The organism is Austwickia sp. (assembly GCA_016699675.1).
GTDB lineage: Bacteria > Actinomycetota > Actinomycetes > Actinomycetales > Dermatophilaceae > Austwickia.
Genome location: CP064985.1, coordinates 1,841,772 through 1,899,299, shown reverse-complemented (window position 1 = coordinate 1,899,299; position 57,528 = coordinate 1,841,772). Strand labels below are relative to the sequence as shown.

Annotated in this window: 46 protein-coding genes and 7 pseudogenes; 33 read left to right on the top strand and 20 right to left on the bottom strand. The window is 72.5% G+C overall.

Going from position 1 to position 57,528, the window contains the following annotated elements; translation table 11 throughout:
• Nucleotides 1-46: 46 nt before the first annotated feature.
• On the bottom strand, nt 47-1,378 hold the full coding sequence (gene serS, locus IPK37_08680) for a serine--tRNA ligase (GenBank protein ID QQS02364.1): 1,332 nt from the start codon (nt 1,376-1,378) through the stop codon (nt 47-49).
• A 37-nt stretch (nt 1,379-1,415) separates the two neighbouring features.
• Here serS and IPK37_08675 point away from each other — a divergent pair, with 37 nt between their 5' ends.
• The 3 genes from IPK37_08675 to IPK37_08665 are packed head-to-tail and all read left to right on the top strand — an operon-like array spanning nt 1,416 to nt 4,231.
• Nucleotides 1,416-2,633 (top strand): diacylglycerol kinase family lipid kinase, encoded by a 1,218-nt coding sequence (locus tag IPK37_08675; GenBank protein ID QQS02363.1) that lies wholly within the window; start codon nt 1,416-1,418, stop codon nt 2,631-2,633.
• Entirely contained in the window at nt 2,630-3,430 is an 801-nt protein-coding gene (locus IPK37_08670) for a phosphatase PAP2 family protein (protein QQS02362.1), read from the top strand. Before IPK37_08675 ends, IPK37_08670 begins: the two co-directional genes overlap by 4 nt.
• A gap of 21 nt (nt 3,431-3,451) precedes the next feature.
• Nucleotides 3,452-4,231, top strand: a complete 780-nt coding sequence (locus IPK37_08665; protein ID QQS02361.1) for a phosphatase PAP2 family protein — start codon at nt 3,452-3,454, stop codon at nt 4,229-4,231.
• A 146-nt stretch (nt 4,232-4,377) separates the two neighbouring features.
• On the opposite strand, the gene IPK37_08660 is transcribed toward IPK37_08665, so the two are convergent.
• The 7 genes from IPK37_08660 to IPK37_08630 form a co-directional block, all read right to left on the bottom strand.
• Nucleotides 4,378-5,616, bottom strand: a complete 1,239-nt coding sequence (locus IPK37_08660) for a hypothetical protein (GenBank protein QQS02360.1) — start codon at nt 5,614-5,616, stop codon at nt 4,378-4,380.
• Nucleotides 5,616-6,839, bottom strand: coding sequence for a hypothetical protein (locus IPK37_08655; protein QQS02359.1), 1,224 nt, complete (start codon nt 6,837-6,839; stop codon nt 5,616-5,618). Before IPK37_08655 ends, IPK37_08660 begins: the two co-directional genes overlap by 1 nt.
• A gap of 132 nt (nt 6,840-6,971) precedes the next feature.
• Nucleotides 6,972-7,394, bottom strand: a complete 423-nt coding sequence (locus IPK37_08650) for a hypothetical protein (protein QQS02358.1) — start codon at nt 7,392-7,394, stop codon at nt 6,972-6,974.
• A 51-nt stretch (nt 7,395-7,445) separates the two neighbouring features.
• Nucleotides 7,446-8,180 carry a hypothetical protein gene (locus IPK37_08645; protein ID QQS02357.1) on the bottom strand — a complete coding sequence of 245 codons (735 nt, stop codon included), beginning with the start codon at nt 8,178-8,180 and terminating at the stop codon, nt 7,446-7,448.
• 167 nt (nt 8,181-8,347) lie between these two features.
• Nucleotides 8,348-9,937 carry a hydroxylamine reductase gene (gene hcp / locus IPK37_08640; GenBank protein QQS02356.1) on the bottom strand — a complete coding sequence of 530 codons (1,590 nt, stop codon included), beginning with the start codon at nt 9,935-9,937 and terminating at the stop codon, nt 8,348-8,350.
• Between the two features lie 229 nt (nt 9,938-10,166).
• Nucleotides 10,167-11,090, bottom strand: coding sequence for a topoisomerase II (locus IPK37_08635; GenBank protein ID QQS02355.1), 924 nt, complete (start codon nt 11,088-11,090; stop codon nt 10,167-10,169).
• Between the two features lie 3 nt (nt 11,091-11,093).
• Nucleotides 11,094-11,510, bottom strand: a complete 417-nt coding sequence (locus IPK37_08630) for an ATP-binding protein (protein QQS02765.1) — start codon at nt 11,508-11,510, stop codon at nt 11,094-11,096.
• Nucleotides 11,511-11,709: 199 nt separating this feature from the next.
• On the opposite strand from IPK37_08630, the gene IPK37_08625 reads away from it, so the two are divergent.
• Complete coding sequence (locus IPK37_08625; GenBank protein QQS02354.1) at nt 11,710-12,333, top strand: methyltransferase domain-containing protein; 624 nt, start codon at nt 11,710-11,712, stop codon at nt 12,331-12,333.
• Nucleotides 12,330-13,055, top strand: a complete 726-nt coding sequence (locus IPK37_08620) for a hypothetical protein (protein ID QQS02353.1) — start codon at nt 12,330-12,332, stop codon at nt 13,053-13,055. Before IPK37_08625 ends, IPK37_08620 begins: the two co-directional genes overlap by 4 nt.
• A gap of 89 nt (nt 13,056-13,144) precedes the next feature.
• On the opposite strand, the gene IPK37_08615 is transcribed toward IPK37_08620, so the two are convergent.
• From IPK37_08615 to IPK37_08600, 4 genes are all read right to left on the bottom strand, one after another.
• On the bottom strand, nt 13,145-13,537 hold the full coding sequence (locus IPK37_08615; GenBank protein ID QQS02352.1) for a type II toxin-antitoxin system VapC family toxin: 393 nt from the start codon (nt 13,535-13,537) through the stop codon (nt 13,145-13,147).
• A complete protein-coding gene (locus IPK37_08610; protein QQS02351.1) occupies nt 13,534-13,770 on the bottom strand; it encodes a hypothetical protein in 237 nt (78 codons plus the stop codon). The genes IPK37_08615 and IPK37_08610 overlap by 4 nt, the downstream gene beginning before the upstream one ends.
• A 129-nt stretch (nt 13,771-13,899) precedes the next feature.
• Nucleotides 13,900-17,544 (bottom strand): proline dehydrogenase family protein, encoded by a 3,645-nt coding sequence (locus tag IPK37_08605; protein ID QQS02350.1) that lies wholly within the window; start codon nt 17,542-17,544, stop codon nt 13,900-13,902.
• 94 nt (nt 17,545-17,638) lie between these two features.
• Entirely contained in the window at nt 17,639-18,586 is a 948-nt protein-coding gene (locus tag IPK37_08600) for a hypothetical protein (protein ID QQS02349.1), read from the bottom strand.
• A 312-nt stretch (nt 18,587-18,898) separates the two neighbouring features.
• On the opposite strand from IPK37_08600, the gene IPK37_08595 reads away from it, so the two are divergent.
• Both IPK37_08595 and IPK37_08590 read left to right on the top strand, forming a co-directional pair.
• The gene (locus IPK37_08595; protein QQS02348.1) at nt 18,899-19,219 is read left to right on the top strand and encodes a hypothetical protein; all 321 of its coding nucleotides are present in this window, start codon (nt 18,899-18,901) and stop codon (nt 19,217-19,219) included.
• A 207-nt stretch (nt 19,220-19,426) separates the two neighbouring features.
• A complete protein-coding gene (locus IPK37_08590; protein ID QQS02347.1) occupies nt 19,427-19,747 on the top strand; it encodes a hypothetical protein in 321 nt (106 codons plus the stop codon).
• 408 nt (nt 19,748-20,155) lie between these two features.
• Here IPK37_08590 and IPK37_08585 read toward each other — a convergent pair whose 3' ends face one another.
• Entirely contained in the window at nt 20,156-21,268 is a 1,113-nt protein-coding gene (locus IPK37_08585) for a hypothetical protein (protein QQS02346.1), read from the bottom strand.
• A 590-nt stretch (nt 21,269-21,858) separates the two neighbouring features.
• On the opposite strand from IPK37_08585, the gene IPK37_08580 reads away from it, so the two are divergent.
• From IPK37_08580 to IPK37_08540, 9 genes and pseudogenes are all read left to right on the top strand, one after another.
• Nucleotides 21,859-22,572 (top strand): response regulator transcription factor, encoded by a 714-nt coding sequence (locus IPK37_08580; protein QQS02345.1) that lies wholly within the window; start codon nt 21,859-21,861, stop codon nt 22,570-22,572.
• 74 nt (nt 22,573-22,646) lie between these two features.
• Nucleotides 22,647-23,615: an ABC transporter ATP-binding protein gene (locus tag IPK37_08575; GenBank protein ID QQS02344.1), complete on the top strand. Its 969-nt coding sequence runs from the start codon at nt 22,647-22,649 to the stop codon at nt 23,613-23,615.
• A 171-nt stretch (nt 23,616-23,786) separates the two neighbouring features.
• Nucleotides 23,787-24,278: pseudogene (locus IPK37_08570) on the top strand (ABC transporter permease).
• Nucleotides 24,238-24,851: pseudogene (locus IPK37_08565) on the top strand (response regulator transcription factor). The pseudogenes IPK37_08570 and IPK37_08565 overlap by 41 nt, the downstream one beginning before the upstream one ends.
• Before the next feature lie 92 nt (nt 24,852-24,943).
• Nucleotides 24,944-25,817 (top strand): annotated as a pseudogene (locus IPK37_08560) (trypsin-like serine protease).
• A 99-nt stretch (nt 25,818-25,916) separates the two neighbouring features.
• Complete coding sequence (locus tag IPK37_08555; GenBank protein ID QQS02343.1) at nt 25,917-27,143, top strand: sensor histidine kinase; 1,227 nt, start codon at nt 25,917-25,919, stop codon at nt 27,141-27,143.
• On the top strand, nt 27,140-27,823 hold the full coding sequence (locus tag IPK37_08550; protein QQS02342.1) for a response regulator transcription factor: 684 nt from the start codon (nt 27,140-27,142) through the stop codon (nt 27,821-27,823). Before IPK37_08555 ends, IPK37_08550 begins: the two co-directional genes overlap by 4 nt.
• 166 nt (nt 27,824-27,989) lie before the next feature.
• The gene (locus IPK37_08545; GenBank protein ID QQS02341.1) at nt 27,990-28,775 is read left to right on the top strand and encodes an ABC transporter ATP-binding protein; all 786 of its coding nucleotides are present in this window, start codon (nt 27,990-27,992) and stop codon (nt 28,773-28,775) included.
• A gap of 4 nt (nt 28,776-28,779) precedes the next feature.
• On the top strand, nt 28,780-31,272 hold the full coding sequence (locus IPK37_08540) for an ABC transporter permease (protein ID QQS02340.1): 2,493 nt from the start codon (nt 28,780-28,782) through the stop codon (nt 31,270-31,272).
• 49 nt (nt 31,273-31,321) lie between these two features.
• On the opposite strand, the gene IPK37_08535 is transcribed toward IPK37_08540, so the two are convergent.
• On the bottom strand, nt 31,322-31,840 hold the full coding sequence (locus IPK37_08535) for a type 1 glutamine amidotransferase (GenBank protein ID QQS02339.1): 519 nt from the start codon (nt 31,838-31,840) through the stop codon (nt 31,322-31,324).
• Between the two features lie 141 nt (nt 31,841-31,981).
• Between IPK37_08535 and pyrE the strand changes: the two are divergent.
• Nucleotides 31,982-32,522: pseudogene (gene pyrE / locus IPK37_08530) on the top strand (orotate phosphoribosyltransferase).
• Nucleotides 32,523-32,537: 15 nt separating this feature from the next.
• Here pyrE and IPK37_08525 read toward each other — a convergent pair.
• Both IPK37_08525 and IPK37_08520 read right to left on the bottom strand, forming a co-directional pair.
• Nucleotides 32,538-33,656, bottom strand: coding sequence for an HlyC/CorC family transporter (locus tag IPK37_08525; GenBank protein QQS02338.1), 1,119 nt, complete (start codon nt 33,654-33,656; stop codon nt 32,538-32,540).
• Nucleotides 33,653-35,020 carry an HlyC/CorC family transporter gene (locus IPK37_08520; protein ID QQS02337.1) on the bottom strand — a complete coding sequence of 456 codons (1,368 nt, stop codon included), beginning with the start codon at nt 35,018-35,020 and terminating at the stop codon, nt 33,653-33,655. Before IPK37_08520 ends, IPK37_08525 begins: the two co-directional genes overlap by 4 nt.
• Before the next feature lie 300 nt (nt 35,021-35,320).
• Here IPK37_08520 and IPK37_08515 point away from each other — a divergent pair, with 300 nt between their 5' ends.
• The 3 genes from IPK37_08515 (at nt 35,321) to IPK37_08505 (ending at nt 39,485) form a co-directional block, all read left to right on the top strand.
• Entirely contained in the window at nt 35,321-36,166 is an 846-nt protein-coding gene (locus IPK37_08515) for an alpha/beta hydrolase (GenBank protein QQS02336.1), read from the top strand.
• Nucleotides 36,167-36,640: 474 nt separating this feature from the next.
• Nucleotides 36,641-37,591 carry a lysophospholipase gene (locus tag IPK37_08510; GenBank protein QQS02335.1) on the top strand — a complete coding sequence of 317 codons (951 nt, stop codon included), beginning with the start codon at nt 36,641-36,643 and terminating at the stop codon, nt 37,589-37,591.
• Between the two features lie 133 nt (nt 37,592-37,724).
• Nucleotides 37,725-39,485 (top strand): MFS transporter, encoded by a 1,761-nt coding sequence (locus IPK37_08505; GenBank protein ID QQS02334.1) that lies wholly within the window; start codon nt 37,725-37,727, stop codon nt 39,483-39,485.
• Here the strand turns inward: IPK37_08505 and IPK37_08500 are convergent.
• Entirely contained in the window at nt 39,453-40,517 is a 1,065-nt protein-coding gene (locus IPK37_08500) for a hypothetical protein (protein QQS02333.1), read from the bottom strand. The genes IPK37_08505 and IPK37_08500 overlap by 33 nt on opposite strands.
• 159 nt (nt 40,518-40,676) lie before the next feature.
• Between IPK37_08500 and IPK37_08495 the strand changes: the two genes are divergently transcribed.
• Nucleotides 40,677-41,483 carry a methyltransferase domain-containing protein gene (locus IPK37_08495; protein QQS02764.1) on the top strand — a complete coding sequence of 269 codons (807 nt, stop codon included), beginning with the start codon at nt 40,677-40,679 and terminating at the stop codon, nt 41,481-41,483.
• Between the two features lie 52 nt (nt 41,484-41,535).
• Here IPK37_08495 and IPK37_08490 read toward each other — a convergent pair.
• Nucleotides 41,536-42,787, bottom strand: a pseudogene (locus IPK37_08490) (M20/M25/M40 family metallo-hydrolase).
• Nucleotides 42,788-43,879: 1,092 nt separating this feature from the next.
• On the opposite strand from IPK37_08490, the gene IPK37_08485 reads away from it, so the two are divergent.
• The 3 genes and pseudogenes from IPK37_08485 to IPK37_08475 all read left to right on the top strand — a co-directional run bounded on the left by IPK37_08485 (nt 43,880) and on the right by IPK37_08475 (nt 47,553).
• On the top strand, nt 43,880-44,686 hold the full coding sequence (locus IPK37_08485) for a peptidase E (protein ID QQS02332.1): 807 nt from the start codon (nt 43,880-43,882) through the stop codon (nt 44,684-44,686).
• 382 nt (nt 44,687-45,068) lie between these two features.
• A complete protein-coding gene (locus IPK37_08480) occupies nt 45,069-46,895 on the top strand; it encodes an HNH endonuclease (protein ID QQS02331.1) in 1,827 nt (608 codons plus the stop codon).
• Between the two features lie 293 nt (nt 46,896-47,188).
• Nucleotides 47,189-47,553: pseudogene (locus IPK37_08475) on the top strand (hypothetical protein).
• Between the two features lie 46 nt (nt 47,554-47,599).
• Here the strand turns inward: IPK37_08475 and IPK37_08470 are convergent.
• Entirely contained in the window at nt 47,600-48,517 is a 918-nt protein-coding gene (locus IPK37_08470; protein ID QQS02763.1) for a 2-dehydropantoate 2-reductase, read from the bottom strand.
• A gap of 169 nt (nt 48,518-48,686) precedes the next feature.
• Here IPK37_08470 and IPK37_08465 point away from each other — a divergent pair, with 169 nt between their 5' ends.
• From IPK37_08465 to IPK37_08435, 7 genes are all read left to right on the top strand, one after another.
• On the top strand, nt 48,687-48,923 hold the full coding sequence (locus IPK37_08465; GenBank protein ID QQS02330.1) for a hypothetical protein: 237 nt from the start codon (nt 48,687-48,689) through the stop codon (nt 48,921-48,923).
• 117 nt (nt 48,924-49,040) lie between these two features.
• Nucleotides 49,041-49,829, top strand: a complete 789-nt coding sequence (zupT, locus tag IPK37_08460; GenBank protein ID QQS02329.1) for a zinc transporter ZupT — start codon at nt 49,041-49,043, stop codon at nt 49,827-49,829.
• A 53-nt stretch (nt 49,830-49,882) separates the two neighbouring features.
• Nucleotides 49,883-51,550 carry an acetyl-CoA acetyltransferase gene (locus tag IPK37_08455; protein QQS02328.1) on the top strand — a complete coding sequence of 556 codons (1,668 nt, stop codon included), beginning with the start codon at nt 49,883-49,885 and terminating at the stop codon, nt 51,548-51,550.
• A gap of 142 nt (nt 51,551-51,692) precedes the next feature.
• Nucleotides 51,693-53,051: an NAD(P)/FAD-dependent oxidoreductase gene (locus IPK37_08450; GenBank protein ID QQS02327.1), complete on the top strand. Its 1,359-nt coding sequence runs from the start codon at nt 51,693-51,695 to the stop codon at nt 53,049-53,051.
• Between the two features lie 33 nt (nt 53,052-53,084).
• Complete coding sequence (locus IPK37_08445; GenBank protein QQS02326.1) at nt 53,085-53,399, top strand: TusE/DsrC/DsvC family sulfur relay protein; 315 nt, start codon at nt 53,085-53,087, stop codon at nt 53,397-53,399.
• Nucleotides 53,400-53,464: 65 nt separating this feature from the next.
• Nucleotides 53,465-54,019 (top strand): DsrE/DsrF/DrsH-like family protein, encoded by a 555-nt coding sequence (locus IPK37_08440; protein ID QQS02325.1) that lies wholly within the window; start codon nt 53,465-53,467, stop codon nt 54,017-54,019.
• Between the two features lie 10 nt (nt 54,020-54,029).
• Nucleotides 54,030-54,755, top strand: a complete 726-nt coding sequence (locus IPK37_08435) for a class I SAM-dependent methyltransferase (protein QQS02324.1) — start codon at nt 54,030-54,032, stop codon at nt 54,753-54,755.
• 9 nt (nt 54,756-54,764) lie between these two features.
• On the opposite strand, the gene IPK37_08430 is transcribed toward IPK37_08435, so the two are convergent.
• Nucleotides 54,765-55,127 carry a hypothetical protein gene (locus tag IPK37_08430; protein QQS02762.1) on the bottom strand — a complete coding sequence of 121 codons (363 nt, stop codon included), beginning with the start codon at nt 55,125-55,127 and terminating at the stop codon, nt 54,765-54,767.
• Between the two features lie 254 nt (nt 55,128-55,381).
• On the opposite strand from IPK37_08430, the gene IPK37_08425 reads away from it, so the two are divergent.
• Nucleotides 55,382-56,692, top strand: coding sequence for a beta-lactamase family protein (locus IPK37_08425; GenBank protein ID QQS02323.1), 1,311 nt, complete (start codon nt 55,382-55,384; stop codon nt 56,690-56,692).
• Nucleotides 56,689-57,473: pseudogene (locus tag IPK37_08420) on the top strand (enoyl-CoA hydratase/isomerase family protein). Before IPK37_08425 ends, IPK37_08420 begins: the two are co-directional and overlap by 4 nt.
• Nucleotides 57,474-57,528: the final 55 nt, after the last annotated feature.

Below are 57,528 nucleotides of genomic sequence, written 5' to 3'. Positions count from 1 at the left end.
TTCACCCCCGAACCCGCACCCCGACGCGCTCAGCCCAACCGGCGGCTCAGCGTCCGCCGGGCACGAGCAGGTCGACGCCGAGGTAGGGCCGCAGTGCCGCCGGCACCGCCACGGTGCCGTCGGCCTTCTGATGGTTCTCGACCAGCGCGACCAGCCACCGCGGCGACGTCGCCAGCGTTCCGTTCAGAGTCGCCACGATCTCGGTGCGGCCCTCTCGCTTCTCCCGGATGCCCAGTCGCCGCGCCTGGAACGTGGTGCAGTTCGACGTGGAGGTCACCTCGCGGTACTTGCCCTGCGTCGGCACCCAGGCCTCGCAGTCGAACTTGCGCGCCGCGGGCCCGCCGAGGTCTCCGGCGGCGACGTCGATGACCCGGTACGGCACCTCCATCAGGTCGAGCATCTCCCGCTCGAACCCCAGCAGCCGCGCGTGCTCGGCCTCGGCGTCCTCGGGCCGGCAGTAGACGAACATCTCCACCTTCTGGAACTGGTGGACCCGGATCACGCCCTTGGTGTCCTTGCCGTAGCTGCCCGCCTCCCGGCGGTAACACGTCGACGGGGCGCAGTAGCGCTTCGGCCCGGCCGACAGGTCGACGATCTCGTCGGCGTGGAAGCCCGCGAGCGCGACCTCCGAGGTCCCGGTGAGGAACAGGTCGTCATGCTTGAGCGTGTAGACCTCGTCCTCGTGCGCGTCGAGGAAGCCCGCGCCGGCCATCGTGCCCCGGTTGACGAGGGTCGGTACGGCGAGCTGGGTGAACCCATTCGCGTACGCCGTGGCAAGCGCCAGGTTCATCAGCGCCGCCTCCAGGCGGGCACCCTGCCCGACCAGGTAGTAGAACCGCGACTCGGCCACCTTGACGCCGCGCCCCATGTCGACCGCGCCGAGGCCCTCGAGGAGGTCCAGGTGGTCGCGCGGCTCGAACCCGTCGGCCGCGAAGTCGCGCGGGGTGCCGTGCGTCTCCAGCACGACGTAGTCGTCCTCGCCGCCCGCCGGGACGCCGTCGATGATGACATTGCCGACCCGCCGCATGAGGGCGCCGAGCTGGGTGTCCGCGTCGCCGGCCTCGGATTCCAGCTGCTTGACCCGGTCGGACAGCTCCCCGGCGTACCGGCGCGCCGCGTTGGCCTCGCCCTCCATCCGGGCCAGCATCTCGGCGCTCTCGCCGCCCTTCTTGGCGCCCTGCAACCGGCCCATCGCGGCCCCGACCTCGCGGCTGGTGGCCTTCTGCTCGGCGCGGCGCTGCTCGAACTCCGACAGGGACTCGCGGCGTCGCCGGTCGGCGTCCAGGATCGCGTCCACGATCCCCGGGTCCTCCCCGCGGGCGACCTGCGAGGCGCGCACCGAATCGGGGTTGTCACGGAGCAGCTTGATGTCGATCACGAGCCTCAGCGTATCGGCGGCGCCACAGCCGACACGAATGCGTTTGCTGCCACGGCAGTTCCGGCGCGGATTGAAAGGGGGCTGTTCAGGGTACTTTCAAGGGGTGAATGACCTGACCGGAGTGATCGCCATCGCGGTGCTGGCCGTGGTGGCGATCGTCGTTGCCCTCGTGAGCTCACGCTCGGGAAAGCAGGTGCCGGTGCCCATGCGCACCCCGCCGACAGACCCCGCGGCCCCGGCACCGCGCGACCGTCAGCTGGCCGCGGTGATCGTGAACCCGACGAAGTTCGACGACCTGGACCAGGTGCGAGCGACGCTGGCGCGGGTCTGCGAGGAGCGGGGCTGGCAGGAGCCGATCCTCATCGAGACGACCGAAGACGACAACGGGACCGGTCAGGCCCGCGAGGGGATCGAGCGGGGCGCCGACCTGATCTGCGCGCTGGGCGGCGACGGCACGGTGCGCGCGGTGGCCGCGGCCCTGGTCGACAGCGATGTACCGCTCGGTCTCCTGCCCGGGGGCACCGGCAACCTGCTGGCCCGCAACCTGGACCTGCCCATCGACGACATCGCGGAGGCGTTCCGCGTGGCGCTGGACGGCGACGACCGACCCATCGACATCGGCACCATCAACGTGGTCGTGCCCGGCGACACCCAGGACCAGCCGAAGGACTACGTCTTCCTGGTCATGGCCGGCGTGGGCTTCGACGCCGACGTCATGGCCCAGGCGCCGGAGGATCTCAAGGCGCACATGGGCTGGGCGGCCTACCTGGTCTCGGGGCTGAAGAACCTCGACGGCCCCCGCTTCGGCGTACGGCTGGCGTTCGACGGCAAACCGGCCAAGCACCGCGACATCCGCTCGATCATCGTCGGCAACTGCGGGCGGCTGCAGGGCGGGGTCGAGCTCCTCCCCGACGCCGAGGTGGACGACGGCGCCCTCGACGCCGTGGTGTTGTCGCCCAAGGGCGTCGTCGGCTGGGCGGGGGTCGGCGCGAGCATCCTGACCAAGCACCGCAAGGGCCATCCCCGCGTCGAGCACCACCGCTGCGAGCGCCTCACGGTCACCCTCGACCAGGGCCAGGAGGTGCAGTTGGACGGCGACCACATCGGACCCGGGCTGGTCCTGACGTTCGGGGTGCGCCAGCACGCGCTCGTCGTACGAGTGGTCCCGCAACCCACCGACGCGGATGCCGCCGACGCCGCGGACGCGACCGACACCACCGGCGCGGTCGCCGACGCGCCGGCCAAGGCCCAGTGAGCGGCCCGGAACTCGACGCGGGGACCCGCGGGCCGGAGGAGGTCCGCCGCGCCGCGACGGAGCCCACGGAGACCACCGAGTCCGTCGCCGGGACCACCCGCGGCGACCGCTGGCGGTCGCACGCGCGCGCGGCGGCGCCTCGTCTCGGCCGGGGGCTCGCCACTGCCGTCGTCACCTGCCTCCCGGTCGGCGTGCTGGCCGTGATCGTCACCCGCAAATGGGGTCCCCTGGTCAGGCTGGACAACGAGCTGATCCGCCAGGCCACGAACGTCACTCGCGACGACGACGGCCTGCGGACCGCGCTCCTGAACTGGCAGGAGGCGTTCGTCCCGCAGCACGTCTACCTGCTGGCCGTCCCCGCCGTCGTCTGGGTGTGGCGATCCGGGCTGCGCGCCCGCGCCCTTTGGGGGCTGTTCACGATGCTGATCGGCTGGAACCTCGGGCTACAGGTCAAGCTCATCGTGGAGCGGGCCCGACCGGTGTACGACGACCCCGTCAGCTCCGCTCCCGGGTTCAGTTTCCCGTCCGGGCACGCCTTCAACGCCGCCATGGCGACCGCCACCGTCCTGGTCATGATCTGGCCGTTGCTCTCCGAGCGGCCCCCGTGGATCCGCTGGACCGTGGCGGCGATCGGCGCGGCCTTCGTCGTGCTCACCGCCCTGGACCGGGTGTTCCTGGGGGTGCACTTTCCCTCGGACGTCACCGCCGGGATCCTCCTGGCCGCGGGACTGACGACGGCTTCGTACGCCGGATTCCGGCACCGCCCCACCACCAAACCGGCCGCGCGCCCCGCGTGACCCGCGCACTAGGAGCACCTCATGCAGCACAGCGACTTCGGTGGGCGCGCCGAATCCCCGTCTCGGACCGATCCGTACGCCCGGGAGCACGAACCTCGGCCGACCGTCGGCGAGGTGGCCAAGAGCCTGCTCAAGCGGGCCGTCGTGCCGGGGATCATCGCGGCCGTGGTGCTGTTCGTCATCGGACTGCTGATCGTCAAGGTCTGGGACGCGCTGCCCGCCGAGGACGAGGTCAACCGCCAGGTGGCGGCGGGTCGTACGCCGACGATGGACGCCGTCACGCACGTCTGGTCCACGTCAACCGACACGTTCTTCGCCATCGGTTTCGGGATCTTCTACTCGCTGCTCGTGTGGCTGCTGACCAAGAAGTGGTGGCTGGCGCTGGCCCCGATCTCGGCATTGACGCTCGAGTCGTCGGTGTTCGTGCCGGTCACCAACCTCACGGACCGGCCGCGCCCCCCCAAGGAACTTCACCTTGACGCGGCGCCGCCGACCTCCAGCTACCCCAGCGGGCACACGGCGGCGGCGTTCGCGCTGTACTGGACCCTCGCGCTGCTGGCGTTCCGGATCCGCAACCGGGCGCTGCGCCTCGTCGTGCAGGCGGTGTGCCTGGTGTGGCCGTTCCTGGTGGCGTACGCGCGGGAGTACCGCGCCATGCACCACGCCTCGGACATCGTCATCGGCGCCCTGTTCGGCATCTGGTGCGCGTGGATCATCACGCACGCCATTCCGGGCGCCTGGCCGTGGGGCCGCACCAAGGTCGACGAGGAGGTCCTGGACCGCGAGGCGGGCCTGGCCTGAGACTGCTGCGCCGCTAGGCACCCATGCCGCACCCGGCCCGTGAACAGCGGGCAGACCCACGACCCACACCCGTGGGCAGCCGTCAGGACAGGTTATGCGTCGGTCTGACGACGCGTCATCTGCCCTGACAGCTGCCCAGAAGGTGCTCAGCCGTCGTAGCGCTGCAGGGTGTAGACCGGCCCGGTGGGACTGAAGTCGAAGGTGACCGCCCACGCGGTGTTCTGATTCCGCTCGGCGATGACCAGCTCGGTCCCCTGACCAGGGTCTCCAGGAATGGGGCGCTCCGCGCCGCTCGGGGACCTGAGCGCGAAGCTTCCCTCAGTGAATCGGGCCGGGCCGGGGACGAATGGGCTTTTCGGGGCGGTGTAGTCATAGCCGCCCAGGATGATCGAGCCGTTCTTGAGCTGTGCGGAGGCACTCGTCAGCACCGAGGAGACGCACGGTTCCTCCCCACGAGCGGACCAGATCTTGCAGGCAGGGAAGCTGCCGAGGGAACCGTCACCCCCCACTGCCAGATGGCGCCAGCTCGAGTCGACGTAGAAGCCTCCCACCATGCTGGACTGGCCACCGTCGCCAAAGGCCACGCGCGTCCCGGCGGTCCAGCACCCGTCGACATAGTCGAAGGCTTCATGGACTCGCTGGATACGGGCCAGCACTGACAGGCCCCCCTCGACGACCACAATCTCTTCCGGCGAGAAGTAGGTCAGCGAGTCGGGGACGGGGGCACCGAGGTCGGTCCAGCGGCCTTGGGCGTACCGGTAGATGTGCGGAGCCTGGCGCCACCCGGCGCGCAGTGCGGCGTACAGGGTGCCCCGCGACGGCGTCGTGAGGGCGCTGGCGGCCATCGGCGTACCGTCCGGCCCCTTCGGGGTGACGACCGGCGTCCAGGTAGCGCCGTCGTAGCGGCGCAGGGTGCCGGCTGCGCTCAGCCACACGTCGTCCCGCGCGGTCGCGGCCATCGCGATCCCGCCGGGGCGCGAGCCTGGCGGGGCGATCTCCGTGGTGCTCCAGCGTCCCGACTTCAGGTGCTCCAGCCGGATCGGCTCCGCCGGCCCGCTGTTCTCCACCAGCCACAGCTCACCCCTGGAGGGGGACACGCCGGCGATCGGCCGATCAACGAGCCGACGCACCGGGACGAAACCCCTCGTCCCCTTGGTGGCCCGGCCGCGGCCGGCCGGGGTCGCCAGCCGCTCCGGCGTACCGCCCTCGTCCGGTCCCCCCTCCGCGACCCTCGCGACGGCCCCCTGCGCGTACGACGCAGCGGGCGCCCACCCGGCCATGCCACCGAGCAGGCTTCCCGCCACCACGACGCCCAGCACCGCCGAGCCAGTGCTCCGCCCCCGCCGGGCGCCCCGCCCGAGCGGAGCCAGACGTCGAGCCGCCATCAGCCGTCGTAGCGCTGCAGGGTGTAGACCGGCCCGGCGGAGCCGTACTCGTACGTCACCGCCCACGCGGCGTTCTGATTCCGCTCGGCGATGACCAGCTCGGTGCTTCGGCCCGGGTCGCCGGGGATGGGGCGCTCGCTGCCGTCGGTCCCCCGCAGCGCGAAGGTGCCTTCGACGTCGCGCTGCGGCGGCGCCGGCGGGCTCTGCGGCGTCCGATAGTCATGGCCGCCGAGCACGATCGTACCGTTCTTGAGCTGAGCGGAGGCGCTGGCGACCACCGAGGAGACGCACTGTTCGTCGCCCTTGGGGGTCCACTTCTGGCAACGCGGCAGCTGACCTCCGAAGCCCGACCCGCCGAGCACCAGGTGACGCAACGCGGAGCTCACGTAGTAGCCGCCCACGGTGCTGTACTGCGCACCGCCGTTGAAGCCCACCTGGCGCCCGGGCGACCAGGACCCGTTCACGTAGTCATAGGCGTCGATCGCCCGGTAGTTGTAGGCCAGCACCGACACGCCACCATCGACGACCACGATCTTCATCGGGCTGAAGTACGAACCCGCCCCCGCAGGTACGCCGAGGTCGGTCCACCGGCCCTGGGCGTGCCGGTACACGTGCGCAGGGTCTTGCCACCCGGCGCGCAGCGCGGCGTACAGGGTGCCCCGCGACGGCGCGGTCAGGGCGCTGGCGACCATCGGCGTACCGCCCGGGCCCTTCGGGGTGGCCACCGGCGTCCAGGCGGCGCCGTCGTAGCGGCGCAACGTCCCGGCGGCACTCAGCCACACGTCATCCCGGGCCGTGGCGGCCATCGAGATCGAGCCGCGGTCGGAGCCGGCCGGCGCCGCCTCTTCGGTGCTCCACCGCCCCGACTTCAGGTGCTCCAGCCGGATCGGCTCCGTCGGCCCGCTGTTCTCCACCAGCCACAACTCACCCTTGGACGGGGACACCCCCGCCAGCGGCCGATCGACAAGCTGGCGCACCGGGACGAAACCCGCCGACGCCTTCTCCGCCGCCTTGGCAGTCCGGCCGCGGTTCGCCTGGGTGGCCAGCTCTTCCGGCGTACCGTCCTCGTCCTGCACTCCCGGCGCCACCTGCGCGAACGCCGCCGGCTGCGCTGCCGGTGCCTCCTGCGGGTACGCCGCAGCCTGCGCCCACCCGGCCGTCCCACCGACCACGCCGCCCGCTACCGCGATCCCCACCACAGCCGCGCGAAGTCTTCCCCTCATGTCCTGCTCCCCCACTCCCGCCGTCCCACCCGACGTGGGGCGGACGTGGCCAGGGTAAGTCGGACTCGCACAGGAAACACCTTGCAACCCAAAGAAATCCGACAAAAGTCGGCCAGCGCGGCGGGCGCCCGATCAGCCCTCGTAGCGCTGCAGCGTGAAGACGGGCCCCGTCGGCCGGTCGACCACGGTGACCGCCCAGGCCGCGTTGTGGTGCCGCTCGGCGATCATGAGCCCGGTCCGCGAGCCGGGATCGCCGGGGATCTGCCGCTCGACGCCATCCGTGCCGCGCAGCACGAACGTCCCCTCCGTGGCGACGCCCTTCCCGGGTCCCGGCGGGTACCACGGGGTCCGGTAGTCGTTGCCGCCGATGACGATGGACCCGTTCTTGAGCTGGGCGGAGGCGCCCGCGACCACCGTGGATTCGCACTTCTCGGTGCTGCTGGGCGACCACCGGCGACAGGTGGGAAGCATTCCCCCGAAGCCGGCTCCCCCCAGCGTGAGGTGCTGGAAGCCGGAAGAAACGAACAACCCGCCGACAACGCTGTACGACCCCATCCCCCGGGAGCCGACGCTGAACCCCTGCGTCCACGAACCCTTGAGATAGTCCTACACCGTGCTTCCACGCTGCCAGTCGACCAGGACGGAGACGCCGTCATCGACCGCCACGACCGCCCGCACGACGAAGCGCGCGGTCGACGATCCCCCCACCGATCCGAGATCGGTCCACGCCCCGTTGGCATACCGCAGGATGTGGCCACCCGCCGGCCACGACCTCGCCTGCGCGGCGACGTAGAGGGTCCCACGAGCGACCGTCGCCAGAACCCCGGCACTCACCAGGGTGCCGTCCGGGCCGGGGGGAAGTGCGACGTTCGACCACGTGCTGCCGTCGTAGTGGCGAAGCTTCCCGGCGAGGCTCAGCCAGACGTCGTCGCGGGCCGTGGCGGCCAATTCCTCCCGACCGTTTCTCTCCCCGGCCGAGGCCACCTCCTGGGAAGTCCACCTCCCGGATTTCAGGTGCTGCAGGGTTAGGCCGCTCGCAGCGTTGCCCTCAAGGAGCCACAGCTCCCCCTTGGCCGGCGCGACCATGGCCGCGACGCCGTACGGGAGTTCGCGCACGGGCACGAACCCCGCGGACTTGCGGGGCTTGCTGTCGTCCCGGCCTCGATCGGCGCGACCCTCCGGCCCGGTCGACGTACCCGTCTCGTCCTGCTCCACCGGCGCGACCGAGGCCGTCGAAACCACCGGCCCCACCGGCCCCGCCGGCGCCGCCTGCGCCACCCCGCACCCCAAACTCGCTGCCGCCGCGATCCCCACCACCGCCGTGCGCATGCTTCCCCGCATGGTCCCGCTCCCGCGCTCAGCCGTCCCACCCGACGTGGGGCGGACGCGGCCAGGGTACGTCGGCGCCCTCGGGAAACACCCTGCGACGCAGCGGAATTCGACCAAAGACGGCACGACAGGGCCCGGCACCGAACAGCGTCGGCGCCGGGCCCGAGAGGTGATCCTCCTCAGCCGGCCATGGCCGCCAGGTCCGCGTCGGGGGTCGAGATCGGGCGGATCCCGAACTGCTCCACGAGCACGTCGAGCACGTCCGCGGACACGAACGCCGGCAAGGACGGGCCGAGGTAGATGTCCTTGATGCCCAGCGACAGCAGGGACAGCAGGACGCAGACGGCCTTCTGCTCGTACCAGCTCAGCACCAGCGTCAACGGCAGGTCGTTGACCCCGCACTCGAACACGTCCGCCAGGGCGCTGGCGACCTTCACGGCCGAGTACGCGTCGTTGCACTGGCCCATGTCCATGATCCGCGGGAACGGCCCGATGGCGCCGAGGTCCAGGTCGTTGAACCGGTACTTGCCGCAGGCCAGCGTCAGGACCAGCGAGTCCGCCGGAGTCTGCTCCACGAGGTGGGTGTAGTAGTCCCGCCCGTGCTCGCGCCCGTCGCAGCCGCCGACGAGGTAGAGGTGCTTGACCAGCCCGTCCTTGATTGCCGCGACGACCTGGTCGGCCACGGCCAGCACGGCGGCGTGGCCGAACCCGGTCATGAGCTGCGACCCGCCGTTGAGCCCGGTGAACGTCTTGGCCTCGGCGTACCCGCCCAGCTCCTTGGCCCGCGCGATGACCGGGCCGAAGTCCTTCCACCCCGACTCGTCGGCGGGCACGTGCGCCAGGCCCGGGTATTCGACCACCGACGTCGTGAACACGTTGTCGGCGTAGCTGTGCTTGGGCGGCATGAGGCAGTTGGTGGTGAACAGGAACGCGCCGGGCACGCCCTTGAACTCCTTCTGCTGGTTCTGCCAGGCGGTGCCGAAGTTGCCCTTGAGCATCGTGTACTTCTTCAGCTCCGGGTAGCCGTGCCCCGGCAGCATCTCGCCGTGGGTGTAGACCGCCACACCCTCGGGCTCGCACTGCTCCAGCAGCATCTTCATGTCGTGCAGGTCGTGGCCGGTGACAACGATGAACGGCCCGGGCTCGACGGTCATCCCGACCGGGGTGGGCTCGGGGTGCCCGTACGACCCGGTGTTGGCGTTGTCGAGCAGCTCCATACACACGAAGTTGTCCATGCCGAAGTCGTGCACGAGCCCGAGCCATTCCTCGACCGTGTGGTGGCGACCGGCCGCGGCCAGGTGCCGGACCAGCGCCGCCTCGACGCGGGCGTCCCGGTAGCCCAGCACGTACGCGTGGTGCGCGTACGCCGCCATGCCGCGCAGGCCGAGCACGATCAGGCTGCGGCAGGAGCCCTCCACGCCGTCCTGGCCGAAGATGTCCTCGGGCCCGGAGACCGCCTCCAACGCCAGGCCCGCCGCGGCACCGGCGCCGCCGATCGCGAGCCGGGCTGCCTGCGCCCGCGCCGCCAGCTGGCTGGAGTTCTCGGCGCCGAAGCTCACGTTCGTGACCGTGGTGAACAGGCCCTCCATGATGAGCACGATCTGCTCGGTGGTGGGCTCGGCTCCGCTGGCCGCCATCGCCGCACCGAGCCGCATCAGCTCGTAGGTCAGCTCGTCCTGCGCCGCGGCGGTGGCCGGCAGCTTGCCGCAGGTGCCCTTGGTGACGCAGCCGGTGCCGTGCGCGGTCTGCTCGCACTGATAACAGAACATGGGCCGTCGTGCTCCTTCGTGGGGTCGTCCTCGATCAGCCCCACCCTAGCCGCGCCCGATGTCATTTAGAGGAGTCGCGCGTGAGTCGTTGGTCACGCCCGTACGGCGCCGCGGTTGCCCGGGTTCACGCAGCTCCAGCGCGCATTAGCAGGGTCGCCGTCCGGCGAACCGGGCCCTTGGTCCCGCACTGTGCTGAATAAAAAGGAGGAGGTTGGCGAGCCTGGGCGCGTCAGCGCAGCGTGAGCTGCCGGCTCAGCAGGCCGTTGCGCGCGCGTCGCTCCTCCGCGGACAGGGGCGCGTCGGGCAACGCCGCGTCCATGGCCGCCACGAGCGTGGCCAGCGGCCGTTCGTACGCCGCCGCGTCCTGCGCCGGATCCAGGTCCCAGACCGGGCACAGGAGCCCGGCGGCCCGGAAGGCGCCGAGCAGCCGGGTGCCGTCGCCCAGGGTGTCGGCGCCAGCGGCGTGCAGTCGGGCGAGGGCGTTCGTCGCCACGTCCTCGTCGTGCGGCAGGATCCACCGGATGTGGGTGCGCTCGCCGACGCGACACCAGTACGCCGAGTCCGCCGCGGCCATCTTGACCGTCGGGATGATCGCCGCATTGGCCTCCTCCAGCGAGGCCTTGGCGTCCGCCTCCAGCGTGGTGTCGGGGGCGATCCAGAAGCTGAAGTCCTCGTGCACGGTCACGGCAAGCGGCTCGTCGTTCTCGACCAGATCCTGCAGCCGGGGCGTGGCCGCGGTCGCCGGCGGCAGACCCGACACCGGAGTGCCCGGCTCGGCGGCGAGAACCGCGAGCAGCGCCTGGGCGACGTCGCGGGAGGGGTCGCCGCCGGACTGGACGGTCTGCAGGGCGACCATGGCCCGGCCGTCGGCGCGCCGCAGGCCGGGCCAGGCCATCGGCAGCACGGTGCAGAGCGTCACGTCGCGGGGGGCGTCGGGCGGGACCCCGGGCAGGTCGGCGCGCAGCGTCAGGGGCGCGGTCGCCGCGGGCACGATCTCGCGCATCGCCACCCAGTTGATCTCGCCGGGCAGGTCGGCGAAGGGCCGTACGACGTACGGCGCGGGCGCCGGCCGCGTCCCGGTGCCGCCCGAAGCGCCGGCGACGGCCGCTTGCCCGGCGGCCGCTTGCCGCTTCTTGCGGGATGCCTTGCCCATGGGTCAGAGCCGGCGGCGCCGCGAAGGCCCGCCGAGGGCGGCCCAGACGGTGCGGCCGTTCTTGTCGTCCTGCGCGCCCCACTCGTGCGCCAGGCTGCGCACGATCCGCAGGCCCCGGCCGCTCGCGGCCCACGGCGAGGGGGGCACCGGCCGCACGGAACTGGGCCCCCCGCCGTCGCTCACCTCGACCTCGACCGTGCCGGACTTCACCTTCCAGCGCACCCGAACGCAGCCGTCGCCGAGCGCCTTCGCGTGCTTGACAGCGTTAGCAACGAGCTCGGACGCGACGGTCTCGACCTCACCGATGATGACCGGGTCGATGCCGCGGGCGACCAAGTCCTCGTTGAGGATGGCCCGCACCAGGGGCACCGACTCGACGGCGTGCGGGATCCGTACGCTGCGCTGACCTTCGGTCTCCACGTGTCGCCGCGTGCCGGGGTTTTGAACCGTCGTGTCCACGCCCGTCTCCTCACCCGTTGGGCGGGCCGCCGGTGCTAACCGCTGTGCGCACCGCGAGCCGCGTCTCCCGGCCACGCTAGCGAAACCTGGGGCCGTACGCACACCCCCCTTCGGCGACCTAGGCTGGCAGCATGCACGTCGCCTCGCGGCGGTCGACCCCATGACCGACCCGGCCCCCGGCAGGGCCCGAGCCGCGCTCGACTTCGAGCGCCTCTACGTCGCCGACCCCGATCCGTGGGAGGTCGGCACGAGCTGGTACGAACGGCGCAAGATCGCCCTCGTGCTCGCCTGCCTGCGCCGCGAGCGCTACGCGCAGGCGTGGGACGCGGGGTGCGGCACCGGCCACCTCACGGTCGGCCTGGCGGGCCGCTGCGAGCGGGTCCTCGCCACCGACGCGGCGGCCGAGGCGGTGCGGATCACCCGCGCCCGGGTCGCCGAGTGGCCGGGGGTCGCCTGCGTGAGGTCGGCGCTGCCGGCGGCGCCCACCCCCGACGTACGACCGGATCTCATCGTGCTCTCGGAGGTGCTCTACTACCTCGACGCGGCCGACCGCAGCGCCACCTACGACCTGGTCAGCGCGATCGCCACGCCCGACGCGGACGTGGTCGGGGTGCACTGGGGGCTGCGCAGCGACGGCTACCGGCAGACCGGGGCCCGCACGCAGCGCGAACTGGGCGACGCCCTGGCCGAGCGGGGGTGGACCCGCGTCGTGACGCACACGGACGAGGAGTTCCTCGTCGGTGTCTGGAGCCGCGCGCTCCCCGAGTGGGTGGGTCGGCCATGACAGCGGCGGCGCGGTTCCTGGACCTGTGGCTGGACGCCCACGACGTACCGGCCGTCGCCCGGTTCTGGGCGTCGGCGCTCGACATGACGATCGAGTCCCCGGTGAATGACGCGGTGCGCCTGGCGGGCGAGCATGCCTGGGACGCGCTCTGGATCCGCCCGGCCCCGCCGCACGCGCAGCGGTGCGCGATCCACGTCGACGTCTCCGCGGAACACATCACCCGGTTCCTGGAGCTAGGCGCGCAGGTGGTGGACGCGTCGTCGTACCCGTGGGTGGTCCTCGTCGGACCGGAGGGCTGCGAGATCTGCGCGTTCCCGGTCGAGGGGCCCGGTCCGAGCCCCGGGCTGCGCCGGGCGCGCCGCATCCTCGACCTCGTCGTGGACACCCCCGATCCCGGCGTCGCGGCGGCGTGGTGGGCGGACCTGCTCGACGCGCCGTACCACGCCTCCGCGGACGACGACTACGCATGGGTCGAGCCCGTGCCGGGGGCCCTCATCGACTCGCTGGTGTTCGCCCGGCAGGACGCGCCGAGCGGGGAGGGGGTCTGCCGACTGCGTCCGCGCGTGGCGACCCACGATCTCGGGGCGCTGTTCGCCCGCGGAGCCACGCAGGCCCCCGCGCCCCCGACCCCGCGGCCCACCGAGACCATGCTGCGCGACCCCGCGGGCAACGAGTTCCTCGTCCACGTCGCCGAGCTGGTGGTGCGCCCCGACGACGAATAGCCGGTCGTCCCCGCCAACCCTGACCCGTACGACGAGGCGCCGGCACCAGCCGTGACCCTCAGCCGGCGGGGCAGTGACCGTCGGCGTCGTTATCCGAGCGCCTCGATGCGGCACCGCAGCCCCGTGGCGCGCGCCAGGCGCCGATCCAGCGTCACCAGCGTGGCGTCGAGGATCTCGGCCAGTGCGACGTACGCCGCGTCCCAGCCCCGCACCCCGTGCCGCAACTCCCACGCCCGGGTGAGCAGCGCTCGATGACCGAAGCGTTCACCCGGCCACGAGCGGAGGTCCTCGACGGCCAGGGCGGCCAGCGTCTCGTCGATCGTCCCCGCGAGATAGTCGCGGCGGATCAGCCCGAACACCTCGATGTCGACGATGTGCGGCGCGGCCTGTTCGGGATCGATCGCGAGCCGTTCGCGAATGGCCTCGGCGCGGGGGGTGTCGACAACCACTTCATACAGGCATGACGCGTCGACGACGATCACGCCGGCCAGTTCCCGCGGAGTTCGTCCAGAGCCTCGAGCGTGTCGCGCGGCGTGCGCGCACCCGACCGACGACGCGTGCGGTCGAGCCACTCGCCCACGGTCGGCCGGGCCGCGAGGCGCTCGGCCTCCTTGCGCAGATATTCCGGGACCGACAGGCCCGCGTCGGCGGCGCGGCGCGCCAACGCGTCATACACCTCGTCGTCGACGTCGCGGATCTGAATGGTTCGGGGCATGTTTGCAGCATAACATGCAGACTTGCATCACTTCCGCGGAGATTGCAGCGGGCTCGGAACGCCGTACGCCGGGTGCTCACGACGTACGGCGTCTGCGGCCGCGCCGCGCCACCGCGGCGGGACGGTGACTCACTCGACCGGGTGACCGCCCGCCTTCGTCCCAGCGACGTGCCCGAACCGGTGCATCGTGCGGCTCACCGCCTGCTCGCGGAGCAGGACGAGCAGCTCGCGCCGACCCGTCGCCAGCACCTGACCGGCGAAGACGGTGATCCCGGTGCCGTCGGCCTGCGCCAACTCGCGCACGAGGGCCGGGTCCTCGCCGACGATGCGAATGCGGCCGCCGCCGACCTCCTCCCGGTCCACGCGGGCCAGGAACTGGGCCGTGGTCTCGGCCCGGTCGACGTGCGGGTTGAGCACCCGCAGCGCGGCGCTCGTCTCGTCGTCGCGCCCGTCGAGGCCCTTGAGGTGGGCGGAGGTGTCCGGGTCGAGGCTCACCCGCACGGGGGTCCCGGTGGCGACGCCGCCGAGGATGACCCGCAGCAGCTCGGCGATCCGAGCCCCGGGGCAGGTGCGCACCCACACGAGCGGCTGGTTGCGGTAGCGGAAGACGTTCGACTCCACGACGAGGTGCGACTCGTCGATGGCCCGGCCGAACTCGGTCTCGATCGCGTGGGCGTCGCTGCCGACCGCGGCCCGCAGCCAGGTGCGATCGGCGCGCTCGTCGAGGAGCGGCAGCAGGCCCTTGAGCGCCTGCCGGGTGGCCCCGTCCGGATCGCCGAGGCGCTGCGGGGCGCCGCTGGGTCGCCACGTGCCGAGCTGCGCCACGTAGTTCGGCCCGCCCGCCTTCGCGCCCGGCCCCAGCACGGACTGCTTCCATCCGCCGAACGACTGGCGCCGCACGATCGCGCCGGTGATGTGCCGGTTCACGTAGGCGTTGCCGATCTCGACGGCGTCGAGCCAGCGGTCGATCTCCTTCTCGTCGAGGCTGTGCAGGCCGCCGGTCAGGCCGTACGCCGTGGCGTTCTGCAGCTCGATCGCCTCGTCCAGGTTCCGGGCGGTCATCAGCCCGAGCACGGGGCCGAACACCTCGGTGAGGTGGAAGAACGATCCCGGCGCCACGCCCTCCTTCAGACCCGGCGACCACAGCCGGCCGGTGTCGTCGAGCCGGCGGGGCTCGACGAGCCAGGACTCGCCGGGCTCCAGCGTGGTGAGGGCGCGCAGCAGCTTGCCCTCGGGCGGCTCGATGACCGGGCCCATGGTGACGCCGAGGTCGTCCGGCCAGCCGACCCGCAGCGAGCTCACCGCGTCGACGAGCTGGCGCCGGAACCGCTCCGAGGTGGCCACCGAGCCGACGAGGATGGCCAGGGAGGCGGCCGAGCACTTCTGGCCGGCGTGCCCGAAGGCCGACTTGACCAGGTCGGCCACGGCCAGGTCGAGGTCCGCCGCCGGGGTGATGACGAGGGCATTCTTGCCGGACGTCTCGCCGTACACGCGGGGTCCGGCCGCCCGGTCGGTCCGCCACGACGCGAACATCGCGCCCGTCTCGCTGGAACCGGTGAGGATCACCGTGTCGACCTGGGGGTGCGCGACCAGCTCCCGCCCGATGTCGCGGCTGCCGACCCGCACGACCTGGAGCGCCTCCCGCGGAACCCCCGCGGCATAGAGGGCCTCGGCGCCGACCTCCACGCAGCCCACCGTGGGGTGGGCCGGCTTGATGACGACCGCCGACCCTGCGGCCAGTGCGGCCAGGACGCCACCGAGCGGGATCGCCACGGGGAAGTTCCACGGGGGCGTGACGAGGACGACCTTGTCGGGGGTGAACGCCGCACCGTCGCAGGACGGCCCGTGCTCCAGGCCGAGGGCGCTGTCGGCGTAATAGGTGGCGAAGTCGATCGCCTCGGACACCTCGGGGTCGCCCTCGGCGACGGTCTTGCCGCCCTCGTGGGCCATGATCGTGAGCAGCTCGGCGCGGCGCGCCTCGAGCTGACGGCCGGCCTCGCGCAGCACTTTGGCCCGTTCGATGGCCGGCCGCGCGGCCCACGCCTCCTGCGCCCGGACGGCAGCCTCGACGGTGCGGCCCACGTCCTCGCTGGACGCCAGGATCGGGCTCGTCAGCGGCTTCGGCTCGGCGTCGAGGGCGGCCCGCGCCCAGGCGCGGGTGGTGGGCAGCGCGGGATCGGAGTCGGAGGTGTTGGCGAACGTGTCGGTGATGGGCCGCCGTTGCGTCGACCGACGCGCCCCGACGGGTACGTCGAGGGCGCGCTCGACGCTCGCCCGGAACCGGTGCTCCTGGTCGGTCATGGGCGAGTCGTGCCCCGCCCCGCTCGCCGTACCGCTCGGTCCCTCCCGCCCCGGCGCTCCGGGCGCCGGCGCCCCCGACTCGGGTGCGCCCGGCCGCAGCACGCCTGGCTGCGGCAACCCTGGCTGCGGCGCTCCCGGCTCCGGCACCCCAGGCTCCGGCGCCGCGAAGAGCGCGTGCAGGAAGTTCTCCTCGCTGGCGTTCTCCTCCAGCCGCCGAATCAGGTACGCCACCGCCGCGTCGAAGTCCTCCGGTGCGACGACCGGGGTGTAGAGCAGGACCGTGCCCACGTCGTCCTTGACCGCGCGGGACTGCGAGGGCGCCATGCCCTGCAGCATCTCCACGTCCAGCGCGTGGGCCACGCCGCGGCGCTCGCTGAGCAGGTGCGCCATCGCGACGTCGAAGAGGTTGTGGCTGGCCACCCCCAGCCGGACGGCGTCGACGAAGTCCGGGCGCAGGCAACGCTCCACGCAGCGCAGGTAGTTCGCGTCGACGTCGTCCTTGGTGGGATAGGGCGCCTGCTTCCACCCGTGGATGAGCGCCTCGACCTGCTCCATCGCGAGGTTGGCGCCCTTGACCAGGCGGATCTTGATGCGAGCCCCGCCCCGGGCGCGACGGTCCTGCGCCCAGGCGATGAGGCGTTCCATGGCGGGCAGGGCATCGGGCAGGTACGCCTGCAGCACGATCCCCGCCTCCAGGTCGAGGAACTCCTCCTCGTCGAGCAGGCGGGTGAACAGCTCCATCGTCAGGTCGAGGTCCCGGTATTCCTCCATGTCGAGGTTCACGAAGGACTTCGGCGACTTGGCGGCGGCGACCCGATACAGCGGCCGCAGCCGCTCGATGCACCGGTTCACCGTGCCCTCCGTGTCCCAGGTGGAGATCTGGGACACCAGCGAGCTCACCTTGATCGAGACGTAATCCACGTCGGACCGCTCGAGCAACTGCGTCGTACGCCGGGTGCGGCTGGCCGCCTCCGCTTCGCCCAGCACGGCCTCACCGAGGAGGTTGACGTTCTGCCGGAAGCCCTGCGCCCGCTGCGCGGCGAGGTGCTCGGCGAGCGCGGGGTCGCGCGCATCCACCACCAGGTGGCCGATGATCTGGCGCAGCCGCCAGCGAGCCAGCGGTACGACGAGCGGGGGCGCCAGCGGCGCCGCGACGGTGCCCATCGCCAGCAGGCTGCGATCCAGCCGTCCGAGGAATCCCTTGGCGTCCTTGGCCGACATCCTGGCCAGGTCGCGGGCCGCCACGCGGCTGTCCTCCGGGCGGGCCACCCGGTCCACGAACTTCACGGCCAGGTCCAAACCGGTCTCGTCGCGCACGAGCGAGGCCAGCTGGGTGGTCGTGGCGCGCTCCGCCGGGGTCTGTCCGGCCTCGGTGGCGGCGTACCAGCGGTGGGCGAGCGCGACGGACTCCTCGACGAGGGAGGCGAGGGACTCGGGGCCGGTCTGCAGTTCCGTGGCGGGGGCGTCGGTCATGGCAGTCAGTATCGTGAGCCGCGGGCGCCGATGCCGCTTGAACGAGCCTGGACCGGCAAAGGTCACACCGGGATTGGAGCCGGCCTCGGCCGGGTCAGCTGTCGCCGCCGGGGGCCGCCAGGGAGGCCCGCACCAGGTCGACCATCGCGTCGATGCCGGCCGCGTTGGGGTGGACGCCATCGGACAGCAGGACCTCGACGTTGTGCGCGTCGCCGCGGAACAGCGAGTCCCAGCGCACGAGGTGCAGGGCGGGCGTGCGGGCGGCCTTGGCCTGCAGGACCGAATTGATCCAGGCGGTGTTGCGCTCGTCGGCCGCGGACTGTTCGGTGGTGGGACGCCGCGAGTCGAAGGTGTTGACCCAGATGATCTCGCGCCCCGGCCCGATCCCGTCGATGAGGCGGTTCATCTGCCGCTCGAAGAGCGGCGGGTTGAAGATGTCGTTGGTCCCGCTCATGACGATCACCCGCGGCGGGAGGCCGTGCTTGCGCTTGATCTCCAGCAGGGCATTGGCCGTTCCCTCGGTCGCCCGCCCCGGCCACGTGTCGTAGACGCACTCGTCCCCCGACGTACGCCGCAGGTCGGCCACCAGATCCCGGACCACGAACGTGGCGATGGAGTCACCGACGACCAGGCAGCCGTTGCTCGCGGCGGCCGCCGCGGCGAGCTGGTCCGGCGGCGAGGTCTCTCGGTGGTAGACCCCGTAATCGCCGTGGTAGCCGCTGCCGTAGTCGCGGTCGGGGACGCGGATGATGACCGCGTTCGGATCGCCGTAGTCGTCGGTCGTCAGCGGCAACGGGGGCGGGCCCGCGCTGGGGGTGGCCTGGACCGGACGGTCCGTGGCGTAGCTCGGACCGGCGGCGCCCCGGGCAGCCGGTGCTGCCGGTGCAGCCGCGGCGGCGTCGCGTCGGGCCTCGGCGAGGGTCGGCACATCGGTGGCCGCAGGGGACGCGCCGAGCCGGGAGATGCCGGCCGTTCCCGCCGTACCCACCAGGAGCACGGCGGCGACGCCGACAGCGACGCCCGGCCGCAGCTTCCGCACCATCCATCCTCCGCGTCGAATAACCCTATGCACCAAGACGATAGCTGCATTCTCGCGCGCTTCCTAGGCGTTCTCACCGGGCGCGTGCGACGCCCGGCGCCAAAGCCTCGACCGCGCTCCGCCGACCGCCCTCGAACTGGTGATTCGTCCAGATCACCGCTGGCTGTTCCGGGGAGAGCGACGCATTTCAGGACATTCGTCTAAGACGTCGGAACAGTTCGCCGATAGGAGTGTCGGACGCACGTGGGAATGCGTTCGTTATTGGGGATCGTTCGGCGCTGGGTGCGCCGACGCAGTTTCTTAGGGGATTCAGTCATGGACACGCACAGCGCGATGATCGGCCCACGCTCGGCCGCCTCCGCCCTTCAGGCCGTTCGCGACGCGGAGACGCTCGCGGCGTACATCGGCACCTGCCCGACCTGCCTGGGATGGGACGATCCGGAAGCGACAAGCAACGAACGTACGCCGGAGCCGGGACGGGCCGTCTGCCCCACGTGCGGACTGTGTTCCGTGGAGTGGGACCTGGCCGTCGCCATTCAGGCCGAATTGGATCGGATCACGCGGCTTGACCGGCTGGATGCGGCCGTCCAGGCCGTCGACGAGGCGCCGGCCAGGACCGTGGCGCTCCCTGAATGAGGCCGGCCGAGAGGCCGATCCGGGCAAAGAACCTGCGGCTGCCCCGCTGTTCACCATGGGAAGTCAAGGGGAGATTCAAGGCGACGGTAAACATCGTCAAGAGTTGTTAAAGCCCCGGTTTCCGCACTTAGCCAGCCGAATTGGCGGCCGACTTGCAGGGCGTGACGGCAGCCAACGCCACCCACGAATGAAGCAGGGGAGAGAGTCATGAGCCGCATGAGCGCCACGATCAGCAGGCCCACCATCGAGCGCGGTCGTCGCACCGCCGCTGCGGCACGGGCCGCCGCCTCCTGCGAGATCCCGGCGGCGGTTCCCGCCACGTCCGGTCAGGTGACGGCCGCGTGCCCCACCTGTCAGGCCGCGGGTGACTCGGCGATCGACGTCCTGCCCGGCGCGAGCCACCCGGGCGTACGTCCGGCGCAGTGCCCGACGTGCGGCGTCACCTCGATCGAGTTCGGTCTCGTCCTGGCCATCGATGACGTCCTGGTCGAGATGACCGGCCTGGACCGCCTCGACAAGGCCCTCTGACTTCCTCAGCGCGCCGTCGTGCGGTCGGCGCCTTCGCAAGACTGCGGCGGACCCATCGTGGGGGTGGGTCCGCCGCAGTGTCATGTTCGCCCCGTGAACTTTCTGACCAGACGCAAACAGGCCCGGACGAGCAGGAACGCGAAGCTCCTGTCTCATCCGGGCCTGTTCGCTCCCCGTCCCCCGTAGCGGGAGGGTGACCGTCAGGTCAGGTGCCGAGTCCCCTGTTACCCGGCTCCATCAGCATGCGGCGCGGCCCGGGCCCCGAGCCAGCCGAGACGGCGAGAATCCCTCGTTCGCCGGGGTGCGGGCCGTGACATTCCGACGAAAGTTGGATCACCCGTCCAAGACGGCGCTCGCCCTCCTCGGACGACGAGACGGGCGCGGAGTCGGGCCGGCCACGCGGGCCCGTTACTCGGGCGACGCGGGCGGGGCGTCGCCGGGACGGTGCGGAATGACCGACCGGACGACCCAACGGTCTCCCTCGCGGCCGGCGCTGAACGTGCCCCGCAGCAGGGACAGCCGCTCCTCCAGGCCCGGCAGGCCGAGGTGGGTCGATGAGATCGAGCCACGCGCGCGGTGATCGGTGACGGTGTTGGCGACCACGATCGACAGCGCCGCGCCGTCGTCCACGACCTCGATCGACACCGAGGAACCCTCGGGAGAGTGCTTGACGATGTTCGTGGCGGTCTCCCGCAGCACCCGGTCCGCGGCCAGTTCGACGCTTCGCGGGAGGGCCCCGGCCTGACAGGACGCGGTCACCTCGTGGCCCAGGCCGCGGAGCTGTTCCGCGATCGCCTGGACGACCGAGGCGACCGAGGCCTGCTGCGCCGCGGCCGTCTCAGGCAGGACGTCACTGGTGCGCAGGACGAGCAGCAACCTCTTGAGCTCGTCGAGGGCGCGCCGCGACGTTTCCTCGATGACCTGGCGGGCCGCGGCGACGTCGTCGGGCTCCGTGCTCATCCGCATCAACGTGGCCTGCATGGCGATGATCGTGAGTTCGTGGGCCACCACATCGTGCAGTTCACGGGCCAGCAGGGACCGTTCGCGCTCGCGGGCGAGTTGCGCCTGCTCCGCCAGTTCCGCCACCCGCAGCTCGGCGGCCTGGCGGCGTCGGACGGCCGCGCCCACCACCCACATCAGGCCGACCAACAGGCCCGTCGCCGGGAACTCGGCGAAGAACAGCTGTCCCGTCAGGTCCGGTCGGATGGTGAGCGTGAAGGTCTTAGCGGCGAAATACACGCCAAGGGTCGCCGCCACGACCCGCCGGTCCGCGCGATAGGCCGCCGCTCCCGCGACGATGACGGTCGCGAGCATCAGCGAGTTGCGCATGTCTCGCATGATCGGCTCGCCCACGTGAGCCAGTTCGAAGGCCTCACCCGCCGCCGGGAGGGTGAGCAGGAAGACCGGGGCGAACCGACGGTTCAGCGCTACGCCGATGAGCGGCGCATACATGCCGAGGGCCGCCACCACCATGGCCAACCGAGTCACGCCTGGGACGTCGGCGACGAACGCCGCGATCACGAGGCTGGAGCTGGCGATCGCGGCCCACCCGATGACTCCGATGGCAAGCCATTGGGTCGGGCTCAGAGACGTGAGGCCAAGCCGCGGAAGGTGAACCTGCCGCCCGCGGTCTGGGGTTCGCCCGATCAGGGCCTTCACCGGGTCCTCCCTGATCGAGAGAAGGTCAATCAACAGGAACGCCCTCGCGCGGCGAGGTCAGGGGCGGCGGGTGATCCGCGCCTCGCTTGTGGGGGCCGCACTGCCCGGATCGCGGGCGGCGCAGTGAGCCTCAGGCTGTGGTCACGACCAGTGTGCACCCCGGCCAGGAGGGAAACCGGTCGCACCACCAGTTGTCGGTCACCGCGCCGATGTCAGGCACAGCCTCAGCGGCGGCGCCTGCGGGGAACGCGTCGACCGCCTCGACCCCATGCGGAGCAGCCGAGGCGGGGGACGCGACGAGGGAGCCGATGAGCAGGGCGGCCACGCCCGCGGCCGACAGTCGGGGACGCAAAAGATACTCCTGAGGGGGAAGAGGTAACGGTGGGGGGGCTGAAGCGACGACAATGCCTTCCTAGCGAGGTTAACCCAGCGCCGCGAGAACGGATATCCCCATGTCGCCCATCCGGGTGGTCATCGTCGACGACCAACAGCTCATGCTCCAGGCCCTGAAGGTCTTCGTGTCCGCGGCGCAGGACATGACGGTCGTCGGTGTGGCTCACAACGGGGTCGAGGCCATCGAGATATGTGCGCAGCTCAGGCCGGATGTCGTCCTGATGGACCTGCAGATGCCGGTTCTCAACGGCATCGACGCGACGCGCCGGGTCACGGCGACGCAGCCGGATGTGAAAGTGATTGCCGTCACGACGTTCGCCGGCCCCGAGGCGGTGGTGCCCGCGTTGCGGGCCGGTGCGGCCGGCTACCTCATCAAGGACAGCGAACCGGAGCTGTTGGTGCAGTCGATCCGCGACGTGGTGGAGGGGCGCAACGTCCTGTCCCCGTCGGTGACGGCCGCGCTGGTGGAGTCCGTTCGGGCTCAAAGCGGCGCACCGGGGGCGGCCCCTCGCGAGGTCGCCCCGGATGGCCTGGTCGCGTCCTTGACCGAACGCGAGTTCGAGGTGTTGCAGCTGCTGGCGGAGGGCCTGTCCAACGCGGAGATGGCCAGCGAGCTCTACATCACCGAGTCCGCGGTCAAGTCCCGGGTCAGCCAGCTCACGCAGAAGCTCTCGGTCGAGAGTCGGGTCCAGGTGCTCGTCCGCGCCTGCGAGCTGGGCCTGGTCCGACCCCGGCTGCGGCGCCCCCCGGCGAGTGCGGAGGACGGCTCCTGACATGACGGATGTCAGGGGTAGGTCGTGACATCGGAGTGAGGGTCGCGGGCCGCCGCGGCGGGATCGTCGGACCCATGACGACGATCCACTCCACCAGGCGCCCGACCGGCGCCCCCGGCGAGACCCCCGCCAGCCACGGCGTACCGGCGATCGCCCTCTCCGGACTCGTGCGCGACTTCGGCGCCGTACGGGCCGTCGACGGCATCGACCTGACCGTACGACCCGGCGAGGTCATCGCCTTCCTCGGCCCGAACGGCGCCGGCAAGACCACGACCATCGACGCGATCCTCGGCCTCGGCGCCCCCGACGCCGGCACCGTCGAGGTCTTCGGGATGGCCCCCCGCCGCGCGGCGCAGCGGGGCCTCGTGGCCGCGGTGATGCAGACCGGCGGGCTGCTGCCCGACCTCACGGTGCTGGACACCGTCGAGCTGACCGCGAGCCTGTTCAGCCAATCGATCGCGGCCGCGGACGCGCTCGACCGCGCCGGGATCGCCGACCTCGCCCGCCGCCGGGTCGCGAAGTGCTCCGGCGGCGAGCAGCAGCGGTTGCGCTTCGCAATGGCGCTGGTCAGCGACCCCGCGCTGCTCATCCTCGATGAGCCCACCACGGGCATGGATGTCGAGGGGCGGCGGCGGTTCTGGTCGTCCATCCACGCCGACGCCGAGCGCGGCCGGACCGTCCTGTTCGCGACGCACTACCTGGAGGAGGCGGACGAGTACGCCGACCGGATCGTGCTCATGGCCCGCGGGCGCATCGTCGCCGACGGGACGGTGGCGCAGATCCGGGCGACCGTTGGGGGCCGCACCGTGCGCGCGGCGCTCACCGCGCCGGACCCGCACGAGGGCATGACGACCGTACGGCGGGTGCTTGCCGGCCTCGACGTCAGCGGGCTCGACGTCCGGGGGTCGACCCTCCTGGTAACCACCGGCGACTCCGACGCGGTGGCCTACGCCCTGCTGCGGGACGGACTCGCCCGCGACACGGAGGTCACCACGCGTGGCCTCGACGACGCCTTCCTCGCCCTGACTGGAGATGCCCGATGATCACCATGACCACCATGACCACCGACCAGCTCCCACCGGCGGCCGCGGCCGGGACGACGTACGACGTCAGCCGCCGCACCCCGGGGCGAAGCGGCCTCAACCCCACCCTGCTGCGCATCGAGGCGCGGCGCGTGCTGCGCAAACCGCGGCGGGCTCATCTTCGCCGTCCTCATGCCGGTGTTCTTCTTCCTGATGTGGGGTCGCAACAGCGCGTATGCCGACATCCCCTACGGCCGCGGGACGGTGGGCGCGAACGTCATGACGGGGATGGCGCTGTACGGCGCCCTGGTATCGACGATGTCGGCCGGGGTCGCCGTGTCGCTGGAGCGCGCCAGCGGTTGGAGCCGCCAGCTGCGGCTGACCCCGCTGTCGCCCACGGCGTACATCGCCCTGAAGGCCCTCGCCGGGATGGTGACCGGGGCCATCTCGGTCGGGGCGGTCTATGCGGTGGGCCTCGCCACCGGCGTGCGGATGCCCGCCGAGCTGTGGCTCGCGACGGGCCTCGTGACCTGGCTCGGCTCGGCGGTGTTCGCGGCGTTCGGGCTGTTCATGGGCTATCTGTTCGTGTCCGACAACGCGATGAAGATCATCGGCCCGTCCATGGCCCTGATGGCGTTCCTCGGTGGCCTGTTCATGCCGCTGGACCAGATGGCCGACATCGTGCGCGCTCGCGGCGCTGCTCTCGCTGGAGTCCGACCTGGAGGTGGTCGGCCAGGTGGGCCGGGGCGACGAGGTGGTCGCGGCCTGCCGCGCCTGCACGCCACCGCCCGACATCGTCCTCATGGACGTGGACATGCCCGGGATGGATGGGCTGGCCGCGACGGCCGAGCTGCGCCGGGCGCTGCCCGCGGTGAAGTGCTGATCGTGACGACGTTCGGGCGGCCGGGGTTCCTGAAACGGGCCATGGCTAGCGGGGCGAATGGGTTCGTGGTCAAGGACACCCCGGCGGACGAGCTGGCCGAGGCGGTCCGGCGGATCATGGCCGGACTGCGCGTCGTGGACCCGGCGCTCGCAGCGGACAGTCTGGTGCTGGGCGACTCGCCGCTGACACCGCGGGAGGCCGAGGTGCTGCAGGCCGCGGCGGACGGCGCCACGGTGGCGGTCATCGCGCGGCGCGTGCACCTGTCCGAGGGAACGGTCCGCAACCACCTGTCCGCGGCCATGGGCAAGACCGCCACGGGCACCCGCGCCGAGGCGGTCCGGGTCGCCGTCGCCAACGGCTGGGTCCTCGGCTGACTTTTCGCATTCCGCTTGACGAGCCCGGCGCCCGGCGGCGGGATGGGCCATCCCCTGTCCTGGCAGATGATCCGGAGGACTCCGTGCACTCCTTGCGACGTACCACCGCCGCGTTCGCCCTCACCGCAGGCCTGGTGGGCGCCAGCGCCCTCAGCGCCACCGCCATCACCGGCGGCGAACCGGACGGCAATACTCACCCGAACGTCGGGCTCATTGTCTTCTACGAGGGGGGCGCCCGATACCGCTGCACCGCCAGCCTCGTGAGCCCCACCGTGCTGCTCACGGCCGCCCACTGCACGGCGGGCACCACCGGCAAGACCGCGGTCACCTTCGATAGCGTGATCGCCGAGCAGCCGCCGTCGCCGCTGCCCAAGGCGGCCGACGCCAACGCGGGCTACACCGCCGCGGAAATCGAGGCGGGCGGCTACCTGGCCGGCACGTCGCACGCCCACCCGAACTACTCCGACTTCACGGACCGCGCCAACTGGAACGACGTGGGCGTGGTCGTGCTCGACAAGCCCGTCAACATCGCGCCGGTCAAGCTGGCCCCCGTCGGGTACCTCGACCAGTTCACCCCGAACACGCTCGCCAAGCAGCTCTTCGAGATCGTCGGGCTACGGCACCGAGGTGCGTAAGCCCGACTCCGGGCCGCAGAAGCCGCAGCCGATGTCGTACCCGCTGATCCGGCGCTACGCCTTCGCCCCCGGGCAGAAGCTGACCCCGCAGATCCTTCAGGTCAACGGCAACCCGAACGACCACAAGGGGACCGGCGGCTCCTGCTTCGGCGACTCCGGCGGGCCGACGTTCCACAGCCCCACCAACACGCACAGCTCGGGCGAGGTGCAGGTGACCGTCACGAGCTACGGCTACACGGACAACTGCCGCTACCTCGACGGCCTGCAGCGCGTCGACATCCCGGTGGTCCAGAACTGGCTGGCGACGTTCGGCGTCTACCCCGCGCGCTGATCCGGCCCCGTCCCTCCCGAGTCGTGGCGCTCGGGAAATGCCCGATGAAAGCCCGACGGGCTGACGCGCCCAGCGGTCGCCGCGACCTAGCCTGGGCGGGTGAGGCTGCGCGACATCCCGGACTGGTTCACCCGCCACCCCATGGCGGGCGATGCCTTTTGGGCGCTGGTCGTCATGCCGCTGCTGCTCATCGGCGCCAGCGGTGACGGCAACTCGCCCGTCCAGGGCGCCGCCGGCCTGCCGCTGGCGGCCGCGATCCTCGTGCCGATGCTGTGGCGCCGCCGGCACCCCGACGTCTTGGCCGCGTGCGCGGTGCTGGTCCACCTGTTCCTGCTGCTGACCATGGACCACTTCAGCGCCCTAAGCGTGGTGGTGCCCATCGTGCTGTACGCCGTGGCCGCCTACAGCAAGCACCGCTGGTACCGCGTCTGGCTCGGCATCGCGATCTTCGGGGCCCTCGCCGCCGGGCCGCGATGGAGCACGACCATGCTCGAGCTGCCCCAGCGCATCGTCGGCCTCATCTTCACGACGATGTTCTGCCTGGCGGTCGTGGCCGCCGCGTGGGTCAGCGGCGAGTTGGCCAGGCAGCGCCGCCACAACGTCGAGGCCCTGCGCGAGCGGGCCGACGCCCTCGAACGGGAGCGGGACCAGCGCACCAGGCTGGCCGCGCAGGAGGAACGGTCCCGGATTGCCCGGGAGATGCACGACATCGTGGCCCACAACCTGTCCGTGATCGTCGTGCAGGCGGACGGGGCGAAGTACGCCGCCACCCACGGTGCCGACCCCGAGCGGCGCGCCGCCACGGCCGCGCAGGCGTTGGACACGATCGCGCAGACCGCCCGGGACGCGCTGGCCGAGACGCGGCGCCTCGTCGGGGTGCTGCGGTCGGACGGGGCCGAGACGGAGTACGCGCCCCAGGCCAGCCTCGCCCAACTCCCCGAGCTGGTCGCACGGATGAACCACGCCGGGCTCCCCACGACGTACGACGAATTCGGCGACCCCGCAGCCCATCCCCCGCTCGCGCAGGGCGCCGAGATGGCCGCCTACCGGGTCGTGCAGGAGGCGCTCACCAACGTCGTCAAGCACGCCGGGCACGGCGTACCGGTGGCCGTCACCCTCGAGCACCGCCCCGACGGGATCGCCCTCGCCGTCCGCGACGAGGGGCCGGGCTCCGGCGGGAATGCCACCGGCGACGGCCACGGGCACGGGCTGGTCGGGATGCGGGAGCGGATCACGACGTACGGCGGCACGCTCACCGCCCGTGACAGGATGGCGGGCGGCTTCGAGGTCTTGGCCACGATCCCAGCACGGGAGGAGACGCGGTGAGCGAGACGATCCGGCTGCTACTGGCTGACGACCAGGCGCTGGTGCGGGCGGGGTTCCGGATGGTGCTCGACGCCCAGGACGACATGACCGTGGTCGGGGAGGTCGGGGACGGGGCGGCGGCGGTCGCGTACGTCGAGGCGGCCGACCCGCCCGCCGACGTCGTGCTGATGGACATCCGGATGCCGGTCATGGACGGCGTGGAGGCGACCCGTCGCATCGTGGCCGCCGGGGCGCTCGCGAAGGTCCTCGTGTTGACCACGTTCGACCTGGACGAATACGTGTTCGCCTCGCTCAAGGCCGGGGCCTCGGGGTTCCTGCTCAAGGACGCCGGGCCGGAGGAGCTGCTCACCGCGATCCGGGCGGTGCACAGCGGCGACGCGGTGGTGGCCCCGAGCGCGACCAAGCGCCTGCTGGAACGGTTCGTCCCGACGCTGCCCGCCGACGTGAGCGCGCTGCGTAGCCCCGACGAGCGGCTCGCCGCGCTGACGGATCGCGAGCGCGAGGTCCTCACCGCGGTGGGTCGGGGCCTGACCAACGCCGAGATCGCGGCCACGCTATTCCTGGCCGAGGCGACGGTGAAGACCCACATCGGGCACATCCTCGCCAAGCTCAACCTGCGCGACCGGGTGCAGATGGTGGTGCTGGCGTACGACACCGGCCTGGTCCAGCCCGCCCGCTGACGCGCCCACCGACAGACAGCCGCTGCCGCGGCATACGACCCCGCCCGCGGACCCGGCGTACGACTGCAGTCGTACCCCCGGGATCATTCCGCCGCCCGATCCGGCCGTAGCCGCCCGCTCCGTAGCGTCGTGACCAGCTCGAACGCCACGACCCTCGGAGGGAACCATGCTGGGCACGCCACATCAGACGGCGCCGGACGCGATCGGCTCGGCGCGGACGACGCGCACGTACGCCGTCCGCACCCAGGACCTCACCAAGACCTACGGCACCGGCTCCACCGCGGTCACGGCGCTGGACGCGGTGTCCGTCGACCTGGTCGCGGGGGCCTTCACGGCCATCATGGGCCCGTCGGGTTCGGGCAAGTCGACCCTGATGCACGTCGCGGCCGGGCTCGACGACGCCACCAGCGGCCGCGCCTGGATCGGGGACGTCGAGCTCACCGCGCTGAGCGACGACGCCCTCACCCGCCTGCGCCGCGACCGCGTCGGCTTCGTGTTCCAGGCGTTCAACCTCATGCCCACGCTCGACGCCCGCGCGAACATCCTGCTGCCGCTGAAACTCGCGGGCCGACGCCCGGACCCGGCGTGGTTCGACCAGGTCGTCTCGGTCCTGGGCGTCGGCGACCGGCTCACCCACCGACCCGCCGAGCTGTCCGGCGGCCAGCAACAGCGGGTCGCGATCGCCCGCGCGCTGGTCGCGCGGCCGGACGTGATCTTCGCCGACGAGCCCACCGGCGCCCTCGACTCGGCCTCGGGCCACGCGATCCTCGACTTCCTGGCCCGCAGCGTGGCCGAGCTGGGCCAGACCGTCGTCATGGTCACCCATGACGCCACCGCGGCGGGGTATGCCGACCGCGTCCTCACCCTCGGCGACGGCCGCGTGGTGGCCGACACCAGCACCCGCGACGCCGGTGGGGGCGTTCGCGCGGGCGCCCGTCGAATCGGGGGCTGAGGCCATGCTCACCCAGCCCAGGCGGCTGATCTCCGCCGCCGTCGCCGTACTGCTCGGCGTCGCCTTCGTCGCCGCCGCCCTCGGCATCGGCGGCGCCCTGCGCGCCACCATTGAACGCGCGGCCGGCGCCTCGGTCGGCGACGCCGCCGTCGTCGTCACCCCGCAGCCTGCTGGCGCGGGCGGGTCGGGCGATGCGGTCCCCGGCTCGTACGTCGAGTCCCTGCGCACCGTCCAAGGCGTCGCCGACGTCCGGCCGCTCGTCAACACGGTGCTGCCGCAGGAACTCTCGGGGCAGGTGGCCCCCGCCGCCGCCCAATCGATCCCGGACCCGGCGAGCGGCGGCGGCACGCTGCGCTCGGGCCGCCTGCCCGCCGCGCCCGGGGAGGTGGCCGTCAACCCCGCCATGGCCGAGACCCGCCGGGTGGCGATCGGCCAGGAGCTGCGGTTCCAGGCGCCGCCCGCCAGCGGTCAGGCCCAGGCCCAGACCGCGGCCCCGTCGAGCCGCCCCGCGCGCGTCGTGGGGATCATCCAGCCGGGACCGGGCGCGGACCGGGCGGGCCTGCCCACCGTGTACGGCGCCAACGCCGACCTGCTCGCCTGGGCGGGACGGCCTGCGGCGGGCGCGTACGACGACGTGCTGGTCTCCGCCGCGCCCGGCGCCGACCCCGCCGCCCTCGTCGCCGCCGCCCGAGCGCTCCCTGGGGCGTCGGCGGTGACCGTGCGCACCGGACCGGACGAGATCGCCGCCCGCGTGTCGGACATGGACCGGGACAGCGGCGCGATCACGGGCCTGTTCCTCGCGTTCGCGGCCATCTCCGTGCTGGTCAGCTCGCTCGTCATCGCCAACACGTTCGCGATCGTCGTGGCCCAGCAGGTCCGGGCGCTGGCGCTGCTGCGCTGCGTGGGGGCGACCCGTCGGCAGGTGTTCCGGGGCGTCCTGCGCGACGCGTGGCTGATGTCGCTGGCCGCCAGCGCGGCCGGGTTGGCGCTCGGGTACGCCGTCGTCGCCCTGCTCGTCCGGTTGTCCCAGGGCACCGCGATGCCGCTGGCCGGGGTGGCCGTGACGCCCGCAGGCGTCGCCGTACCGCTCCTCGTCGGCGTCCTCGTCACCCTCGCCGCGGCCGCGGTGCCGGCCCGCCGCGCGACCGGCGTGGCCCCGCTGGCGGCCCTCCGCCCGGAGGTCGGGCTGGGGGAAACGCGGCGCGCGGGGATGGTCCGTACGGCGTTCGGGGCCGTGCTCACGCTCCTCGGCACGGGCGCTCTCGTCCTCGGCGCGATGCACCACCAGCTGCTCCTCGGGCTGGCCGGCGGCGCGGCGTCCCTGGTGGGGATCGTGCTGCTGGGGCAGCTCCTCACCCCCGCCCTGGCCCGTGCTCTCGGGGTCCTGCCGGCTCGGGCCGCCGGACTCCCGGGCCGGCTCGCCGTCGACAACGCCCGGCGCAATCCCGCGCGCGCCGCCGCCACCGCCAGCGCCCTGTTCGTCGGCGTCACTCTGATCACGCTGATGAGCGTGGGCGCGGCCAGCGCACAGCGGTCGGTCACCGCGGAACTGGACCGGCACATGCCGATCGATGCCGTGGTGCACGCCCCGGCCGGGCTGACCGACCAGGCCCGCGACAAGGTGGCCCGCACCCAGGGCGTCGCCGCCGTCGGGCACGCCCAGACCGCGCAGGTCGCCATGGCGTCGGGCGGTCGCCGGCTGTCCGAGTCGACCCTGCTCGGACTGGGCGAGGGGACCGCGGCGACGGTGCGGTCCCAGGCCTTCGCCGGGGTCACCGACGGCGTCCTGCTCCTGGGCGAGCAGGCCGGCGTCGCCGACGGAGCGACCGTCACGCTGGGAGACGCGGGGCGCACCGTCGAGGTTCGCGCCCTCGTCCGCGGCGACGCCTCCCCGGTGACGACGCTGGCCACGCTGCAGCGGGCGCTCGGGGACCGGCCGGCCACGCCGGCGGCGGAGCAGTACTGGGTCCGCTTCGCCGACGGCGTCGACCAGGTCGCGGCCACCGAGCGGATCCGGGAGGCAGTCGCGGGGCAGAGAGGCGTCCAGGTGGACGGCGCCGCGGCGCAGCGGGCGGAGCTGGATCAGGTGTTGGCCGTGCTCCTGTACGTCGTCACCGGGCTCCTCGGCGTCGCCGTGGTCATCGCGCTGGTCGGGGTGGGCAACACCCTGGGCCTGTCGGTGCTGGAGCGGACGCGGGAGAACGGCCTGCTGCGCGCGCTTGGGGTCACCCGCCGCCAGGTGCGCGGCATGCTCGGGATCGAGGCGCTGGTGCTCGCGGCGGTGGGCACGGTGCTGGGGATCGCGTGCGGGATCGGGTACGGCGTCGCGGGCTCGCACGCCCTGCTCGGGCGCAGCCTGGACGTGCTGGTCGCCGTGCCGTGGGACCGGTTGGCCCTGGTCGCCGGGGTGGCGCTGGCGGCCGGCTGGCTCGCGTCGGTGGTCCCGGGGCGGCGCGCGGCCAAGGTGCCGCCGAGCGCGGCCCTGGCCACGGAATAGGCGTCACGGACTCCCATTCCGTGGCCGGCGCCGGCCGGGTCAGCCGCGGTCAGCCGCCGAGGGCGCTCACCAGGGCTCGGTTGAACGCGGGCAGGTCGTCGGGTACCCGCGACGAGATCAGGTTGCCGTCGACGTGCACCTCCTCGTCGACGTAGCTCGCGCCGGCATTTCGTACGTCGTCGCGGATCTTGTTCACGGCCGTCAGCGTGCGGCCTTTGAGCACCTCGGCGGAGATCAGCAGCTGCGGGCCGTGGCAGATCGAGCCCACCGGCCTGCCGGACTCGACGAAGCGCCGGGTAAAGGCCACCGCGTCGTCGTCGATCCGCAGCGTCTCGGGGGAGCCGCCGCCGGGGATGACGAGCAGGTCGTACGCGCCCGGGTCGGCCCCCGCGATGGTGGCGGTCGCCTCGACGGTGGCGCCCTTCTTGCCCTTGACGGTGCCGGTCTTCAGGCCGAGCACGGTGACCTCGACGCCGGCCGCCTGCAGCTCCTCGATCGGGCTGGTGGCCTCGGAGTCCTCGAAGTTGTCGGCGACAACCACGGCCGCCTTCTTGCCGTTCGCGCTCATCGCGTGCGGCCTCCTCTGCTGCTGGGATCGGATGAATCGGACCAAGCGCCAGTCAAACACGCCCCGCCCGCCCCGGCATCTCGCACCCCCACCGTCCAGCGAAGCGCCACGACAGCGCTCGACCGTGCCACCCTGGACGCCGTGGACCGCCTCGCGCTCGCCCGGGAGATCGACTCCGTATGCCGTCTGACCGGCTCGTTCACGCTGCGGTCGGGGCAACACGCCAGCGAGTACTTCGACAAGTACCTCTTCGAGTCCCAACCCGCCCTGCTGCGGGCCGTGGCGGAGGCCATGGTGCCGCTCGTCCCGGCGACGACAGAGCTCCTGGGTGGCCTCGAGCTGGGCGGCGTCCCGCTCGCCACCATGCTCAGCTCCCTCATGGGGCTACCCGCGGTGTTCGTGCGGAAGCAGGCCAAGGACTACGGGACTCGCCGGCTGGCCGAGGGCGCCGACGTGACCGCCCGGCACGTCACCCTCGTCGAGGACGTCATCACCACCGGGGGCGCGGTCCGGGCCGCGGCGTACGCCCTGCGCGACCTCGGCGCGACCGTCGACGTCGTCGTCTGCGGTATCGACCCGCAGCACTGCGGGGGAGGAACCGCTGCGCGACGCCGACCTGTCGGTCCGGGCGGCGCTCACGAAGGCCGACCTCGATCTGGCTCGCACCGCGGCCTTGGGCTGATCACGGCGGCTGGCGTCAGCGGCGCTCTGCGGCAATGTGGCCCACCAGTCGGCCGAGCACGTCCTCCAGGGCCACGATGCCAAGCAGCTCCCCGCGATCGGCATCGACCCCCGCGGGCCGTTCGTCCATGCCGAGCCCCACCCGGCGTACCTGCGCGACGTGCACCTGCGTCTCCTGCATCGCCTCCAACAGAGTCCGCAGGGTGGCGTCGACGGCGACGGCGGGCAGCGGTCGTACGGCGTCGCGGGTCAGCGGCTCATCAAGGGCCGACGGGTCCGCCGTGATGACGTCCTTGAGGTGCACGTACCCGAGGAACTCCGCCGGCCGGCCCGCCGCCGCATCCGTCGGCCCCGCCGCATCCCCCGGCCCGCCGAGCACCGGCAGGCGCGAGTACCCCGCCTGCGCCGCGATCGCCTCGATCTCCCCCCGGCTCTGGCCGAGCCGCACGCACGTGACGTCCGGGAGCGGGATGAGGACCGCGGCCACGGTGTCCTCGTCGAACGACAGCGCCCCGGCGAGCAGCGCCTTCTCCTTGTCGTCGAGCAGCCCCTCCTCGGCCGCGTCGTCGACCATGGCCTGCACCTCGGCCCGGGTGAACGCGCTGGCCACCTCGTCGCGGGGTTGGACCCGAATCGCGCGCAGGCACGCGTTGGCGATCCAGTTCAGCGCCACCACGAACGGCTTGAGCACCTTGGTCACCGCCACGAGCGGGGGCGCCAACCACAGCGCGACCCGGTCCGGCCCCGCGAGCGCAATGTTCTTGGGGATCATCTCGCCGACGACGACGTGCAGATACACGACGATGGCCAGGGCGAGGGCGAACGCGACCGGATGAACCAGGCCGGCGGGCACCCCGAGCGCGGCGAACGGCACCTCCAGCAGGTGCGCCAGGGCCGGTTCGGCGACCGCGCCCAGCCCCAGGGAAGCCAGCGTGATCCCCAGCTGGCACGTCGCGAGCATCAGCGAGACCTGCTCCATCGCCGAGATGACGATCTTGGCGGGCCGGTACCCGGCGTACGCCTTCGGTTCGATCGCGCTGCGCCGCGCGGAGATGACCGCGAACTCCGCCCCCACGAAGAACGCGTTGAGGAGCAACAAGAGTACGGCGACGCCGAGGAGGGTCAGGTCGCTCATGACGGCCCAGCCCCCTCGTCGAGGACCGCGCCCACGTCCACGCGCACCCGGTCCACGCGCAGCCCGTCCAGCGCCGCCACGGTGAGGGTCACGGGATAGCGGCGCCGCTCCTCGTCATGCGCCACCACCTCGACCGAGTCCCCCACCGCGGCCAGGCGATTCAGGCGGTCCACGAGGAGCCCTGCGACGGTCTCGTACTCCTCGTCCTCCGGCAGCAGCACCCCGGTGACCTCCTCGACCTCGTCGGGGCGCAGCAACCCGGAGACCTCCCAGGTCCCCGGTTCGCTCTCGCGGGGGGCGACCGGGGTGTCGTGCTCGTCCTCCAGCTCGCCGGTGATCTCCTCGACAAGGTCCTCCAGGGTGACTAGGCCGTCGACGCCGCCGTACTCGTCGATGACCACGGCCAGTTGTTGCGCCCCGTCGCGGAGTTCGGCGAGCAGCGCGTCGAGGTCGATCGAGGCCGGCACGAACACCGGCGGCGCCATCACCGCGGCCACGGGCGTGGCCGCCCGATCGGCGGCGGGGGTCCGTAGCACCTGGCGGGTGGCGACGACGCCGACCACGCGGTCCTGCTCGGGGTCGAGCACGGGGAACCGCGCGTGCCCCGTGGCGTGGATGTGGTCGACGACGTCCGCCACCGTGTCGGTGAGCTGGACGAAGTCGACGCGGGTCCGGGGCGTCATCACGTCGCTGGCCCGGCGCCGCCCGAACTCGATGCTGCGCTGCACCAGCTCCGCGGTGTCCTCGGCCAGCGTCCCCTCGCTGGCCGAGCGCGCCACGAGGAAGTGCAGCTCCTCCGGCCCCCGCGCACCCTCCAGCTCCTCGGTCGGCTCGATGTTCAAGGCCCGCAGCGCGCGGTTGGCGGAGCCGTTGAGCAACGCGATCATCGGCTTGGTCGCGGTGGTGAAGGCCCGCATGGGCCGCTGGACGGCGCGGGCGGTTCGCTCGGGCAGGGCGATCGCGAGGTTCTTCGGGACGAGTTCGCCGAACACCATGGTCAGGGCGGTGGCCAGCAGCATCGCCAGGGTCAGCGAGATCGCCGTGGCGGCGGACCCCTCGATCCCCGCCGCCGTCAGCCCGGGGGCGATCAACGCGGCGAGCGCCGGCTCGGAGAGGAAGCCGATGGCGAGGTTCGTGATGGTGATCCCGAGCTGAGCGCCGGAGAGCTGCGTCGACAGGGAGGTCAGCGCGGCGAGGATGCCGCGAGCGCCGCGATCGCCGCCGTCCCCGTCACCACCCGCGCCGGCCGCGCGCCGTTCGATGTGGTTTCGGTCGACGGTGAGGAAGGCGAACTCCGCCGCGACGAAGACGCCACACGCCGCGATGAGCAGCAGGGACAACAGGAGCAGCAGCAGCTCGGTCATGGCTCCGGAGGGGATGGGCCCGCGCGGCGGATACGCGGGCTCGGTGCGGGAATCCTACGCGAGCCCAACGTGGCAGCCCCTGCTGCGTTCCCCGCGCACGCTGGATTGTTGAGAGGCTGCCGCTCCATTTCCACATCGGGGCGCCGCCTTCGGCGCGGGGCGGCGACGAAGAGCGAGAGGATGCTTCGGTGGTGATGCGCTGCGAGTCGGGGTCGCGCGCCGCACCAGCGAGCAGGTAGCCGCCCTCCCGAGGCAACGGCCTACCCTCCCGATGGGAACGATCTATCTAACAAGGTCACGATGCCCTGGGTCGAGCTGAGCGCGGGGACGCTGGAGTACGCCGACACCGGCGGCGGGGGCCCCGTCCTCGTCTTGCTGCACGGGGTGCCGATGACGCCCGAGACCCAGTGGCACGCGGTGCTGCCCCACCTCGCTGGTCACCGGGTCGTGCTGCCGACGCTGCCGATGGGTGGGCACCGGCGGCCGATGCTCCCCGGCGCCGACCTCACCCAGTTCGGGATGGCCGCCCTCGTCGGCGAACTGCTCGTGGCTCTCGACCTGAACGATGTCGTCCTCGTCCTCAACGACTGGGGCGGCGGGCAGTTCCTGCTCACCGAGCGAATGCCGGGCAGCGAGCGCGTCGCCGGTCTGGCGCTCGTGGCGTGCGAGGCCTTCGACAACTTCCCGCCGGGTCCGGCCAAGGCGATGGAGACCGTGGCCCGGATGCCCGGGGGTATGTGGCTGCTCCTTCAGGCCATGCGGCTCAAACCCTTGCGGCAGGCCCGGTTCGGCTACGGCGGGATGAGCCGGCGCGGCATACCGGACAATGTCCTGCGCGGCTGGTTCACCCCGGCCCTGCGCGACGCCGGGGTACGGCGCGACTTCGCAGCCTTCGCACAAGGCGCGCCAAGCAGCGAGGTCCTTCTGGCCGCCGCCGAACGGCTGGCGGACTTCGCGGGGCCGGCGCTCGTCGTGTGGGCAAGGCAGGACACGATGATGCCGCTCGAGCACGGCCGCCGCCTCGCTGAGCTGATCCCCCACGCTCGCCTCGTCGAGGTCGACGACTCGGCCACCCTCGTCCCCATGGACCAGCCGCGGCTCCTCGCCCACCTCCTCACCGGGCTCGCCCGCGAGGTGTGCGGCTGACGTGACCGTGCTCATCGCGGGGCGAGGCGCCCGACCCGAGGGGTCGAACCTCGCCCTGGCGGAGACCCCCCGAGCGGCGGTGGGACGCACCAGCAAGGACTGACCTGTCGCGACCCGCTCACCGGCCTGGCACCACGACCGTCTCGCCGTCGGCGTCCAGCGCCAGCAGGCCCTCGTAGAAGGTGACCAGCCGCCCGCCACGCACGAGCGCCTCGGCGCCCGCCGCATCGGCGAGGGGCGCACTGGACCGTGCTGGCTGCGCCCGGCGGTGCCACTTCCTGCCTCACGGACCGAGACCCTCACACCGGACTCTGCTGAGCGCCCGGGCGCGCTCAAACCGCTACCACAACGCGGAGCGCGTCCCGACCCATGCGTGCTGCGGCGCTGGTCAGCGGCCCGGCCGCAAGTGCGCCCGGCGCGATGTGGTAGAGGTTCGGGCCGCTCCGTCATGGCGGACAGCGCTACTCTGCCGCCATGCGCACCGCCGACCTCGTGGTCCCCGCCGTCGACAACCTGAGCCTGTACGGGTACGCCTGGCTGCCCGACGGCGACCCCAAGGCGGTGCTCCTCATCGCGCACGGGATGGCCGAGCACTGCCGCCGCTACGAGCGATTCGCCACCGCGCTGACCGCGGCCGGGTACGCCGTGTACTCCTACGACCATCGCGGTCACGGCCGCACCGCCACCCAGAACGACGGCGAGATGCTCGGTCACTACGGCGACTCGAACGGGTGGCGACTCGTCGTCACCGACCTGGGCACGGTCCGCGAGGAGGTGGCGCGCCGCCACCCCGGCCTGCCGATCTTCCTGATAGGGCACAGCATGGGCAGCCTTATCAGCCGCGCCTACATCCAGGGGCACGGCGCCGGGCTGGCCGGGGTCATCCTGTCGGGCACCGCCGGCGACCCGGGCCCGATCCGGCTGGGCGGACTGGCCCTCGCCAAGGCGGAGGCGCGGCTGCGCGGGCGCCGTACCCTCTCCCCCACCCTCGACAAGCTCACCTTCGGCGCGTTCAACAAGCCGTTCGAGGTCAACGGCCAGGCCCGCACCGACTTCGAGTGGCTGTCGCGCGATCACGACGAGGTGGACAAGTACGTCGCGGACCCCTGGTGTGGGTTCATCTGCACGACGCAGTTCTACGCCGACCTCTTCGAGGGGATCGCGCCGATCCACAACGCCAAGCGCGTCGCCGACGTGCCCAATGACCTGCCCCTCTTCCTCATCGCCGGATCCAACGACCCGGTGGGCGACAACTGGAAGGGCGTCCTCGCCGCCAAGCGCCAGTTCCAGGCGGCGGGCGTCCGGGATGTTCGCTCGCAGCTCTACCGCGAGGCTCGGCACGAGATCCTCAACGAGACCTGCCGGGACGAGGTCACCGCCGACATCATCGCCTGGCTCGACGAGCACACCGGCTCGGCAGCCTAAGCCTCCACCGGCGACACCTCGACCCCAAGCGCCCACCCCGGGCCGCCGCTGCCCCCCTCATCGACATACCGTCACTGTGTCGCTAACATAGATACCGACACAGTGACGGTACGTTTCGAATTGCAGGTGAGTCATGGCGACCCCCACCCGGCGCGGCGCCTCCAGCCCCCCGATCCCCGCGCGCTCCTCCGGCGCCCCCAACCCGGACGCCCCAGCGGCCCCCGGCGACGGCGCCACGTCCCCCGACCCGCGGCGCTGGTTCGGTCTCGCCGCGCTCGCCGCGGGCCTGTCGATGATCGTCCTCGACGGCACGATCGTCGGCGTCGCGCTGCCGCAGATCATCACCGACCTCAAGCTCGACCTGACCGACGCCCAGTGGGTGAACAGCCTCTACAACGTGGTGTTCGCGGCCCTGCTGCTCTCGTTCGGTCGGCTCGGTGATCGCCGCGGCCGGCGCCGCATCTTCCTGGCGGGCGTCGTGCTCTTCGCGGCCGCCAGCGTCACCGCCGGATTCGCCACTGACGCCACCTCGCTCATCGCCAGCCGCGCCGTGCAGGGAATCGGCGGCGCGATGGTCCTGCCCGCCACCCTGTCCACGGTCAACGCCACCTTCCGCGGCAAGGAACGGGCGACGGCCTTCGGCATCTGGGGCGCGGTCATGGCGGGCATGGCGGCGATCGGCCCGCTGCTCGGCGGCTGGCTCACGACAAACGTCTCGTGGCGCTGGATCTTCTTCGTCAACGTCCCGATCGCGCTCGTCGTCGTTGGCCTGGGACTGTACGCCGTGCGCGAGACCAGCGGCGACGATCAGCGCCCCGGCATGGACGTCGACGGGCTACTGACCAGCGCCCTTGGGTTCGGCCTGCTCGTCTTCGGGTTCATCGAGGGCACCAGCCTCGGTTGGTGGGTGCCGCTGGCCGAGCTCCGCGTGGGCCCGCTGGTGTGGCCGGCCTCGGCCCCCATCTCCGCCGCCCCGGTCGCCATCGCCCTCGGCGTGATCTTCCTGACCCTGTTCGTCATCTGGGAGCGGCACCGAGCGGGCAACGGCCGCTCGGCGATCATCGACCTGTCCCTCTTCCGGATCGGCACGTTCGCCTGGGGCAACCTCACGGCGATGGCGGTGGCGGTCGGCGAGTTCGCGCTGGTGTTCGTGTTGCCGCTCTACCTGGTGAACGCCGCCGGGCTCAGCGTCATGCAGGCCGGCCTGGTGCTCGCCGGCATGGCGCTCGGGGCGTTCCTGTCCGGGGCGTCGGCTCGGCACCTGGCGGCGGCGCTCGGCGCGCCCCGCGTGGTGGTCTTGGGTCTCGGCCTGGAAGTGGTGGGTACGGCGGTGACCGGCCTGCTCGTGCGGGCGCAGGCGGCGCCCGGCTGGCTGACGGTGGCGCTCGCGGTGTACGGCGTCGGGCTTGGCCTGGCCTCCGCGCAGCTCACCTCGACCGTCCTGCGCGACGTGCCCACGGCCCAGTCGGGCATGGGCTCCGCGACCCAGAGCACGGTCCGGCAGGTCGGCGCCGCGCTCGGGGCGGCCCTGGCGGGGTCGACGCTCGCCGTACGGCTCGGGACCGTCCTCGCCGACCGCCTCCGCGAACTGCCCGGGCTGCCGGCAGGGGTCGCCGAGGGTCTCAGCCACGCGACGGCAGACTCGGCCGGCGGGGCGATCGTCGGGCTCCGCGCCGAGGGAGCGCACGGCCGGCTCGGCGCGCTCGGCCCGGACGTGGTGCAGGCGCTGTCCGACGGGTTCGCCGCCGCGACGTCCAGCGCGATCTGGCTGGCCTGCGGTTTCCTCCTGCTCGGCCTGATCGGGTCGCTGCGGGTGGCTCGCTCCAGCCGCGACTCGTCGCCCGGCTCCGGGGCCGCCGCCTCAGAGCGGACGGACGCGGTCCAGCCCGCGTAGTCGCTCCATGTCGTCCGCGGTCGGCAACCCGGCGCTGCGCACGAACGTGCGCAGCGCCGCGGCATAGCTGGCCACCGTCGTGTCGGCGCTCGCGTGCGTCCCGCCGACGATCGGGTAGACGGCCAGCTCGCGGGGGGCCACCAGGTCGACGTACGTCGTGATCGCCCGCAGCACGTCGACCGTGGTGTCCGCCCCGGGGTCCTGGGCGCGCAGGTACGCGAACGCGGCGTACGGCAGCGCGGCCGGATCCTTGGCGGGGTAGAAGCCTTCGATGTACTGCAGCTGGTTCGTCACGCCGCCGCTGGTCACCCGCGTGGCCTTGTACCAGGCAAACCGCAGGTCCTGTCCCGACAGCGGCCAGTCGCCGCGCCCGAGGTTGGCCGCGACCGCCTCCCCGGCGTGGCCGGCGAACCGATTGAGGGGACCGCCCTTGAGCGGGTTGGGGATGTCGCCTGGGAGGTCGGGCAGCCGGTTGATCGCCGCCCCGGCCCGCACAACGTACTTCTTCGCCCCCGACACGCTCTCCGGCCCGGCGGGGCTGGAGTCGAAGATCAGCGCTCGGACCGTGATGCCGTCGTGGCCGTCAAGCTGCCGGGCGACGTCGTACGCGAGCATCCCGCCCATGCTGATGCCGTAGAGATAGAGCGTGACCGGCTCGGCGCCGGTCCGGTCCTCCGCGACCCGGGCGCGGACGGTCCGCGCGATCTCCGCGGGGTCCAACCCGGCCGGGGACGGCGCGACGCAGAACGAGCGGCCGTAGTCCCGGGTGACGGGCACCAGGGCGCGCTCCACGTCCGGGCAGAAGTCGATCCCGAACCCCGGAAAGAACACCCAGTAGGCGTGCGGCAGTAATGTGCTCACCCGCTCGGAGTGGACCACCCCGGTCGTCGTACGGCTGGGGAAGGCCGCCCGGTTGGCCGCCTCGAGCCCCGTGTTGGCCGTTCCGAAGGCCAGCAGGACGCCGGCCGCGAGCGCGACGGCGCGACGCGGCCGGCGCCGGCGCCGACGGCGCACGGGGCGGCTGCGAAGCATCGCGGGCGACTCCTTCGGGACGAGGCACCCTGTCGGCGCCCCCACGGGCCCATCGGCCCGTCCCACGGCCGGTGTAGCCGGGTCGTCACGTGGCTCACTGTGTGAGACATGTGTCTTAACATCTGGTCATACCGGGCGGGCGACGCGCATCCTGACGCCATGACCGAGCGCTACTCCCACGGCCACCACGGCAGCGTTCTTCGCTCGCACGGCACCCGGACCGCGGCCAATTCGGCGGCGCACCTCCTGCCCCACCTGCGCCCGGGGATGGCCGTCCTCGATGTCGGCTGCGGGCCCGGCACGATCACCCTGGACCTGGCGGCGGCGGTCGGGCCGACCGGGCGGGTCGTCGGCGTCGACGCCTCCGAGGCCGCCGTCGCCGCAGCCCGCGCCGAGGCTGGGCGGCGCGGGGACGACCGGACGTCGTTCGCCGGCGCCGACGCCTATGCGTTGCCCGCGGCGGACGCGACGTACGACGTGGTCCACGCCCACCAGCTGCTCCAGCACCTGGGCGATCCGGTGGCGGCGCTGCGCGAGATGGCGCGGGTGACCAAGCCCGGTGGGATCGTGGCGGCTAGGGACGCCGACTACTCGGCCATGACCTGGCATCCGGCGTCGGAGGGGATGACGCGCTGGCTCTCGACGTACCGCGCCCTCGCCCGCGCCAACGGCGGCGAGCCCGACGCGGGGCGGCGGCTGCGCGGCTGGGCGCGCGCGGCCGGGCTGACCGAGGTGACGGCAAGCGCGAGCGCGTGGAGCTACGGCACCGCCGAGGAGACGGCCTGGTGGGCGGGGGTGTGGGCGGACCGGGCGACCCAGTCGGCATTTGCGACCCAGGCCGTGGAGCTGGGCCTCGCGACCGACGCGGACCTGGCCGAGATCGCGGCGGCGTGGCGCGCCTGGGGCGAGCATCCCGAGGCGTGGTTCGGAATGCTGCACGGCGAGATCCTCGCGCGGGTGGACTGACCCGCGGGGTGCGCCCGGCGCGTGGGGATACCGGCGAACTACGGCAGCCGCCCGCGAGGCGGCGCAGGCTCTCGGCGACCAGCGCGGTTTTGGCTCGGGATCGCGTCGAGGAGGATGTGTTCGTGCCGCGCGTGCGGGCCCGCGCCGACCGCGCCGAGTCCGCACAGGACGGGTTTGCCGAGGGCGCAGACGAAGTTCGCGTCACTGGCGCCGCCGACCGAGACGTGTCCGAGCCGGCGGCCCAGGGCGGCGCCGGCCTCCTGGACGACGCGCAGCAGGGCCCTGCTGGCCTCGGTGAGCACCATGGGCGGCCGGGACCAGTCCGTCTCGATGGCGATGCTGACCCGCTCGTCGCGGGGTTGGACGGCGGCGAACGCCGCGTCGATCCGGGCCGGCTCCTCGGGTCGGGTGACGCGGATGTCGACGAGCGCGGTGGCCTCGCCGGCGACGACGTTCGCGCCGCTGCCGCCGCCGATCACCCCGACGTTGACGGTGGTCCCGAGATCGGGGCGAGCGGCGGCGACGAACTGGCCCACCGCCTCGGCGAGGGCGTGCACCGCGCTCGCCCCCTTTTCCGGTTCGAGCCCGGAATGGGCCTCGACTCCGATCACCCCCACGCGGGTCAAGCCGGTGCCCTTGCGCTCGGACTTAGGGTGCCCGTCGGCGCTCGGCTCCAGCACGAGGGTGGCGTCGACTCCCCAGCAGATCCGTTCCACGGTCGACCGGGAGGCGTACGAGCCCACCTCCTCGTCCCCCGTCAGCACGTAGGTGACCGTGGGGATCGGCTGGCCCGAAGCACCCTGCCGCCGCAGTGCCGCCAGGGCCCAGAAGCCCTGCACCACCCCGGACTTCATGTCCAGGATTCCGGGGCCCGTGAGCGTCGGTCGGCCCTGCGGGTCGAGCTGGTCGTCGGCGCCGTCGAGGGCGTCGGGGGCGGGGCCCGGGCCGGCGGGCCAGTCGGCCAGGGTCCCCGTCGGCCACACGGTGTCGTAGTGCCCCAGCAGGACGACGTGGCCAGGGCCGGTCCCGGCGTACGTCAAGGCCAGCACGTCCCCGCGATCCTGGGCCGCGCCGCTGACGCGCTCCTCACGGTCGGGCGCGCCGAGGAGCCGTACGGCGAGCGCGCGCACCGCCTCCGCGCACCGGGCCAGGGCGGCGACGTCCAGGCTGTGGCTCTCTACGCGGACCAGGTCGAGGATGTCCGCCGCGATCGCGTCGCGGTCGGCCGCGAGCTCGGCGAGGAGAGCGGCGGCTTCGGCGCTGGGGGTGGCGCTGCTTCTGGCGCCGTCGGGAATGTCAGTCATGTGGGGTGCGGCTCCCGATCGGGGTCGGGTGCGGCCAGGATAGGGGCGTGGAGCTGCGCATCTCGACCCATCCCGCCCCGGGGCTGAGCTTTGAGGACGCCCTGGCCGTGGCCCCCGACGGCAGCGCGGCCGTTTTGGTCGACGGCGCCGGCCTGCCGGTGGAGCTGCGCGGCGGGTGCGGGCATTCGGTGGCGTGGTACCCGGGAACGCTCGCCCAGGCCATGCTCGCCCGGCTCACGGCGCGCACGGGCACCCCCCGGCAGGCGCTGGCGGAGGCGATCGCCGACGTCCTCGGCGCGCACGGGCCCGACTGCCGCCCCGAGGAGGGTTCGCCCAGTTCGACGCTGGCCGCCTGGCGGATCGGCCCGGACGCGAGCGGGGCGGACGTGTTGGAGTACGTGGTGCTGTCCGACTCCTCGCTGTTCCTTAGGTACGGGGACGGCACGGTCGAGGAGGTCGTCGACGAGGCGGTGGACCTGCTCACCGGCCCGCGCCGGGCCGAGGCGTTCGCCAGCCTGACCGCGCAGGGGCTGCCGCCGGCGCAGGCCCGGCTGGAGGCGCACCGCCGTACCACCGAGACGCTCCGCAACGTCGAGGGCGGCTTCTGGTGCTGCCACGTCGATCCCGCGGCGGCGGGGCACGCCCGCGCCGGGTCCGTGCCGCTCGGCTCGGTGGGCGCGGTGGTTTTGGCCAGCGACGGGGCCACCCGGCTGGTCCACCCGTTCGGGGTGCTGTCGGATCGGGAGTTCGTGGCGCGGTGCGTGTCGGGGTCCCACGACGATCTGGCGGCCGAACTGCGCGCGGCCGAGGAGGAATTCGCGGACCGTACCCGCCGGGTCGCGGTCAAACGGCACGATGACGCGACGATCGTGGCCGCCCGTCTCCGCCCGACCGACGCGGCGCCTGGGGACGAGCCGTCGACGGGGGCGCAGGCGCAGGCGTTGGCCGGGGCGCAGGACTTGGCCGGAGGGCAGGCGTTGGCGGGGGCGCCGGGCTACGCCGTACGGCGGGCGGTGGCGGACGACGTACCGGCCGTCGTCGCCCTTCTGTTCGCCGATCAGCTGGGGACGACGCGCGAGGCGGAGGCCGAGGATGCCTGCTACCGCGACGCATTCGCCCGCATCGACGCCGCCCCGGGCGAGCTCCTGGCCGTCATCGTGGACGACCGCGACACGATCGTCGGGTCGTTCCAGCTGTCGCTGCTGCCCGGACTGGCGCGGCGCGGGTCGTTGCGCTGCCAGATCGAGGCCGTGCGCGTCGCCGCCGAGACGAGGGGCGCCGGCGTGGGCGCCGCCGCCATGCGCTGGGCCATCGAATGGTCTCGCGCACAGGGGTGCTCGCTGGTGCAGCTCACCAGCGACAAGACCCGCGGCGACGCCCACCGCTCTCACTCACCTGCACCTCTTCCCCATGCCCAACGTCGCGGACATCGAAGAGCACCTGCGCGCCCATGACGTGATTTGGGTCAACGGCGGCTCCGTCGCGAACCTGCTCGCGGTCTGGGAAGTACACGGGCTCGGCGACATCCTGCGCCGGTGTTGGCAGGCGGGGGTGGTGCTGGCGGGGATCTCGGCCGGGTCGATCTGCTGGCACGTCGGCGGCACGACCGACAGCTTCGGTCATCCCGTCCGGCCGATCACGAATGGGCTGGGCTTCCTGCCGTACGGCAATGGAGTGCACTACAACTCGGAAGCGGATCGCCGTCCCGCGATCCACGCCGCCGTCGCCGCGGGCGTGCTGCCGACGACCTACTGCACCGACGACGGTGTCGGCCTGCACTACCGAGGCACCTCGCTGGTCGAGGCCGTCGCCGAACGCGACGGGGCTGGTGCGTACGTCGTGCGCCGCGACGGCGACCGCGCCGTCGAGGAGCGACTGCCGGTACGCCGGATCGGCTGACTCGACCGCGATTCATCGGGCCGTGACGGCGTTTATCCCCGGTGCTGTTGTTACAAACCCACAGCGCCGCGAATCGTCAACGCCCCTATGGTGGCCACCCGACCGTTCACGACCTGGGCATTGGGCGCCATGGCACCCAAACCGCAGGTCATGACTACGGTCGCCGCGGGGCATTGACCAGGGGAACTCCGGCAAAGACCTGGCCGCCGCCTCGCGCCTCGCCAGTTAGACACGGTTTCGATGAACTTATTCGCTAGGGCTTTCGCCTCCTGTTGAGACGAGCTAGAATCGAACACAATAGCGAAGTTAGGCGCAGCAATAAGACGTAAAGGGGATCGGGATGTCAGGTGGGGCGGTGCGAGTGCCGGAGGGGTGCGCTGCCGTGTTCGTGCCCGACCCTGCTCGGCTGGCGCTGCTCGATGATGACGACCTCCTCGATGCGATGGCCGCCTATGAGAAGGCGACCGCGGGGGCGGCGGCGATGTCGGCGCAGGCGGCGGGCTTGTTGGCGGGTCGGCGTCGCGAGCTGGCGGTCGATGAGGTCGGACCGGATGCCTCGAAGACGGTGCGGGACCGGGCTCTGGGGGAGGCTGAGGCGGCGGTGGTCGATGAGATCCGGTTGGCCACCGGCCTGGGACTGTACGACGCCATCGGGCGGGTCCGCCTCGGCGCCGGCTCACCGACCCGGACCGCGGGGATGCGCGAAGCCCTCACAGCGGGGACATGCACGTGGGCGATGGCGCGCGCCTGGACCGACCGCACCGCCTCCCTGGCCCCGGAACTGGCCGCCGAGATCGGGGCCGCGGCGTTGGCGCCGACCCGGGACGGGGCCGCGCTGTCCTACCGGACGTTCCGGTGCCGGCTGGACCGCCTGGTCGCCGAGCACGTCCCGGCCAAGGAACAGCGCGACTTCGACCTGTCCCGTCGGGACGCCTACGCCACGCTGACCCCGCACGGCACCGGCGAATACCTGATCTCAGGATCGGCGGAGCGGGTCACCGCCGCGGCGCTGCGGATCGACGCCATCGCCCGGGCGGCCCGTCGCCGCGGTGATGGCCGCACCCTGGGCCAACTCCGCAGTGACGTCTCGCTGGACCTGATCCTGTACGGCGACATCCCCGGCCTGGCCACCCCTATCCCCGCGGACACCGTCTTCGGCCAAACAGTCCCGCCATCCCAGGAACCCAACGCGCCCGCTGCCGCTGCCCCCGCTGCCGCTCCGACCACCAACACCCACGCGGCGGATGCATCGGCGACGCCGACTGGTCCTCCCAGCTCTGGCGCGGCGAGCGGCACGGCAGCCACCGCGAGCGCGTCGAACGGTGCGAACGCTACGGGCGCATCGGATGCGGAGGCCGGGCCAGGCGCCGGGGGCGCCAGCGGCACGGGCGACACCAGCGACACTCTGCAGGATCTCCAGGACGTGGCCGCGTCGTGGCTGGCCTACCTGCCCGGGGGATTGCCGCCTGCGGAGCTGCGGATCGTGATCTCCGCGGCCGCGCTGCTCGGTCTGAGTGAGGAGCCCGGGACGCTGGCCGACGGGGAGCCGCTGGCGGCGCACATCGTGCGGGACCTGGCCTACGCCGCAGGTTCCACCTGGCGACGACTCGTGACCGACCCCGTCACCGGAGAGGCCATCGAACTGACCTCCACCAGCTACACCCCACCACCGCGGCTCCGAGAAGCGGTCCAGGTCCGGGACGGGACCTGCCGCGCCCCAGACGGTGCGGTCCCCGCAGAGCGGTGCGACCTCGACCACGACGTGCCCTGGGACCAAGGCGGAGCCACGTCCGCAGCCAACCTCTCGGCCAAATCCCGACGCCCCCACGGCCACAAAACCCGGGGGCAGTGGTCCACAACACAGTCCCCGGACGGGACGATCGTGTGGACCACCGGCACCGGACGGCAATACACGACGTACCCCTACCAGTACGACACCACCGCACCCGGCCGCACGTCCCACGAGGTCACCGCGCCCGGCAGTCCCGGCGACACACACGGCACCGGCGAATCCAGGAGCCACGCGGCGGCGAGCAAGGGACTGCCGATCGAACACCGCACCAGGGGGACAACCCCCACCACGCGACCCGCACCGCGGCGGGGCCGGCGTCCCCGAGGTCCTGGTCGGCAACGACCCGAAGACTCGGCGGACCGCCACCCCACGCCCGCCCACCAGACCCGCCCTGACCCCGGGCCGCCACCGTTCTAGGGGGTGCGCATTCCAGACGCCGCCGGACACGCCCGACGGCCCGCGGAAACCGGCGTCCACGGAAGCGACGGACGTTGTCCATGAGAGGTGGACGTCCCGGAGAGCGAGGCCGCGAGCGACCTGCTCATGGGGGATCGGGCGATCTCGCTGACCGTGGGCACTCCGGCCCTCCACACTGGCGACCAGGACTGCCGCTCTCTGCACGCGTCGCATCGCCTCGCCGTCCTCACTCCCCTTGGCGCCGGGGCCACTTCGGTGGCGACGGATTCCCTTCCCGCACACCGGAGGTCGTGATGCCTGACCGCAGCAACAAGATGATCAGCGACTTCGCGGCCAAGCCCCGCACGCAGGCCCAATACCTGGCCATCGACGAGTTCGTGATGGGCCTTGGGCCGGTGAAGCGGACGACCACATCGCAGGTCAGCTACTCCGTGAACCGCTAGTTCCTGTGGCTGTGGGCATACGAGCAGACGGCCGACGGCACGCTGTACCTGAACGTGACCCTGGACCACGCCCGGACCGACGATCGGCTGCACCGGGTCACGCAGGTCAGCGCGCACCGCTGGAATCACCACGTCGAGGTCAAGTCCCCGAGACGGCGAAAAGCGCGTGGCTCCGCGGGCTCATCACGGCCGGATTCGAGTTCGCCAGCCAGTAGGCGCCTCGACCGCGGCGACACCCACAGCCAGGACTCCTGGGAGTCGCTAGTCCCCCGCGCGGGCCGCCGAGCGGTGGGCCAGCACGGCGTACAGCAGGTCGTGCCGCGGCGTCGGCATCCCGAGCTCGCGACCGAGCCGCACGATGACCCCAATCTGCCCGTCCAACTCATTCGGCCGCCCGTCGGCGAGGTCGCGCTGCATCGACGTGGTGGACTCCGCGGGCATGCCATCGGTGAACGCGAGCATCCGCTCCACCGCGTCAGCCGGCAACGCGACCCCGCGGGCGCGGGCAACGGCGACCTCCTCGGCAACGACGGCCGCCAGCTCGTCCCGCAGCCGGGTCCGCACCACCCCGAGCGGGGCGTCCGCGACCGCGCCGAGCGCGCCGAGTGGCGCTACGTAGATCGCCTTCTCCCACAGCTCAACCCGCACGTCCTCGGGTTGGAGAACGGGTACGCCGGCGCCGGCGAAGGCCTCGCGCAGGACGGCGACCCGCGGGCTCGCCGCGCCGTCGAGCTCTCCGAACGACACCGACCCCGGCCCGCCCATGTGCTCGATGACCCCAGGCGCCGCGACCTTCGTGAAGATCCGCACGACGCACGGCAGCACGTGCCCCGGACCGACGGCCGCCTCGACCACGTCCGGCGTACCCACCCCGTTCTGCATCGTCAGGATCGCCGTGTCGGGGCCGACGAGCGCCGGCAGGCCGGCCAAGACCCCGTCGAGGTGGTTCGTCTTCACGGTCAGCAGCACCGCATCGACGGGCCCGATGGCGGCGGCGTCCGCCTCGGCGCGCACCGCCGGAACGTGCAACTCGAGCGCGCCGACAACCCGTACGCCGTCGCGGCGCAGCGCCTCCAGCGTCGCCCCGCGCGCCAGGAACGTCACGTCGTGACCCGCGGCGGCCAGCAGCGCACCGAAGTACCCGCCCAGTCCCCCCGCACCGATGACCGCGAACCGCATCATGACCTCCGTCGTCGCCCGCCGAGGCAGCCTTGCCAGGCCGCCCGCCGGGGCAGCCTATCGAGCCGAGGTCGGAGTTCACCCCTACGACCGGGGTCGTAGGCGGCCCAAAGCGAACACCAGTCCCCGGTCCGATGTGGCTGACAGCGGCGCTGAGCAGACTCGAGTCATGGACATCACCCAGCTGCTCAGCACCGCCGCCACCGTCCTCGTCCTCGCGCTCGGCGTCGCCCTCATGGTCGTGCTTGCCGTGGTGCCCACCTGGCTGCGCTACGACGCCGAGCGCGCCGATCCCGTCGACCACGTCGTCACCCCCACCAGCGCCGCGACCCCCGCCGACGCCACGGCCCCCGTGGCCGCGGCGACGACCAGCCTCGGGGCCGACCGGCACGCCCTCGCGGCCTGACCCCTCGTGGCCTGACCCCTCACGGCCTGACCCCCGCACCACAGCCGGCCCCCTGACCCGAGCCGCCGAGCACTCCGAGGTAGCCTCGGGGCGTTCGAACAGGTCGAAGGAGGGGCGATGAGCGGCGCGGTGGCCTACGCGCTCGGCCTGTCGCTCTTCGCCGGGGCGTCGACGGGCGTGGGGAGCCTGTTGGCCATCACGACCCGCAAGCCCTCCCCGCGACTCCTCGCCGCAGGGCTGGGGCTGTCGGCCGGGGTGATGATCTACGTCTCCCTCGTCGAGCTGCTTCCCGAGGGCCACGCCCTGCTCGACCGGGGGATGCCAGGCCGGGGCGGCTGGATCGCCATTGCCGCCTTCTTCCTGGGCACCCTGTTCATCGGCGGGATCGACCTGCTGGTCCCGAGCGAACTCAACCCGCACGAGATGCACGCCGACGAGGAGTCGCGCCGCCGCGCCCAGCTCATGCGGACCGGGCTCCTCACGGCCTTCGCGCTGGCCCTGCACAACTTCCCCGAGGGCTTCGCCACGTTCATGGCGGCGCTGTCGTCACCCCAGATGGGCGTGCCGATCGCCGTCGCGGTCGCCATCCATAACATCCCCGAGGGCGTGGCCGTCGCCGTACCGATCTACTACGCCACCCGCTCGCGCCGCACCGCGTTTCTCTATTCGTTCGCCTCGGGGCTCGCCGAACCCGTCGGCGCCGTGCTCGCCTACCTGCTCCTGGCGCCGTACCTCAGCGACGCCCTGACGGGCTTCGTCCTCGCCGGCATCGCGGGGATCATGGTCTACATCTGCCTGGACGAGCTGCTGCCGAGCGCACGGGAGTACGGCGAACACCACATCGCGCTCTCCGGCGTGATGGTGGGGATGCTGATCATGGCCGTCAGCCTGCAGGCCCTGGCCTGACCATCGCTCGGCCCGATGCCCCGCGGCGCACGGCGTCCTGCCAGGATGGCCACGTGAGCGCCCACGCCCTGCACGAGCTCGACCCGCGCACCCCCGTGCTCGTCGGGGTCGGCGAGGACGCCGAGTTCGTCGACGACCCCGGCTACCGTGCGCTGTCGCCCGCGGACCTCGCCGGCGCCGCCGCTCGCGGGGCGCTGGCCGACGCCACCCTCGGCGCCTACAACGCGCGCGCCGGACGCGCCTTGGCCGCCGCGCTCGACGTGGTCGCCTGCGTGCGGCTCTTCGAGGACTCGGGGCTGGAGGCGCCCACCCCGCTCGGCCGGTCCACCAACCTGCCCCGCTCGGTCGCGGCGCGGATCGGCGCGCGCCCGTCCCGGGCCATCCTCGAAATCGGCGGCGGGCAGTCGCCGCAGCACCTCATCACCGAGTTCGCCGCCGAGATCGCCGCCGGCCGCGCCGAGGCCGTGCTCATCGCGGGCGCCGAGGCGCTGAGCAGCGTGCGGCAGTGGCGGGACGCGCCCCCCGAGCGGCGTCCTCGCTGGCAGGAGATGCCCGGCGGCAAGCTCGAAGATCGCGGCCCGGGCCTGGAGGACATGACCTCGCGGGACAAGCAGGCGGTGGGGCTGGTCGGGGCGCCCGCGGCGTACGGCCTGTTCGAGAACGCCCGCCGTGCCCGGCTCGGCCTCTCCAAGGCGCAGTACGCGACGGCCATGGGCGAACTCTTCGCCCCCTTCACCCGCGTGGCCGCCGCCAACCCGCTTGCTGCAGTTCGCACCGAGCGCTCCGCCGCCGAGCTCGTGACGGTCGACCCGCGCAACCGCCTCATCGCCGCGCCGTACCCGCGGTTCCTCGTCGCCCGCGACACCGTGAACCAGGGCGCCGCGGTGCTGCTGACGTCGCTCGGTCGGGCGCGCGAGCGGGGGCTCCCGTCGCGACGAACGATCTTCCTCGCCGGCCACGCGGACGCCGTCGAGCAGGACCTGCTCCGCCGCCCCGACCTGGCCTCGTCGCCCGCGTCGATGGCGGCGCTGCGCCTGGCGCTGGACGTCGCCGGGATCACGGCGGACGACCTGGCCACGATCGACCTGTACAGCTGCTTCCCCATCGCGGTCACGAATGCCGCGGATGGGCTGCGGATCGCGTACGACGACCCGCGCGGGCTCACCGTCACCGGCGGGCTGCCGTACTTCGGCGGGGCGGGCAACGACTACGCCCTGCACGCCGTGGTCCAGACCGCGCATCGCCTGCGGGAGCTGCGCGACCAGCGCGAAGACGCCGGTACGTCGGGCGCCGCCGGTACGTCGGGCGCCGCCGGTACGTCGGGTGAAGGGGCCCCGCCGACCCCGCCGTACGGGCTGGTCACAGCCAACGGCGGGATCATGAGCAAGTACTCCGTGGGCATCTACACGACCGCCCCGACGCCCTGGCGGCCCGGCCGCTCGGCGCGTCTGCAGGCGGAGGTCCGCGGCTGGGCCAACGCCCCGACCACCACGACCCCGGAGGGGATCTGCACCATCGCGACGTACACGATCGTCCCCCGGCCCGACGGGAGCCGGCTGGGGATCGTGGTCGGGGAGACGTACGACGGGGACCGGTTCCTCGCTCGGGCGGCCGACGACCCGGCGACCTGGGCGATCCTCGACGCCGAGCAGCCCATCGGCGCCGAAGTCGACGTCGCCCTGGAGGACGGCACCCCGGTGGTCCGCGCGCCCCAGCGCTGAGGGCTATCCACCGCCGATCCTGTTGCCCAGATCACGTCCCCGAGCGGGGACGAAAGGTCGGAAGTCCCCTCCGAGGAGATACCCCTAGGGGCATGCTGGTGGGAACGGACTCGGTGCGAGCGACGGCCTAAGGAGTGCGCCCATGCGACAGCTCGTCATCCTCGGCGGCGGAACGGCCGGCACGATGGCCGCCAACAAGCTGCGCCGGAAGCTGGACCGCGCCGAGTGGGCCATCACCGTGGTCGACCGCGACGACACCCACCACTACCAGCCCGGATACCTGTTCCTGCCGTTCGGCACCTACACGCGCGACCAGGTGGTCCGCTCTCGGCATCGCTTCATCGGCGACGGGATCGACCTGGTCCTCGCGGAGATCGACCGGGTCGACGCGGCCGCCCACACGGTGCATCTCGCCGGCGGTCGGGAGCTGGCGTACGACCAGCTCATCATCGCCACCGGCTGCGAACCGCGCCCGGACAAGACGCCCGGGATGGCCGAGGCCATGGCCGCCGACGAGACGACGGCCCGCGGCGGCGCCGGCGTTCACGGCAGCGGCGCCAGGGTGCATCAGTTCTACACGCTGGAGGGGGCGCTGGCACTGCACGAGGCGCTGGAGCGGTTCACCGGCGGGCGCCTGGTCATCCACATCAACGAGCTGCCGATCAAGTGCCCGGTGGCGCCGCTGGAGTTCGCGTTCCTCGCCGACGAGTACTTCACCAAGCGCGGCCTGCGCGAGTCCGTCGAGCTGGTCTACGTCACCCCGTTGGACGGCGCGTTCACCAAGGCCACCTGCAGCAAGGCGCTGGGGTACCTGCTGGAGGAGCGCGGCGTCGCGATGGAGACCGACTTCGCCACCGAGCGAATCGACGTCGAGGATTCGCCCGCCGGCTTCAACGCGGTGGTCTCGTACGACGAGCGCGAGGTCCCGTTCGACCTCCTCGTCACCGTGCCGATCAACCTGGGCCAGGAGTGGGTGGCCCGGTCGGGACTCGGCGACGACATGAACTACGTCCCCACCGACAAGCACACGCTGCGCTCGGTCGACCACGACGACATCTGGGTCCTGGGCGACGCGGGTGACATCCCGACGTCGAAGGCCGGCTCGGTGGCCCACTTCGCCGTGGAGATCCTGGAGCACAACTTCCTGGCCGCGATCGCCGGCGAGCCCCTGACCGCCAGCTTCGACGGGCACTCCAACTGCTTCATCGAGTCCGGCTACGGCAAGGCCCTGCTCATCGACTTCAACTACGACACCGAGCCGCTGGCCGGCACGTTCCCGTTGCCCAAGGTCGGGCCGATGCAGCTGCTCAAGGAGACCCGCGCCAACCACGCCGGCAAGCTGGCGTTCCGGCACATCTACTGGAACGTGCTGCTGCCCGGCCACCGGATGCCGATCCCGGCGAACATGTCGATGGCTGGCAAGGACCTCTCCTCGGCCGTCACCCCCAAGGCCCCGCCGGTGCCCGGCGGTGGCCACGGCACCCACGTCCCCACCTTCTGACCCGAACCCTACGAGCAGCCCAGGAGCACCGAGATGCCCAGCACCACCATCGCCGGCCGCACGGTTGACATCAACGAGGAGGGCTTCCTCACCAACCCCACCCAATGGGACGAGGCGCTGGGCGCCGAGCTGGCCAAGCTCATCGGCGTCGACATGTCCGACCGGCACTGGGAGGCCATCCGGTTCCTCCGCACGGATTTCGCCGCCAAGGGCGAGACCCCGACCCTGCGCCGGGTGGCCACGGCGGGCAACTTCCCCACCAAGGAACTGTTCGAGCTGTTCCCCAAGAAGCCGGCCAAGAAGATGGCGTACGTCGCGGGCCTGCCCAAGCCCAAGGGCTGCGTCTGACCTGCCGAATAGGCACCGCCAGCTGCTAACCCCAGCAAGCATCCACCCGACCCGAGGAGATCCCGATGAGTGACGCCCCGGTCGTCCCGAACTTCGGCGACGACACCGACAGCAGCGGCCCTCGCAAGATGTGCTTCATCTGCAGCAAGGGCAACCTCGACATGGCTTACCCGGCGTTGATCATGGGCAACGCCGCCCTGGGCGAGGGCTGCGAGGTGCACATCTTCTTCACGTTCTGGGGCTTCGACATGATCAACAAGGCCACCATGGACAAGCTGAAGTTCACGTTCGCCGGCAACACCGCCATGCACATGAACGACCTCGACCGGCTCCGGCCGGGCCTCGGCGCGATGTCGATGCCGCAGACGCTGGGCGTCCTGCCGGGCATGACGAGCATCGCCACGAAGATGATGAACAAGCAGCTCAAGGACCTGGACATCCCCACGGTGCCGGAGATGCTCGAGCAGATCCAGGCCTCCGGCGGCCACCTGTGGGGCTGCCAGCTGTCGGCGGACATGATGAAGCTGACGATGGACGACCTGTACGAGGGCGTCGAGGGCATCATCAGCGCCGCCGACTTCATCGAGCTGTCCGAGGGCGCCCAGATCGTCTTCATCTGAGCGCCTCACCGTGAGTGACCCAGGACGAGCCTTCGGCCGGGACGCCGCCGCCTACGATCGCGGCCGGCCCGGCTACCCCGCCGAGGCCGTGGCCTGGCTCGTCCGCGAGGCCCTCGACGTGGTCGATGTCGGCGCCGGCACGGGCAAGCTCACGACGGTCCTGGCGACGCCCGGGCGCCGCGTCTCGGCCGTCGATCCCGATGACGCCATGCTGGCCACCCTGCGGCTCCGCATCCCGGGCGTCGCAACCCAGGTGGGCAGCGCGGAGCGCCTACCCTGTCCCGACGCGTCCGCCGACGCCATCGTCTTCGGACAGTCGTGGCATTGGGTCGACCCCGAGGCCGCCTGCCGAGAGGCCGCCCGGGTGCTGCGGCGGGGTGGAGCGCTCGGCCTCATCTGGAACTTCCGCGACGACAGCGTCGAATGGGTACGCCGACTCAGCCGGGTCCTCCATGGCGAGACGCCGCAGCACCTGGTCCCCACCGGCGGACCGACCCTGGCGCCGCCGTTCGGGCCGGTCGAGCGCGCCGAACACCGCTGGTCCAGTCGCCTGACCGTCGACCAGATCGTGGACCTGGCCGCCTCCCGCAGCTACGTGCTCGCCGCCGAACCGGACAAGCGCGCAGCCGTTCTGGCGGAGGTGCGGGTGATCGCGCAGGAGGTCGCGCAGTCCGCTGCCGACGGCACGGTTGACCTGCCGTATGTCACCCTCGCCTATCGCTGCGTCCGGCCCTGACCGGGCCAGCTACAGCCCCAGCGCCGCCCGCACCCGCGCGGGCGGCGGGTTCGTCACCGCAGCCCCGTCGATCACCACGGTGGGAACGGTCTCGTTCCCGTCGTTGACGGACCGGACGTACGCCGCAGCCTGCGGATCGCCCCAGATGTCCACCCAGACGGCCCGATCCCGTCCGGCGCGACCCAGCGCCGACGCCAGCCGCGCGCAGAACACGCAGCCCGGCCGGTGGTAGATGACGACCCGCCCCTCGTCGGCGGCACGCGTCGCCTCGTCGTACGTCGACCGCGGCAGCGCCCGCGGCCGGAAATAGAAGGCCCCCGCCAGCAGCACGACCGCGCAACCAGCGGCCGCGAACCGGGCCGCCCCGTCCATCCGGAGGGCGAAGAAGATCTGCCCTGCTGCCATGACCGCGTACGTCAGCGGGATCGCCCAGGCTTTGACCACGCGGACAGGGTACGCCGTGCGCAGGCGTCCGCCCCCGAGCCCCATGTCCGCCGCCGACCAGGACGGACGTCCAGTTCTTACTCAGTCTTTGCCCAGGCGTTACCCGCCGGACGCGCACGGTTGGTGGACTGAGGACCCGTGCGTCGCCGATCGGGGGCGGCGCCAGACGCAAGGAAACCCCCATGCACCCCTCCGCGCGCAAGCTGGCGCTCGCGGCCGTCGCCGCCACCTCCACCGCCACCGCCCTGGCCGTCGCCCTCCCCGGCGCCGCGCACGCCGCCGACCCGGCGCCATCAACGCCGGCACCACCTACGCCCGCCGCCCTGACGGCCCTGCAGCCCGCGCTCGACGCCGTCGTGGCCCGGAACGTGCCCGGCAGCGCCGTGGGAGCGGTGGCGGATGTTCGGGGCGCTGAGGGCGCGTGGGCCGGTTCCGCCGGGTGGGCCGACCTCGACGCCGGCTCCCGCGCCCAGTCCACCGACCTGTTCCGCGGCGCCAGCAACACCAAGCCGATGGTCAGCGTCCTCGCCCTCCAGGAGGTCGAGGCCGGGCGCTGGAGCCTGCAGACCCCCGTGGCCCAGGTGCTTCCCGGGCTGCTGCCGGCGCCCTACGGCAAGGTGACCCTGGCCCAGCTGCTCAGCCACACCAGCGGGATGCCGGACTTCGACGAGGCGTACGCCGCGGAGTCCCCCGACATGGCCAGCCTGCTGAAGGTCGTGTCCCGGCCCCGCACGAACCCCGAGCTCGTCGCGAAGGCGCTCACCCAGAAGTGGCAGTTCACGCCGGGCACGAAGTTCGCGTACTCCAACACCAACTACGTCGTCGTGGGCATGATGCTGGAGAAGGCCACCGGCCAGCAGCTCGCCCAGCTGCTGGCGAAGCGGGTGTTCGCCCCCGCCGGGATGACCCATACGACCTATGCGAGCACCCCCGCGTGGCCGGCGCGCCATCTGACGGAGTACGCGATCGCCGACAAGCCCTACGCCCTCAACACCTTCCAGCCCAGCTTCTTCGGCCCCGCCGGCGCCGTGGTCACGACCGCCAAGGACCTGAGCGCGTTCTACCGTTCGCTGGTCACCGGCAAGCTCCTCAAGCCGGCCACGGTGCTCACCATGGCCAAGCCGCCGGTGGCGGGCAGCACGTACGGGCTGGGCCTCCTGGCGGTCGGGGATCCGTGCCCCGGGCCGGACGGGAAGCCGGGCGTGGCGCTGGGCCACACCGGGGCGTCGTTGGGCACGATGTCGTACGCCTTCACCTCCCCGGACGGTACGCGGCAGGTGGTGCTCGCCTACAACGGCCGGGACTACACCAAGGACTCCACGACATTCAACGACTTCCTCATCGCCGCGCTGCAGGCCACCTGCCCGACCAAGGCGGCCCCCGCGCCGGCCAAGCCGGCCAAGCCGGCGAACCCGCCGAGCTCGGCACCGCCCTCGACCGGGCTCGGCGACCGGGCGTTCCCCGCCCCCGACGTGGTGGGATGGCGTCCATGACGACGTACGAGAACCTCACCCTCACCCGCGCCGGCAGCACCGCGACGATCACCCTGAGCCGCCCGGACAAGCGCAACGCCCTGTCCGTCCAGACCCTCGGCGAGCTGACGGCGGCGCTGCGCGAGGCGGGCGAGAGCGACGCGCTCGCCGTGGTCCTCGCGGCGGCGGGACCGGTCTTCTCGGCGGGGCACAACTTCGCCGACATGGCGGGGGCGGACCTGGCGGCGACCCGCGCGGTATTCCGCCAGTGCACCGAGATGATGGACACGGTCCAGGCGATCCCCAGCCGGTGATCGCGCGAGTCCACGCCCTCGCCACGGCCGCGGGCTGCCAGCTCGTCGCCACCTGCGACCTGGCCGTGGCCGCGGCCTCGGCCGGGTTCGCGATCCCCGGCGGCAAGGGCGGGCTGTTCTGCCACACGCCGCTCGTCGCCGTCGCGCGCAACGTTGGCCGCAAGCGCGCGCTCGAGTTCGCCCTGTCGGGGGACGTCATCGACGCGGCGACGGCCGAGCGGTGGGGGCTGATCAACGCCGTCGTCCCCGACGACCAGCTCGACGCGGCCGTCGCCGACCTCGTCGCCCGGGTGACCCGCGGCAGCGCCTACAGCCGCACGCTGGGCAAGCGCACCTTCTACGCGCAGATCGACCTGGACCAGCGGGCCGCGTACGACCTGGCCGTCGAGGTCATGGCCGCGGCGGCGGTGACCGCCGACGCCCAGGAGGGCATCGGGGCGTTCCTCGCCAAGCGTCAGCCCCACTTCACGAGCAGCCCCCAGGTCTGACCGCGCCCGGGGCCCGGGGCCCGGCGCCCTGGCGCTCGGGTGCCCGCGGGAAACC

Excerpts from the sequence above, each read along its gene's own strand:
- IPK37_08675 (QQS02363.1), top strand. The coding sequence starts at position 1,416 with ATGCGTTTGCTGCCACGGCAGTTCCGGCGCGGATTGAAAGGGGGCTGT.
- IPK37_08665 (QQS02361.1), top strand. The coding sequence starts at position 3,452 with ATGCAGCACAGCGACTTCGGTGGGCGCGCCGAATCCCCGTCTCGGACC.
- IPK37_08660 (QQS02360.1), bottom strand. The coding sequence starts at position 5,616 with ATGGCGGCTCGACGTCTGGCTCCGCTCGGGCGGGGCGCCCGGCGGGGG.
- IPK37_08655 (QQS02359.1), bottom strand. The coding sequence starts at position 6,839 with ATGAGGGGAAGACTTCGCGCGGCTGTGGTGGGGATCGCGGTAGCGGGC.
- IPK37_08650 (QQS02358.1), bottom strand. The coding sequence starts at position 7,394 with ATGGGGTCGTACAGCGTTGTCGGCGGGTTGTTCGTTTCTTCCGGCTTC.
- IPK37_08645 (QQS02357.1), bottom strand. The coding sequence starts at position 8,180 with ATGCGGGGAAGCATGCGCACGGCGGTGGTGGGGATCGCGGCGGCAGCG.
- hcp (QQS02356.1), bottom strand. The coding sequence starts at position 9,937 with ATGTTCTGTTATCAGTGCGAGCAGACCGCGCACGGCACCGGCTGCGTC.
- IPK37_08635 (QQS02355.1), bottom strand. The coding sequence starts at position 11,090 with ATGGGCAAGGCATCCCGCAAGAAGCGGCAAGCGGCCGCCGGGCAAGCG.
- IPK37_08625 (QQS02354.1), top strand. The coding sequence starts at position 11,710 with ATGACCGACCCGGCCCCCGGCAGGGCCCGAGCCGCGCTCGACTTCGAG.
- IPK37_08620 (QQS02353.1), top strand. The coding sequence starts at position 12,330 with ATGACAGCGGCGGCGCGGTTCCTGGACCTGTGGCTGGACGCCCACGAC.
- IPK37_08610 (QQS02351.1), bottom strand. The coding sequence starts at position 13,770 with ATGCCCCGAACCATTCAGATCCGCGACGTCGACGACGAGGTGTATGAC.
- IPK37_08605 (QQS02350.1), bottom strand. The coding sequence starts at position 17,544 with ATGACCGACGCCCCCGCCACGGAACTGCAGACCGGCCCCGAGTCCCTC.
- IPK37_08600 (QQS02349.1), bottom strand. The coding sequence starts at position 18,586 with ATGGTGCGGAAGCTGCGGCCGGGCGTCGCTGTCGGCGTCGCCGCCGTG.
- IPK37_08595 (QQS02348.1), top strand. The coding sequence starts at position 18,899 with ATGGACACGCACAGCGCGATGATCGGCCCACGCTCGGCCGCCTCCGCC.
- IPK37_08590 (QQS02347.1), top strand. The coding sequence starts at position 19,427 with ATGAGCCGCATGAGCGCCACGATCAGCAGGCCCACCATCGAGCGCGGT.
- IPK37_08580 (QQS02345.1), top strand. The coding sequence starts at position 21,859 with ATGTCGCCCATCCGGGTGGTCATCGTCGACGACCAACAGCTCATGCTC.
- IPK37_08575 (QQS02344.1), top strand. The coding sequence starts at position 22,647 with ATGACGACGATCCACTCCACCAGGCGCCCGACCGGCGCCCCCGGCGAG.
- IPK37_08545 (QQS02341.1), top strand. The coding sequence starts at position 27,990 with ATGCTGGGCACGCCACATCAGACGGCGCCGGACGCGATCGGCTCGGCG.
- IPK37_08540 (QQS02340.1), top strand. The coding sequence starts at position 28,780 with ATGCTCACCCAGCCCAGGCGGCTGATCTCCGCCGCCGTCGCCGTACTG.
- IPK37_08535 (QQS02339.1), bottom strand. The coding sequence starts at position 31,840 with ATGAGCGCGAACGGCAAGAAGGCGGCCGTGGTTGTCGCCGACAACTTC.
- IPK37_08525 (QQS02338.1), bottom strand. The coding sequence starts at position 33,656 with ATGAGCGACCTGACCCTCCTCGGCGTCGCCGTACTCTTGTTGCTCCTC.
- IPK37_08520 (QQS02337.1), bottom strand. The coding sequence starts at position 35,020 with ATGACCGAGCTGCTGCTGCTCCTGTTGTCCCTGCTGCTCATCGCGGCG.
- IPK37_08515 (QQS02336.1), top strand. The coding sequence starts at position 35,321 with ATGCCCTGGGTCGAGCTGAGCGCGGGGACGCTGGAGTACGCCGACACC.
- IPK37_08510 (QQS02335.1), top strand. The coding sequence starts at position 36,641 with ATGCGCACCGCCGACCTCGTGGTCCCCGCCGTCGACAACCTGAGCCTG.
- IPK37_08505 (QQS02334.1), top strand. The coding sequence starts at position 37,725 with ATGGCGACCCCCACCCGGCGCGGCGCCTCCAGCCCCCCGATCCCCGCG.
- IPK37_08500 (QQS02333.1), bottom strand. The coding sequence starts at position 40,517 with ATGCTTCGCAGCCGCCCCGTGCGCCGTCGGCGCCGGCGCCGGCCGCGT.
- IPK37_08495 (QQS02764.1), top strand. The coding sequence starts at position 40,677 with ATGACCGAGCGCTACTCCCACGGCCACCACGGCAGCGTTCTTCGCTCG.
- IPK37_08485 (QQS02332.1), top strand. The coding sequence starts at position 43,880 with ATGCCTGCTACCGCGACGCATTCGCCCGCATCGACGCCGCCCCGGGCG.
- IPK37_08470 (QQS02763.1), bottom strand. The coding sequence starts at position 48,517 with ATGCGGTTCGCGGTCATCGGTGCGGGGGGACTGGGCGGGTACTTCGGT.
- IPK37_08465 (QQS02330.1), top strand. The coding sequence starts at position 48,687 with ATGGACATCACCCAGCTGCTCAGCACCGCCGCCACCGTCCTCGTCCTC.
- zupT (QQS02329.1), top strand. The coding sequence starts at position 49,041 with ATGAGCGGCGCGGTGGCCTACGCGCTCGGCCTGTCGCTCTTCGCCGGG.
- IPK37_08450 (QQS02327.1), top strand. The coding sequence starts at position 51,693 with ATGCGACAGCTCGTCATCCTCGGCGGCGGAACGGCCGGCACGATGGCC.
- IPK37_08445 (QQS02326.1), top strand. The coding sequence starts at position 53,085 with ATGCCCAGCACCACCATCGCCGGCCGCACGGTTGACATCAACGAGGAG.
- IPK37_08440 (QQS02325.1), top strand. The coding sequence starts at position 53,465 with ATGAGTGACGCCCCGGTCGTCCCGAACTTCGGCGACGACACCGACAGC.
- IPK37_08430 (QQS02762.1), bottom strand. The coding sequence starts at position 55,127 with ATGGACGGGGCGGCCCGGTTCGCGGCCGCTGGTTGCGCGGTCGTGCTG.
- IPK37_08425 (QQS02323.1), top strand. The coding sequence starts at position 55,382 with ATGCACCCCTCCGCGCGCAAGCTGGCGCTCGCGGCCGTCGCCGCCACC.